54 protein-coding genes (1 of these 54 cut by a window edge) are annotated in these 56,089 nt (G+C 66.7%); 30 read left to right on the forward strand and 24 right to left on the reverse strand.

The window, feature by feature from the left end; all coding sequences use genetic code 11:
* A protein-coding gene (locus tag ACSFBE_RS11070; protein WP_435490444.1) for a glutathione S-transferase crosses the window boundary here: on the forward strand, positions 1-93 show its end. The gene continues 516 nt to the left of window position 1, outside the view; only the last 93 of its 609 coding nucleotides appear in the window; the start codon falls outside the window, past its left edge; it ends in the stop codon at positions 91-93.
* A 9-nt stretch (positions 94-102) separates the two neighbouring features.
* Here the strand turns inward: ACSFBE_RS11070 and ACSFBE_RS11075 are convergent, their stop codons facing one another.
* Positions 103-1,047, reverse strand: coding sequence for an alpha/beta fold hydrolase (locus tag ACSFBE_RS11075; RefSeq protein WP_435490445.1), 945 nt, complete (start codon positions 1,045-1,047; stop codon positions 103-105).
* Positions 1,048-1,163: 116 nt separating this feature from the next.
* Between ACSFBE_RS11075 and ACSFBE_RS11080 the strand changes: the two genes are divergently transcribed.
* A complete protein-coding gene (locus tag ACSFBE_RS11080) occupies positions 1,164-2,078 on the forward strand; it encodes a LysR family transcriptional regulator (protein ID WP_435490446.1) in 915 nt (304 codons plus the stop codon).
* A 3-nt stretch (positions 2,079-2,081) separates the two neighbouring features.
* On the opposite strand, the gene ACSFBE_RS11085 is transcribed toward ACSFBE_RS11080, so the two are convergent.
* Complete coding sequence (locus ACSFBE_RS11085; RefSeq protein WP_435490447.1) at positions 2,082-2,876, reverse strand: transglutaminase-like domain-containing protein; 795 nt, start codon at positions 2,874-2,876, stop codon at positions 2,082-2,084.
* 153 nt (positions 2,877-3,029) lie between these two features.
* Between ACSFBE_RS11085 and ACSFBE_RS11090 the strand changes: the two genes are divergently transcribed.
* The 5 genes from ACSFBE_RS11090 (at position 3,030) to ACSFBE_RS11110 (ending at position 8,944) form a co-directional block, all read left to right on the forward strand.
* A complete protein-coding gene (locus ACSFBE_RS11090; protein WP_435490448.1) occupies positions 3,030-4,355 on the forward strand; it encodes an Nramp family divalent metal transporter in 1,326 nt (441 codons plus the stop codon).
* A 46-nt stretch (positions 4,356-4,401) separates the two neighbouring features.
* Entirely contained in the window at positions 4,402-4,692 is a 291-nt protein-coding gene (locus tag ACSFBE_RS11095) for a YciI family protein (protein ID WP_435490449.1), read from the forward strand.
* A 186-nt stretch (positions 4,693-4,878) separates the two neighbouring features.
* Positions 4,879-5,385 carry a (2Fe-2S)-binding protein gene (locus ACSFBE_RS11100; RefSeq protein ID WP_435490450.1) on the forward strand — a complete coding sequence of 169 codons (507 nt, stop codon included), beginning with the start codon at positions 4,879-4,881 and terminating at the stop codon, positions 5,383-5,385.
* Positions 5,382-7,640 carry a xanthine dehydrogenase family protein molybdopterin-binding subunit gene (locus ACSFBE_RS11105; RefSeq protein ID WP_435490451.1) on the forward strand — a complete coding sequence of 753 codons (2,259 nt, stop codon included), beginning with the start codon at positions 5,382-5,384 and terminating at the stop codon, positions 7,638-7,640. Before ACSFBE_RS11100 ends, ACSFBE_RS11105 begins: the two co-directional genes overlap by 4 nt.
* Positions 7,637-8,944, forward strand: a complete 1,308-nt coding sequence (locus ACSFBE_RS11110; protein WP_435490452.1) for a c-type cytochrome — start codon at positions 7,637-7,639, stop codon at positions 8,942-8,944. The genes ACSFBE_RS11105 and ACSFBE_RS11110 overlap by 4 nt, the downstream gene beginning before the upstream one ends.
* 42 nt (positions 8,945-8,986) lie before the next feature.
* Here ACSFBE_RS11110 and ACSFBE_RS11115 read toward each other — a convergent pair whose 3' ends face one another.
* The 10 genes from ACSFBE_RS11115 to ACSFBE_RS11160 all read right to left on the reverse strand — a co-directional run bounded on the left by ACSFBE_RS11115 (position 8,987) and on the right by ACSFBE_RS11160 (position 17,408).
* Entirely contained in the window at positions 8,987-10,171 is a 1,185-nt protein-coding gene (locus tag ACSFBE_RS11115) for an ABC transporter substrate-binding protein (RefSeq protein WP_435490453.1), read from the reverse strand.
* A 37-nt stretch (positions 10,172-10,208) separates the two neighbouring features.
* Positions 10,209-10,916 carry an ABC transporter ATP-binding protein gene (locus ACSFBE_RS11120; RefSeq protein ID WP_435490454.1) on the reverse strand — a complete coding sequence of 236 codons (708 nt, stop codon included), beginning with the start codon at positions 10,914-10,916 and terminating at the stop codon, positions 10,209-10,211.
* A complete protein-coding gene (locus tag ACSFBE_RS11125; protein WP_435490455.1) occupies positions 10,903-11,691 on the reverse strand; it encodes an ABC transporter ATP-binding protein in 789 nt (262 codons plus the stop codon). The genes ACSFBE_RS11120 and ACSFBE_RS11125 overlap by 14 nt, the downstream gene beginning before the upstream one ends.
* A complete protein-coding gene (locus ACSFBE_RS11130; RefSeq protein WP_435490456.1) occupies positions 11,684-12,697 on the reverse strand; it encodes a branched-chain amino acid ABC transporter permease in 1,014 nt (337 codons plus the stop codon). Before ACSFBE_RS11130 ends, ACSFBE_RS11125 begins: the two co-directional genes overlap by 8 nt.
* The gene (locus tag ACSFBE_RS11135) at positions 12,694-13,563 is read right to left on the reverse strand and encodes a branched-chain amino acid ABC transporter permease (protein WP_435490457.1); all 870 of its coding nucleotides are present in this window, start codon (positions 13,561-13,563) and stop codon (positions 12,694-12,696) included. The genes ACSFBE_RS11130 and ACSFBE_RS11135 overlap by 4 nt, the downstream gene beginning before the upstream one ends.
* A gap of 247 nt (positions 13,564-13,810) precedes the next feature.
* Complete coding sequence (locus ACSFBE_RS11140; protein ID WP_435455090.1) at positions 13,811-13,981, reverse strand: hypothetical protein; 171 nt, start codon at positions 13,979-13,981, stop codon at positions 13,811-13,813.
* 36 nt (positions 13,982-14,017) lie between these two features.
* A complete protein-coding gene (gene dbpA, locus ACSFBE_RS11145; protein WP_435490458.1) occupies positions 14,018-15,415 on the reverse strand; it encodes an ATP-dependent RNA helicase DbpA in 1,398 nt (465 codons plus the stop codon).
* 19 nt (positions 15,416-15,434) lie between these two features.
* Positions 15,435-15,698 (reverse strand): translation initiation factor IF-1, encoded by a 264-nt coding sequence (infA, locus tag ACSFBE_RS11150; RefSeq protein WP_068631262.1) that lies wholly within the window; start codon positions 15,696-15,698, stop codon positions 15,435-15,437.
* Positions 15,699-15,748: 50 nt separating this feature from the next.
* Positions 15,749-16,000: a hypothetical protein gene (locus ACSFBE_RS11155; protein ID WP_435490459.1), complete on the reverse strand. Its 252-nt coding sequence runs from the start codon at positions 15,998-16,000 to the stop codon at positions 15,749-15,751.
* 352 nt (positions 16,001-16,352) lie between these two features.
* Complete coding sequence (locus ACSFBE_RS11160) at positions 16,353-17,408, reverse strand: sugar phosphate isomerase/epimerase family protein (protein WP_435490460.1); 1,056 nt, start codon at positions 17,406-17,408, stop codon at positions 16,353-16,355.
* A gap of 133 nt (positions 17,409-17,541) precedes the next feature.
* Here ACSFBE_RS11160 and ACSFBE_RS11165 point away from each other — a divergent pair, with 133 nt between their 5' ends.
* The gene (locus ACSFBE_RS11165) at positions 17,542-18,429 is read left to right on the forward strand and encodes a gamma-glutamyl-gamma-aminobutyrate hydrolase family protein (protein ID WP_435490461.1); all 888 of its coding nucleotides are present in this window, start codon (positions 17,542-17,544) and stop codon (positions 18,427-18,429) included.
* 26 nt (positions 18,430-18,455) lie between these two features.
* Here the strand turns inward: ACSFBE_RS11165 and ACSFBE_RS11170 are convergent, their stop codons facing one another.
* The gene (locus ACSFBE_RS11170; protein ID WP_435490462.1) at positions 18,456-18,629 is read right to left on the reverse strand and encodes a hypothetical protein; all 174 of its coding nucleotides are present in this window, start codon (positions 18,627-18,629) and stop codon (positions 18,456-18,458) included.
* Positions 18,630-18,645: 16 nt separating this feature from the next.
* Entirely contained in the window at positions 18,646-21,576 is a 2,931-nt protein-coding gene (locus ACSFBE_RS11175; RefSeq protein WP_435490463.1) for a DNA topoisomerase III, read from the reverse strand.
* Between the two features lie 86 nt (positions 21,577-21,662).
* On the opposite strand from ACSFBE_RS11175, the gene ACSFBE_RS11180 reads away from it, so the two are divergent.
* Genes ACSFBE_RS11180 through ACSFBE_RS11190 form a run of 3 tightly spaced genes read left to right on the forward strand, consistent with a single transcriptional unit; the run spans position 21,663 to position 23,292 of the window.
* Positions 21,663-22,307: an SET domain-containing protein gene (locus ACSFBE_RS11180; protein WP_435490464.1), complete on the forward strand. Its 645-nt coding sequence runs from the start codon at positions 21,663-21,665 to the stop codon at positions 22,305-22,307.
* Positions 22,304-23,113, forward strand: coding sequence for a biotin--[acetyl-CoA-carboxylase] ligase (locus tag ACSFBE_RS11185; protein WP_435490465.1), 810 nt, complete (start codon positions 22,304-22,306; stop codon positions 23,111-23,113). The genes ACSFBE_RS11180 and ACSFBE_RS11185 overlap by 4 nt, the downstream gene beginning before the upstream one ends.
* Positions 23,110-23,292: a sporulation protein gene (locus tag ACSFBE_RS11190; RefSeq protein ID WP_435490466.1), complete on the forward strand. Its 183-nt coding sequence runs from the start codon at positions 23,110-23,112 to the stop codon at positions 23,290-23,292. Before ACSFBE_RS11185 ends, ACSFBE_RS11190 begins: the two co-directional genes overlap by 4 nt.
* Positions 23,293-23,305: 13 nt before the next feature.
* Here ACSFBE_RS11190 and ACSFBE_RS11195 read toward each other — a convergent pair whose 3' ends face one another.
* The 3 genes from ACSFBE_RS11195 to ACSFBE_RS11205 form a co-directional block, all read right to left on the reverse strand.
* The gene (locus ACSFBE_RS11195; RefSeq protein ID WP_435490467.1) at positions 23,306-24,736 is read right to left on the reverse strand and encodes a sensor histidine kinase; all 1,431 of its coding nucleotides are present in this window, start codon (positions 24,734-24,736) and stop codon (positions 23,306-23,308) included.
* A 19-nt stretch (positions 24,737-24,755) separates the two neighbouring features.
* Positions 24,756-25,430: a response regulator gene (locus ACSFBE_RS11200; protein ID WP_435490468.1), complete on the reverse strand. Its 675-nt coding sequence runs from the start codon at positions 25,428-25,430 to the stop codon at positions 24,756-24,758.
* A 107-nt stretch (positions 25,431-25,537) separates the two neighbouring features.
* The gene (locus tag ACSFBE_RS11205; protein ID WP_435490469.1) at positions 25,538-26,020 is read right to left on the reverse strand and encodes a MarR family winged helix-turn-helix transcriptional regulator; all 483 of its coding nucleotides are present in this window, start codon (positions 26,018-26,020) and stop codon (positions 25,538-25,540) included.
* A 145-nt stretch (positions 26,021-26,165) separates the two neighbouring features.
* Here ACSFBE_RS11205 and recA point away from each other — a divergent pair, with 145 nt between their 5' ends.
* The 11 genes from recA (at position 26,166) to ACSFBE_RS11260 (ending at position 37,770) form a co-directional block, all read left to right on the forward strand.
* Complete coding sequence (gene recA, locus ACSFBE_RS11210; RefSeq protein WP_435490470.1) at positions 26,166-27,290, forward strand: recombinase RecA; 1,125 nt, start codon at positions 26,166-26,168, stop codon at positions 27,288-27,290.
* Complete coding sequence (recX, locus tag ACSFBE_RS11215; protein ID WP_435490471.1) at positions 27,291-27,746, forward strand: recombination regulator RecX; 456 nt, start codon at positions 27,291-27,293, stop codon at positions 27,744-27,746.
* A gap of 140 nt (positions 27,747-27,886) precedes the next feature.
* Positions 27,887-28,807, forward strand: coding sequence for a MurR/RpiR family transcriptional regulator (locus ACSFBE_RS11220; RefSeq protein ID WP_435490472.1), 921 nt, complete (start codon positions 27,887-27,889; stop codon positions 28,805-28,807).
* Positions 28,804-29,745 carry an isoaspartyl peptidase/L-asparaginase family protein gene (locus tag ACSFBE_RS11225; protein WP_435490473.1) on the forward strand — a complete coding sequence of 314 codons (942 nt, stop codon included), beginning with the start codon at positions 28,804-28,806 and terminating at the stop codon, positions 29,743-29,745. The genes ACSFBE_RS11220 and ACSFBE_RS11225 overlap by 4 nt, the downstream gene beginning before the upstream one ends.
* 11 nt (positions 29,746-29,756) lie before the next feature.
* Positions 29,757-31,658: a dipeptide ABC transporter ATP-binding protein gene (locus tag ACSFBE_RS11230; RefSeq protein WP_435490474.1), complete on the forward strand. Its 1,902-nt coding sequence runs from the start codon at positions 29,757-29,759 to the stop codon at positions 31,656-31,658.
* Between the two features lie 57 nt (positions 31,659-31,715).
* Positions 31,716-33,254 carry a glutathione ABC transporter substrate-binding protein GsiB gene (gene gsiB, locus ACSFBE_RS11235; RefSeq protein WP_435490475.1) on the forward strand — a complete coding sequence of 513 codons (1,539 nt, stop codon included), beginning with the start codon at positions 31,716-31,718 and terminating at the stop codon, positions 33,252-33,254.
* A gap of 24 nt (positions 33,255-33,278) precedes the next feature.
* Positions 33,279-34,199, forward strand: a complete 921-nt coding sequence (gene gsiC, locus ACSFBE_RS11240) for a glutathione ABC transporter permease GsiC (RefSeq protein WP_435490476.1) — start codon at positions 33,279-33,281, stop codon at positions 34,197-34,199.
* Positions 34,200-34,212: 13 nt separating this feature from the next.
* The gene (gsiD, locus tag ACSFBE_RS11245) at positions 34,213-35,094 is read left to right on the forward strand and encodes a glutathione ABC transporter permease GsiD (protein WP_435490731.1); all 882 of its coding nucleotides are present in this window, start codon (positions 34,213-34,215) and stop codon (positions 35,092-35,094) included.
* Between the two features lie 2 nt (positions 35,095-35,096).
* Complete coding sequence (locus tag ACSFBE_RS11250) at positions 35,097-36,134, forward strand: DmpA family aminopeptidase (RefSeq protein ID WP_435490477.1); 1,038 nt, start codon at positions 35,097-35,099, stop codon at positions 36,132-36,134.
* A gap of 4 nt (positions 36,135-36,138) precedes the next feature.
* On the forward strand, positions 36,139-36,957 hold the full coding sequence (locus ACSFBE_RS11255) for a M55 family metallopeptidase (RefSeq protein ID WP_435490478.1): 819 nt from the start codon (positions 36,139-36,141) through the stop codon (positions 36,955-36,957).
* 78 nt (positions 36,958-37,035) lie between these two features.
* Complete coding sequence (locus tag ACSFBE_RS11260; RefSeq protein ID WP_435490479.1) at positions 37,036-37,770, forward strand: hypothetical protein; 735 nt, start codon at positions 37,036-37,038, stop codon at positions 37,768-37,770.
* Positions 37,771-37,797: 27 nt separating this feature from the next.
* Here the strand turns inward: ACSFBE_RS11260 and argC are convergent, their stop codons facing one another.
* Positions 37,798-38,721: an N-acetyl-gamma-glutamyl-phosphate reductase gene (gene argC, locus ACSFBE_RS11265; RefSeq protein ID WP_435490480.1), complete on the reverse strand. Its 924-nt coding sequence runs from the start codon at positions 38,719-38,721 to the stop codon at positions 37,798-37,800.
* Positions 38,722-38,897: 176 nt separating this feature from the next.
* Between argC and sucC the strand changes: the two genes are divergently transcribed.
* The 8 genes from sucC to ACSFBE_RS11305 all read left to right on the forward strand — a co-directional run bounded on the left by sucC (position 38,898) and on the right by ACSFBE_RS11305 (position 47,148).
* Positions 38,898-40,061 carry an ADP-forming succinate--CoA ligase subunit beta gene (sucC, locus tag ACSFBE_RS11270; protein WP_435490481.1) on the forward strand — a complete coding sequence of 388 codons (1,164 nt, stop codon included), beginning with the start codon at positions 38,898-38,900 and terminating at the stop codon, positions 40,059-40,061.
* Between the two features lie 10 nt (positions 40,062-40,071).
* Positions 40,072-40,965: a succinate--CoA ligase subunit alpha gene (gene sucD, locus ACSFBE_RS11275; protein ID WP_286647620.1), complete on the forward strand. Its 894-nt coding sequence runs from the start codon at positions 40,072-40,074 to the stop codon at positions 40,963-40,965.
* 89 nt (positions 40,966-41,054) lie between these two features.
* Positions 41,055-41,741 (forward strand): TerC family protein, encoded by a 687-nt coding sequence (locus ACSFBE_RS11280; RefSeq protein WP_435490482.1) that lies wholly within the window; start codon positions 41,055-41,057, stop codon positions 41,739-41,741.
* A gap of 32 nt (positions 41,742-41,773) precedes the next feature.
* Entirely contained in the window at positions 41,774-42,586 is an 813-nt protein-coding gene (locus tag ACSFBE_RS11285) for a Stp1/IreP family PP2C-type Ser/Thr phosphatase (protein WP_435490483.1), read from the forward strand.
* Positions 42,587-42,651: 65 nt separating this feature from the next.
* Positions 42,652-43,305, forward strand: coding sequence for an FHA domain-containing protein (locus ACSFBE_RS11290; protein WP_435490484.1), 654 nt, complete (start codon positions 42,652-42,654; stop codon positions 43,303-43,305).
* A 36-nt stretch (positions 43,306-43,341) separates the two neighbouring features.
* A complete protein-coding gene (locus tag ACSFBE_RS11295) occupies positions 43,342-45,612 on the forward strand; it encodes a CHASE2 domain-containing protein (RefSeq protein ID WP_435490485.1) in 2,271 nt (756 codons plus the stop codon).
* A gap of 17 nt (positions 45,613-45,629) precedes the next feature.
* Positions 45,630-46,439, forward strand: a complete 810-nt coding sequence (locus tag ACSFBE_RS11300; protein WP_435490486.1) for a 3',5'-cyclic-nucleotide phosphodiesterase — start codon at positions 45,630-45,632, stop codon at positions 46,437-46,439.
* Between the two features lie 229 nt (positions 46,440-46,668).
* Positions 46,669-47,148 carry a pilin gene (locus ACSFBE_RS11305; RefSeq protein ID WP_435490487.1) on the forward strand — a complete coding sequence of 160 codons (480 nt, stop codon included), beginning with the start codon at positions 46,669-46,671 and terminating at the stop codon, positions 47,146-47,148.
* A gap of 1,225 nt (positions 47,149-48,373) precedes the next feature.
* Here the strand turns inward: ACSFBE_RS11305 and ACSFBE_RS11310 are convergent.
* The 6 genes from ACSFBE_RS11310 to ACSFBE_RS11335 are packed head-to-tail and all read right to left on the reverse strand — an operon-like array spanning position 48,374 to position 55,966.
* A complete protein-coding gene (locus tag ACSFBE_RS11310; RefSeq protein ID WP_435490488.1) occupies positions 48,374-52,588 on the reverse strand; it encodes a PilC/PilY family type IV pilus protein in 4,215 nt (1,404 codons plus the stop codon).
* Between the two features lie 13 nt (positions 52,589-52,601).
* On the reverse strand, positions 52,602-53,246 hold the full coding sequence (locus ACSFBE_RS11315; RefSeq protein WP_435490489.1) for a pilus assembly PilX family protein: 645 nt from the start codon (positions 53,244-53,246) through the stop codon (positions 52,602-52,604).
* Complete coding sequence (locus ACSFBE_RS11320) at positions 53,243-54,436, reverse strand: PilW family protein (RefSeq protein WP_475539677.1); 1,194 nt, start codon at positions 54,434-54,436, stop codon at positions 53,243-53,245. Before ACSFBE_RS11320 ends, ACSFBE_RS11315 begins: the two co-directional genes overlap by 4 nt.
* A 41-nt stretch (positions 54,437-54,477) precedes the next feature.
* A complete protein-coding gene (gene pilV, locus ACSFBE_RS11325) occupies positions 54,478-54,906 on the reverse strand; it encodes a type IV pilus modification protein PilV (protein WP_435490491.1) in 429 nt (142 codons plus the stop codon).
* Positions 54,906-55,517, reverse strand: a complete 612-nt coding sequence (locus ACSFBE_RS11330; RefSeq protein WP_435490492.1) for a pilus assembly FimT family protein — start codon at positions 55,515-55,517, stop codon at positions 54,906-54,908. Before ACSFBE_RS11330 ends, pilV begins: the two co-directional genes overlap by 1 nt.
* A complete protein-coding gene (locus ACSFBE_RS11335; RefSeq protein ID WP_435490493.1) occupies positions 55,511-55,966 on the reverse strand; it encodes a type IV pilin protein in 456 nt (151 codons plus the stop codon). Before ACSFBE_RS11335 ends, ACSFBE_RS11330 begins: the two co-directional genes overlap by 7 nt.
* Positions 55,967-56,089 lie beyond the last annotated feature (123 nt).

The following is a 56,089-nucleotide window of genomic DNA, read 5'->3' on the forward strand; positions in this document are numbered from 1 at the left end:
GATGCGATCGACCCGACCGCCTGCCCGACGCTGGCCGATTTCTCGGCCCGGTCGGAACGCACGCCGGCGTTTCTGGCGGCGCCGCAGATCTGAAGCGCACGCTCAGCTGAGGAACTTGACCAGCGCCGGGATCACCTGCTCGGGCGCTTCTTCCATCAGCCAGTGGCCCGAGCCCTTGACGATCACGCCTTCGACGTGGGTCGCCACCAGCTTGCCTTGGTCGATCAAAAAGGTGCCACCGGCCTTCTCGCCGGAGAGCACCAGCATCGGCATGGGCAGCGGTGTCTTGCCCAGTTCGGCGAACTCCGCCGCGTCGCGCTCGAAGGCCTTGAAGTACTCGAAGCCGGCCCGCATGCCGCCCGGTTGCGCATAGGCCTTGGCGTAGAAGCGGCGGTCGGCTTCGGGCACCGAGTGTTTCGGGTCGGCGGCGAAGTCGTTCCAGAAGTGTTCGAAGTAGGTGCGTTCGCGACCCTTCACCAGCGCCAGCGGCGTGGTGCCGTGGAAGTGGAAGTGCCACAGGTCGCGCAGCAGCCAGACGTTCTGCCATTGGCCGATGCCGGGCAGGAAGGCGTCCATCAGCACCACGCGCTCGGTCTCGGCCGGGAACTGCGCGGCGTACGCGTAGGCGACCATCAGGCCGATGTCGTGGCCGACGATGCTGGCCTTGGCGATGCCGAGCGAGGTCACCAGTTCATGGATGTCGACGGCCATGTTCTTCTTCTCGTAGCCGGTCTCGGGCTTGGCCGAGTCGCCGGCGCCACGCAGGTCGGGAACGATCACGGTGTGGGTCTTCGCCAGGAGCGGCATCAGCGGGTTCCACATGTGGCCGGTTTCGGCATAGCCGTGCAGCAGCACGACGGCCGGGCCGCTGCCGCCGATGCGGTAGTGGATGCGGGTGCCGTTGACGTCGGCGCTGCGCGAGCGGAAGCCCGCGACAGCGTCTGTCGCTGCGGCGGCGGGCAAGGCGGCGGCGCCCAGCGCCAGGGTGGCGCCGGCGATGAGGCTGCGGCGGGTGCCGTTGACGGCGGGGGTGGAATCGGAGGTCATGGGGCGGTCCTTTCGGGGGTGTTGAAGCGATGGTTGACTTTAGGATTCAGCTCCGCTTTCAAGAAGCCCGCAAAACTGCTCTACTCATTCAGCTTTACTGAACGATGGAGGGAAAGATGGACCGTTTGCGCGCCTTCGAGGTGTTCGTCACGGTGGTGGCGCGGGGCAGCTTCACGAAGGCGGCCGACGCGCTGGACACCTCGCCGGCCAACGTCACCCGCTATGTGAATGAACTCGAAACGCACCTGGGCACGCGCTTGCTCAACCGCAGTTCGCGTCGGCTGTCGCTGACCGAAGGCGGCGAAGCGCTTTACGAACGCGCGCGATCGATCCTCGAAGACGTGGCCGAGACCGAGGCGCTCGCCGGCACGGCGTCGCTGCAGCCGCGCGGCCGCCTGCGCGTCAACGCGCCCCTGAGCTTCGGCGTGTTGGTGCTGGCGCCACTGTGGCCACGCTTCATGGCCCGTTACCCCGAGGTCGAGCTCGACATCGTGCTGATCGATCGGGTGGTCGACATCGTGGACGAAGGCTACGACCTCGCCATCCGCATTTCGCGCAGCGGCTCCACCAGCCACATCGCGCGCCGGCTCAGCCGCTCGCGCAACATCGTCTGCGCATCGCCGGCCTACCTGGCGACCCACGGCATGCCGATGGTGCCGGCCGACCTGGCGCAGCATGTGTGCCTGGGCTACACCTACGGCGCCACCGCCGACGAATGGCAGTTGGTCGACGCAGCGGGCGCTCCGCATTCGGTGAAGGTGCGATGGGCCATGCGCGCTAACAACGGCGACACCGCACGGGCGGCGGCCCTGGCCGGCGCCGGCGTGATCTGGCAGCCCAGCTTCCTGATCGGCGAGGACCTGCGCGCCGGTCGTCTGGTCGAGGTGATGCCGGGCTTCCGCATGCCCGACATCGACATCCAGGCGATCTACGCCAGCCGGCGCCATCTCAGCGCCAAGGTGCGGGTGATGGTGGACTTCCTTGCCGAAGCCTTCGCTGGCGCACCCGCGTGGGATACCACGCCGACCTGAGGATCAAGGGGCGTCGGCGTCGATCCGCTTCACCGCCACATGCATGTCGCCCATCTCGAGCGGCCCGTAGTTCGACACGAACGCCACATCGGCGGCATCGCGCCCATAGGCCACCACGATGCGCCCGCCGCGCGGCGTGCTTTGCGTGGCGTCGAAGGTGTACCAGCGCCCGTCGATGAAGGCCTCGAACCAGGCGTGCATGTCCATCGGGTCGAGTTTGTGCAGGTAGCCGACCACGACCCGCGCCGGGATCTTCAGCGCGCGGGTCAGCGACACGCCGATGTGCGAGAAGTCGCGGCAGACGCCGGCCCCGTGGGACAGGGTGTCGAGCGCGTCGGTGGTGGCGTCGCTCACGCCGTAGCGGTATTCGATGTTCTGGTGAATCCAGGCGCGGATGGCTTCGACCTGGTCGTAGCCGGGGGCCGCGTCGCCGACGATCTCGCGCGCCTTGCCTTCCATCTTGTCGCTCGGGCAGTAGCGGCTTTGCAGCAGGTACAGCAACGCATCGTCGGGCAGCGCGGCAATGGGCGTGGCCGGCGCGCCGGGCGTCACGCGGATGTGCGCCTCGGTTTCCATCACCATCTCGACCTCGATGCGCATCTCGCCCTGCGGGATCGTCAGGCGCTGGCACAGGTTGCCGTAGCTGTCGACGTATTCGGTGGTGCGCACCCACGGCGCTAGCTCGTAGCGTTCGCTGATCATCCACTGCGCCATGCCGCTGCGCGGGCGCAGCATCGCGATGACGGGGCAATCCTCGGCCGCCTTGACGGTCATGGTGCAGTTGGCCTGGAGCTTCATTCGGTGAATCCTGGGAAAGGATGAGGGAGGTGAAACACGCAGCCTGCCACGCCGCCGTGGCCGTTGCATGACCGGCAAAGCCGATGGCCGCGGTCGGACGCAGGGTACATCGCGGCAAGCCCGTCGCGCCTGACGCACCTATCATCGGGCGCCATGTTTTCGCTGCCTCGCACTGCCACCGCGCCCTTCTGTCCCTCCGAGGTGAAAGGCAGTGTCGCCGTCGACGCCGGGCTGCCCTTTCGCAAGAAGCTCTGGCGCTACGCCGGCCCCGGGCTGCTGGTGTCGGTCGGCTACATGGACCCGGGCAACTGGGCCACCGACATCGAGGCGGGCTCCAGGTTCGGCTACGGCCTGCTCTTCGTCGTGCTGCTCGCCAGCCTGGCGGCCATGCTGCTGCAGACGCTGTGCGTGCGGCTCGGCCTGGTGGCGCAGAAGGACCTGGCGCGCGCCTGCCGCGAACGCTATTCGCCCGGCGTCAACCGCTTCCTCTGGCTGGGCGCCGAACTCGCCATCGTCGCCTGCGACCTGGCCGAGGTGCTGGGCAGCGCGCTGGCACTGCACCTGCTGTTCGGCGTGTCGATCCCGGTCGGCATCGGCATCACCGCCTTCGACACGCTGCTGGTGCTGGGCCTGCAGGGCGCGGGCTTCCGCCGCGTGGAGGCGATCGTGCTCGGCCTGGTGACGACCATCGCCGGCTGCTTCGTCGTCGAACTCGCCATGTCGCAGCCCAACTGGTTCGGCGTCGCGATGGGCTTCGCGCCCAGCCTCGAGCGCCTGCAGCAGCCCGGGGCGCTGTACCTGGCGATCGGCGTGGTCGGCGCCACCGTGATGCCGCACAACCTGTACCTGCATTCCTCCATCGTGCAGACGCGGCTGGTCGCGAACACCGACGACGCACGGCGCGAGGCGGTGCGCTTCTGCACCTTCGATGCGGTGGCGTCGCTGTCGCTGGCGCTGTTGGTCAACGCCGCGATCATGGTGCTGGCGGCCAGCGCCTTCCATGCGAGCGGGCACCGCGAGGTCGCGGACATCGAGGACGCCTACCACCTGATCGAGCCGCTGGTCGGCAGTGCGCTCGCCGCCACGCTCTTCGGTATCGCGCTGCTCGCCTCGGGCCAGAGCTCGACCTTCACCGGCACCATCGCCGGCCAGATCATCATGGAAGGCTTTCTCGACCTGAAGATCCCGTGCTGGCAGCGCCGCCTGATCACACGCGCCTTGGCGCTGGTGCCCGCCTTCGTCGGCGTCTGGTGGCTCGGCGACGGCGCCATCGGCAAGATGCTGGTGGCGAGCCAGGTGGTGCTGAGCTTCCAGCTGCCCTTCGCCATCTGGCCGCTGGTGCGCTTCACCAGCGACCGCGCGCTGATGGGCGACTATGCCAACGGGCCGTGGCTCAAGACCGTGGCCTGGAGCCTGTTCGCGCTGATCGCCGTGGCCAACGTGTGGCTGGTGGTATCGGTGGTGGGCGGGCTGGGCTGAGGCCAGCGCAGGGCCCGCAAGAAATCATCCACCAAGGAGTTCTCGCATGTTCATCGTCACCCTCACCTACGTCCGCCCGCTCGAGGAACTCGATGCGCTGATGGACGATCACGTCGCCTGGTTGAAGACGCACTACGCAAGCGGCCTGTTCATCGCCTCGGGGCGGCAGGTGCCGCGCAAGGGCGGTGTGATCCTCGCGCGCTCGGGCGACCGCGCTGCGCTGGAGGCCGTGCTGGCCGAAGACCCGTTCAGCCGACACGGCGCCGCGCGCGCGGACATCGTCGAATTCACGCCCAGCATGACCGCATCGGGCGCTGAGGTGCTGAAGTCGATCTGAGCCCGGCGAGGGGCTTCTAACCGATTTTCGCTGCCTCCGACGAGGCAGGCGCGCATCGTCCGATGGGCGTTCTGCGGCTCTCTCGGGCGTCATGCACCCGCTCGTGAAAAAAAGGCGAGACTGCAAGGTCAGCATAAATACAAGTGAGCGCATCACCCGACTGCGTCCACGACACGAGGAAATCCCATGATCGATCTCAACATCAACGGCAAGCCACACGCCGTGAACGTCCCCAAGGACATGCCCTTGCTCTGGGTCCTGCGCGACGTCGTGGGCCTGACCGGCACCAAGTTCGGCTGCGGCATCGCGCAGTGCGGCGCCTGCACGGTGCACCTCGATGGGCAGCCGGTGCGCTCGTGCGTGCTGCCGGTCGGTGCGGTCGGCGCCAAGCCCATCACCACCATCGAGGGCGTGGCCGAGACGGCCAGCGGCCAACAGGTGCAGAAGGCCTGGCTCGACGTCGACGTGGTGCAGTGCGGCTACTGTCAGTCGGGCCAGATCATGTCGGCAGCGGCGCTCTTGAAGCGCGTGCCGAACCCGAGCGATGCCGACATCGACCTCGCCATGGCGGGCAACGTCTGCCGCTGCGCGACCTACGTGCGCATCCGCGCGGCCATCAAGCAGGCGGCCACGGGCAAGCCCGAAGTGCTGCAGTCGATCGTCTCCATGCCGACGGCCAGGAGCGCATCATGAAAGCGCCGACCACCTTCGATCGACGGACCCTGCTGCAGGCCGGCGGCCTGGCCATCGCCTTCACCTGGCTCGGCGGCGCCGGCAAGGCCGCGGCGGCGATCAACGCCCGGCAGCAGCCTGGCGACGCAGCAGCCGCACTGGCCGACGGCAACCCGCCCTTCGCGCCCAATGCCTTCATCCGCGTGGACGCCGACGGCGGTGTGCGCCTGGTCATGCCGATGGTCGAGATGGGGCAGGGCATCTACACCGGCTCGGCGATGCTGATCGCCGAAGAGCTGGGCGTGGAGCTTGACCAGATTCGCGTGGAGCATTCGCCGCCCGACGAAGCGCTCTACGGCATGCCGCTGCTGGGCGGCCAGATCACCGGCGGGTCCACCAGCACACGCAGCACCTATGGCGTGCTGCGCGAAGCGGGCGCGGTGGCGCGCACGCTGCTGGTGGCGGCCGCCGCTGCGCAATGGAAGGTGGACCCGGCGAGCTGCACCGTCGCCCGCGGCGTGGTGAGCCATGCACCAACGGCCCGGCAACTGGGCTTCGGCGCTCTGGCGGCGAACGCGGCCAAGCTGCCGATGCCGGGCAAGGTCGCGCTCAAGGACCCGAAGGACTTCACCGTCATCGGCAAGCCCTTGCGACGCGTCGATTCGCCCGACAAGGTGAATGGCACGTCGCAGTTCGGCATCGACATCCGCGTGCCCGGCATGAAGGTCGCGACGGTGCAGGCCTGCCCGACGCTCGGCGGCTCGCTGGCGTCGGTCGACGACAAGGCGGCCCGCGCGGTGCCGGGCGTGATCGACGTCTTGCGCATCGGGAACGCGGTGGCCGTCGTCGGCGAGCACTTCTGGGCGGCCAAGCAGGGGCTCGATGCACTGAAGATCCAGTGGACGCCGGGCGCGAACGCCGGCCTCACCACCAAGAAGCTGCGCGACGCGCTGGCCGACAGCCTGACCAAGGGCAAGGCGATCGTCGGCCGCGAGGTCGGCAAGCGGCCCGAGGGCACCCTGGTCGAAGCCACCTACCAGTTGCCCATGCTGGCGCACGCCGCGATGGAGCCGTTGAACACGACGGTGCATGTGAAGCCCGATCAGTGCGAGATCTGGGTCGGCACGCAGGTGCCCGCGCGCTGCGTGGCCGTCGCCGCCAAGATCACTGGCCTGCCCGCGGCCAAGGTCGTGCTGCACAACCAGTACCTGGGCGGCGGCTTCGGCCGGCGGCTGGAGACCGACTCGGTCGAGCAGGCGGTGGCCTTCGCCAAGCAGGTGCCGTATCCGCTCAAGGTGGTCTGGACCCGCGAGGAAGACATCCGCCACGACGTGGTGCGCCCGATGTACCACGACAACATCTCCGCCGTGGTGGACGCGAACGGCAAGCTGCTCTGGTTCGGTGACCGCATCAGCGGCGGCACCGTGCTCGGCCGCTGGGCGCCCGGATTCATGGGAAAGGACGGCATGGACGGCGACCTGATCGAATGCGTCGCCGAGCCGGCCTACGACTTTCCGAACCTCAAGGTCGAATGGGTGCGCCACGACATGCCGCCGGGCCTCGATGTGGGCTGGTGGCGCGGCGTGGGGCCGACGCACAACCTGTTCGTGCTCGAGAGCTTCATCGACGAACTGGCGAGCCGTGCCAAGCAGGACCCGGTGGCCTACCGGCGTGCCATGCTGCAGAAGAACCCGCGCACGCTGGCGGTGCTCGATCTGGCGGCCAGCAAGATGGGCTGGGGCCAGGGCACGCTGCCCGCGCGCGTCGGCCGCGGCGTGGCGCTGGGCGATCCCTTCGGCAGCCGGGTCTGCGCGATGATCGAAGTGGAGGTCACGCCGCAGGGCGAGGTGCGGCTGCGGCGCGCCGTGGTGGCGCTCGATTGCGGCATCGCCATCAACCTGGGCTCGGTCGAAGCGCAGGTGCAGGGCGGCCTGCTCTTCGGGCTGAGCGCGGCGCTCTTCAACGAGATCACGATCGAGAACGGCGCGATCCAGCAGAGCAACTTCCATGACTACCGGAGCTTGCGGATCAACGAGACGCCGCCCGTCGAAGTCCATACCATCAAGAGCGGGGAGGCGCCCGGCGGGCTCGGCGAGGTCGGCACGGCCATCGCCGCACCGGCGTTGGCCAACGCCATCTTCGCGGCCACGGGCGTTCGTCTGCGCGAGCTGCCGGTGAAGCGCGCGCTGCTGGTGCAGGACAAGGCGGCACTCAAGAAGAAGAAGGTCGCCGATGCCCGGACGAGCGACATGACGATCGAAGGGAGCGCAGCATGAAGCGGCTCTCGATGGTGATTGCCGCACTGCTGATCGTCGGCGCTGCGCTCTACGTCTTTCTGACCCGCTCCGACACGTCGGCGGGCCAGGCCCCGGTGCTGGCCGGCGCACCAGCCGATGCGGCGGTGCTGGTGCGCGGCGAGTACCTCACGAAGGCGGCGGACTGCATCGCCTGCCACACGGTCGCTGGCGGCAAGGGGCAACCGTTCGCGGGCGGCGTGCCTTTCAAGCTGCCCTTCGGCACGATCTATTCGTCCAACATCACGGCCGACCCGGACACCGGCATCGGCCGATGGACCGACGACCAGTTCGTGCGCGCGGTGCACGACGGTGTACGCAGCGATGGGCAGCGGCTGTACCCGGCGTTCCCGTACACCTCGTACACGCAGCTCAGCCGCAGCGACGTGCTGGCGATCAAGGCCTACATCTTCAGCCTGCCGACGGTGAGCCAGCCGAACCAGCCCGCCGACCTGAGCTTCCCGTTCAACCAGCGCTGGGCCATGGGCTTCTGGAACGCGGCCTTCTTCAAGAGCGAGCGCTTCGTGGCCGACGCGGCCAAGCCGGCCGAATGGAACAAGGGCGCCTATCTGGCGACCGCGCTGGGCCATTGCGCCGAATGCCACACGCCGCGCAACCTGGCCTTCGCGATGGACAAGGGCAACGACCTGGCCGGCGCAGAGCTGCAGGGCTGGCGGGCCTACAACATCACGTCGGACCCGAAGGCCGGCGTGGGTGCGTGGAGCGACGCGCAACTCGCCAGCTACCTGTCGACCGGCCACGCCGACGGACGCGGCTCGGCCGGCGGACCGATGGGCGAAGCCGTCGAGCACAGCCTGCAGCACCTGAAGCCCGAAGACGTGGCGGCGCTGGTGACCTACCTGCGCAGCGTGCCGGCCCGCCAAGGCCAGTCGCCGATCAACATCGACCCGAAGGCCCCGTGGGCCGTGACGGCCAGCGCCGCGGCGCCGGCCGCCAACACGGCCGAAGGCCACGAGATGGGCTTCAAGCTGTTCGCGGCGGCCTGCGCCAGCTGCCACCAGTGGAACGGCAAGGGGCAGCAGACGCCGTACGCCGGGCTGCTCGGTACGCGCGGCGTAAACGATCCCGATGGATCGAACGTCACGCAGATGATCCTGCAGGGTGTGAACATGCACGTGGGTGAGAACCACGTGTACATGCCGGCCTTCGGCAAGGCCTACACCGACGCCGAAGTCGCCGCGCTGGCCAACTACGTGATGGCGCAGTTCGGCAACAAGGCGGGGCGGGTCACGCCGGAGAAGGTAGCGGAGCAGCGCACGAAATGAGCCGGGCCCGGTACGGGCTGCGCGCCGGGCGCAGCCGTCGGGTCACTTCATCAGGTCACTCAGAATCACCGGCTTGATCTTCCCGCCTTCGACGACGGCGACCGGTGGATCGAGCAGCGTGCCGCCCGTGGGATCGACACCGCGGAAGTCGGCGGCGTTGATTTCTTTCGGCAGCTTGCCGATGGCATCGCCGATCCTGGCGCGGATGGCGGCGGCGTCGGAGGTGCTGCCGGCCAGCTTCATCGCGCTGGCCAGCACGTGCGTCATCGTGTAGTTGTAGGAAGACTCGGTGGTCGGCGCCTTGTCCTCGCCGTAGGCCTTGCGGTACGCCGCGGCGAAGGCCTTGGCGCCGACGCGCACATCGTCCGACACCGGCAGCACGCCGATCGACCCTTCGAGCATCGCCAGTCCGCCAGTGACCTTGGCCATCTCGTCGAACTTGGCCTGGTCCATGATGAGGAAGCCGCCCTTGAAGCCAAGCTCGCGCGCCTGCTTGGCGACCAGCGCGGTCGGCTCCGACGGGCCGCCGACGAATAGCACGTCGGGCTTCTCGGCCAGCACGCGGCTCACACCGCTGTAGAAATCGGCCGAGCGGTTGTACGACATGGGGTTGTTCGACACCACGGTGCCGCCGGCCTTCTTCCACGCCGGTTCGAACAGCGCGCTCCAGTTCTTCGCGTACTCATGGTCGCCCGGCAGCATGCCGACCTTCTTGCCGTACTTGCCCATCTCGTAGCGGGTGAAGGGCTCGATGTAGCCGGCGAAGGTCGGGGGGATGCGGATGGTCAGTTTGTTGCCGGTCTCGGTGATCTTGGGCGTGCTCGAGTACGCCATCACGATGAACTTCTCCTGCTCGTTGAAGGCCTGCATCGCATAGATGCCGCCGGAGTGCGGCACGAAGACCGCCGGCGTCTGGTACTGCTGCACCAGGCGGCGCGCGTTGATGGCGGCTTCGGCCGGCGCGTACTTGTCGTCGAGCGACACCAGTTCGAGCTTGACCTTCTTGCCGCCGACATCCAGCCCGGCCGCGTTGATCTCCTTGATGGCCATCTCGATGCCGTTGACCACGTTCTTGCCATAGAGCGCGGCGCCACCCGAGAGCGGGCCGGTGAAACCGATCTTCACGGTGTCCTGGGCCGACGCTGCGCCGACGCCGAAGGCGGCCAGCAGTGCAAGGGCGAGCGGCGCACGCGTCAGGCGGCGGTGGGTTTCAAAAGCGATCTTCATGGGTTTGTCTCCGGAGGTCGGGGTGGAAGAAAAGGCGTCAGGCGCCGATGTAAGCGGCTCTGACGGCCTCGTTGTGGAGCAGGGATTCGCGGTCGCCCTCGAGCGCGATGCGGCCGCGTTCGATGACGTAGGCGCGATCGGCGATGGCGAGGGCCGAGTAGGCGTTCTGCTCGGCCAGCAGCACCGTGGTGCCGGCGCGGTGGATGCGCTGGATCACCTCGAACACCTGCTTGACCACCAGCGGTGCGAGGCCGAGCGACGGCTCGTCGAGCAGCAGCACCTTGGGACGGCCCACCATCGCACGGCCGATCGCCACCATCTGCTGCTGGCCACCCGAGAGCGAGCCGGCCGCGTCGTGCTGCTTGGCTGCGAGGATGGGGAAGAGGCTGAAGACCTCGTCGATCGAGCGCTGGATGCCGGCCTTGTCGCTGCGGTGCACGTAGGCGCCGAGCTCCAGGTTCTTGCGCACCGACATCAGCGGGAACAGCTTGCGGCCCTCGGGGCAATGCACCAGGCCCGACTGCACGATCTGCGCGGGTCGCATGCCCACCAGCTCCTGCGTGTCGAAGCGGATGCTGCCTCGGCTCGGTTTCTCGATGCCGCTCGCGGCCATGAAGATCGAGGTCTTGCCCGCGCCGTTGGCACCCAGCAGCACGACCAGCTCGCCGGCGTCGGCATGGAGTGTGACGCCTTCGAGCGCGCGGAAGCTGCCGTAATGCAGGTCGACGTTCTCAAACCGCAGCATGTTCGGCTCCATGGTCGGCGCGATGGTCCGTGCCCAGATAGGCCTCGATGACATGCGGATCGCGCCGGACCTCCGCGGGCGTGCCCTCGGCGATCTTCGCGCCGTTGTTCAGCACCACGATCTTGTCGGCCAGCCGCATGATCATGTCCATCTTGTGCTCGATCAGGCACACGGTCTTGCCGTGGTCGACCAGCTTGCGGATGAGCGCGGCCAGGCCGACCGTCTCTTCCGGGTTCACGCCGCCGGCGGGCTCGTCGAGCAGCAGCAGTTCGGGGTCGGTGGCCAACGCCAACGCGAAGGCCACGCGCTTGCGTTCTTCCTGCGTGATGTCGGCCGCGATGCGGTTGGCCACATGCGACAGGCCGACGAAGTCGAGCGCCTCGCGCGCCTTCTCGCGGCACAGGCGCTCGTCGCTCTGCAGCCGGCGCGAGTTGATCAGCACGTCCCACAGGCCCGAGTGCGTGCGCAGCCGGTGGCCAACGATCAGGTTGTCGAGCACCGTCGCGTTGTCGAACAGGTGGGTGGTCTGGAAGGTGCGTGCGATGCCCAGCCGCGCCACGTGGTCGGGCCGCATGCCGGTCACGTCCTGGCCATTGAACACGATGCGGCCCGAGGTCGGCGGATGCGTGCCGGCCACCAGGTTGAAGAAGGTGGTCTTGCCCGCGCCGTTGGGCCCGATGATCGCGCTCACCTGGCCGCGCTCGAAGCGGGTGGTGATGTGGTCGACCGCGGTGAGGCCGAAGAACTGCTTGGTGAGGTCGGTGATCTCAAGCATGGGAGCGGGCCTCCGAAGCGGCCGCGGCCGGCGGTGTCGCCGCCGACTGCGCGGAGGCCCGCGCATCGGCGCGCCGCGCACGCCGCTTGAGCCAGGTGCCGACCAGCCCGTCGGGCAGGAAGATGATCAGCGCGATCAGCACCGGCCCGAACACCACCATCCGGTAGTCCTGCAGGAACTGCAGGCTCTGCGTGAGGTAGGTGACCAGCACGGTGCCGACCAGCGGCCCGAGCAGCGTGCCGACGCCGCCCACCAGCACGAACATGATCAGGTCGAAGGTGACGACCTCGCTGGCCAGGTCAGGCCCCAGGAAGCGCACCTGGCCTGCGTACAGCGCACCGGCGAAGCCCGCGTAGACCACCGACAGCACGAAGGACAGCGTCTTGGTGCGCATCAGGTCGACGCCCAGCGCCTCGGCCAGCATGTCGCTGTTGCGCACCGCCATGAAGCTGCGCCCGAGCAGCGAGCGCACGATGCGCGCCATGATCCAGATGCCTAGCACCAGGAAGGCCAGCACCAGGTAGTACTGCGACAGCGGCGTGCCGAACTGCAGCGGCCCGATGCCCGGAGGCGACGGGATGCCCATGATGCCCACCGGCCCGTGCGTGAGGCTTTCCCACTTCTCGATGAGCAGGAACATGATGTAGCTCACGCACAGCGTGAAGATCGAGAAATAGTGGCCCTTGAGCCGCAGCGACAGCAGGCCGACGAAGTAGCCCAGCAGCGCGGTCACGCAGCCCGCGAGCAGGAAAGCGATCCAGAACGGCACCTGGTGGTCGACCGTGAGAATGCCCACCGTGTACGCACCCACCGCCATGAAGGCGCCGTGCGCCAGGTTGAACTGCCCGGTGTAGCCGGTGATCAGGTTCAGGCCCAGCGCGGCGATCGCCATGATGAAGGTCTGGGTCGCGACCGAGATCAGGTAGTTGTTCTGCGCTAACAGCGGGAACACCAGCGCGATCGCGGCCAGCAGCGCCCAGCCGGTCTTGCCTTCGAGCAGCTTCATGCGCGGGCTCCCTTCGGCGTGAACAGTCCTTGCGGGCGAAAGGACAGGATCACCACCAGCAGCACGAAGGCGATGATGTCCTTGTAGTCGGTCGAGAAGTAGAAGCCGCCGAAGCTCTCGGCCAGGCCGATGATCAGCCCGCCGACGATGGCGCCGGGGAAGCTGCCCATGCCGCCCAGGATGATGATGACGAAGGCCTTCGTGATCACCAGATGCCCCATCGCCGGATAGACCAGGTTGATCGGCGCATACAGCACCGCCGCGATGGCGGCCAGCGCGCCGGAGATCGCGAAGACCAGCAGCTTGACCCGCGTGGCGTCGATGCCCACCAGCGCGGCGCCCTTCGGGTCCTGCGCCATCGCGACGATGGTCGAGCCCGTGACCGTGCGCGTGAGGAAGAGGTGCAACACCACCATCAGCGAGAACGCGGCGACGATGATCAGCAGGCGCTGCAGCGGCGCCGTGAGGCCGAAGACCTCGACGATCTGGCCGTAGGGCGTGGGCATGCGGTGGAAGTCGGCACCGAACATCGCCTGCGCGCCGGCTTCGAGGAACAGCAGGATACCGATGGCGGCGATCATGTCGTGCAGCTCGGGCGCGTTGCGCAGCGGGTGGAACACCAGCCGGTCGGCCAGCATCGCGATGACCGCCACCACCGCCGCGGCGCCCGCCATGGCCACCCAGTAGTTCAGGCCCAGCTTCGTCATGAAGTAGTAGCCCGCGAAGGCCCCTGCCATGTAGAAGGCGCCGTGCGCAAAGTTCGGCACGTGCAGGATGCCGTACACCAGCGTGAGGCCGAGCGCCACCAGGCTGTAGACGCCGCCGACCGTGAGGCCGTTCAGCAATTGCTGGAAGAAGAGTTCCACATCGATCCTCGGGGGAGAGCCAACACCGCACGGCGCGGTGCGGCGGTCCAGCGAGGCATTGTGGAGATCGGTCGGTGGCGGGTCGACTGAGGTTTGCCCGCAGTCGCGTCGCGTCGGCGACTTCTACCGCGGGGTAGGTCGCGGGTGCGGCGGACAAAGAAAAACGCGCCCGGCGGGCGCGTTTTTCTTGGAAGCGAAGAGAAGGGGGAAAAGAGAAGAGGGGCGGAAGCGATGCCTCCGCGCGCCTTCAACCGCCCTTCTTGGGGCGCTTGCCGGGGTTCTTCTTGCTACGGGTTGCGGTACCGCGTTCCAGGCTGACCTTCTGGCCGCCACCGGACTTGGGGATGCTGTAGCCCGCCAGCGGCGTGGGGGCGGGAGTGGCAATGCGATCTGCCTCGGTGCGGATTTTCTTGGGCATGGTAGCTCGGGATAAAAAAGGGGTCGAAGGGCGTAATTAAGCCACATCGTCGAGCAGGCGCACTTTGACGCTCTTGCCCTTGACGCGGCCGGTGGAGAGTTTGTGGGCAGCCTCGCGCGCGATGCGCCGGTCGACCGCCACATAGGTGGAGAACTCGTTGACGTTGATCTTGCCGACCTGCTCCTTGGCGAAGCCGGCGTCGCCGGTGAGCGCGCCCAGCACGTCGCCGGCGCGGATCTTCTCCTTGCGGCCACCGACGATCTGCAGCGTGGACATCGGCGGGCGCAGCGGCTCGCCGGTGCCGGGCGTGAGCTCGGCCAGCGGGCGCCAGTCGGATTCGCGGCCCTGCAGCTGCTCGATCTTGCCGACGAAACCCATCTCGTCCATGCTGGCCAGGTTGAGCACGAGGCCTTCCGCATCCGCCCGGCCGGTGCGGCCGATGCGGTGGATGTGGATCTCGGCATCGGGCGTCACGTCGACGTTGATCACGGCTTCGAGCTGGGCGATGTCCAGGCCGCGGGCGGCCACGTCGGTCGCCACCAGCACCGAACAGCTGCGATTGGAGAACTGCACCAGCACCTGGTCGCGCTCGCGCTGCTCCAGCTCGCCGAACAGCGCCATCGCGCTGAAACCCTGCGCCTGCAGCACGGCGACCAGGTCGCGGCACTGCTGCTTGGTGTTGCAGAAGGCGAGCGTGCTGGCCGGGCGGAAATGGTCGAGCAGCATCGGCACGGTGTGCAGCCGATCGCTGTTCTTCACCTCGTACCAGCGCTGGACGATCTTGCCTTCCTCGTGCTGGGCCTGGACGGTGATCTGCTGCGGCGCCTTCATGAACTGCGCCGCCAGCTTGGCGATGCCGTCGGGGTAGGTGGCCGAGAACAGCAGCGTCTGGCGCTCGGGCGGGCACTGGCGCGCCACCGTCACGATGTCCTCGAAGAAGCCCATGTCCAGCATGCGGTCGGCTTCGTCGAGCACCAGCGTGTTGAGCGCGTCGAGGCTCAGGTTGCCGCGTTCGAGGTGGTCCATGATGCGGCCGGGCGTGCCGACCACGATGTGGGCGCCGTGCTCGAGGCTGGCGGTCTGGCCGCGCAGGGCGACGCCGCCGCAGAGCGTGACGACCTTGACGTTCTCTTCCGCGCGCGCCAGGCGGCGGATTTCGGTCGTCACCTGGTCGGCCAGTTCGCGGGTGGGGCACAGCACCATCGCCTGCACGGCGAAGCGGCGCGGGTTCAGATTGGCCAGCAGGGCGAGGGCGAAGGCGGCGGTCTTGCCGCTGCCCGTCTTGGCCTGGGCGATCAGGTCCTTGCCGAGCAGCGCCACCGGCAGGCTGGCTGCCTGGATGGGCGTCATCTGCACGTAGCCGAGCTGCGTGAGGTTGGCGAGCGTCTGCGGCGCGAGCGGCAGCGTGCCGAAACCGGTGGCGGGACCTGTCACTGGGAGGCTTCTGCTGCGATCAACGACGCTGGGCGCCGCTGTTGACCGGCGGCGGGCCGCGGCGTTCCAGGTGACGGAAGGTGATCCGGCCCTTGGTCAGGTCGTAGGGCGAGAGTTCGAGCGACACCTTGTCGCCCGCCAGGATGCGGATGTGGTGCTTGCGCATCTTGCCGCCGCTGTAGGCGATCAGCTGATGACCGTTGTCCAGCGTGACGCGGTAGCGCGAGTCGGGCAGTACTTCGGTCACTGCGCCGTTCATTTCGATCAGTTCTTCCTTGGCCATGGATTACCTCTGAAAAGTTGTCGTGATGATGATGAAAAACCGGGTGCCACTCAAGCGGCGCAAAGGCTTGGAGCCGAACGGGGGGCGGTGCGTTCACGCACCCAGCCGAGCCCTTCGTCGACTGCGTAGCGCAGGGCGGCCGCATGGCTGGCGAACTGCGGCGTGAAGCGCATCACGCGGTCGTGCATGCCGCTGCCTCGGCCGGAGCGGATCGAGACGGCTGCTGCGAAGCGGCCGTCGTCCAGGTTCTTGACGAGTGGTGACACGAGGTACTTGCCCACCGTGTGTTGAATGTTGTCCATGAAAGCCTTGGCGCACTGCGACATCGCAGCGCGCGGAAATGAGGTTGAAAACGGGCGCAGAAGGGCCGCGGGGGCGCCCAGGAGGGGCGCGCACGGCGCAATCCGCGCGGAATTCGCTTCAACAGGAACGAAGGCAGTGGTGGCAAACATGGGCGCCCGATCTGGCGCTCCAACACACTGTATGAGCCGGCTTGTGAGAAAAGGGACTGGCAATCCGTAGATGATCCGAGTCAGCCGGCGATAAGACGAAGTGCTTCGTCGTGGTATCGAAACGAACCGCGTATTGTACCCGATGTGGCACAAGTGTTGCTATTCGGTGTGGCGAATTGCCAGCAGTCGCCGGCGGGCATGCTCAGTCGAGCCCCAGCATGCGTCGGTTGGCGGTCCGGTCGCCCGCCCCCGCCGCGAAGTCGTCGAAGGCCCGGTCGGCGACCCGGATGATGTGCTCGGCGATGAAGGGGGCGCCCTCGCGCGCACCGTCCTCCGGGTGCTTGAGGCAGCACTCCCATTCGAGTACCGCCCAGCCGGGGAAATCGCAGGCGGCCATCTTCGAGAAGATGGCGCCGAAGTCGACCTGGCCGTCGCCCAGGGAGCGGAAACGCCCGGCCCGGTTCAGCCAGGGCTGGAAGCCGCCATAGACGCCCTGCTTGCCGGTCGGGTTGAACTCGGCGTCCTTCACATGGAAGGCCTTGATGCGCGCGTGGTAGTGGTCGATGTACGCCAGGTAGTCGAGCTGCTGCAGCACGAAGTGGCTCGGGTCGTACAGCAGGCAGGCGCGCGGGTGCTGGCCCACCCGGTCGAGGAACATCTCGTAGCTCACCCCGTCGTGCAGGTCCTCGCCGGGGTGGATCTCGTAGGCCACGTCGACGCCGGCGTCGTCGAAGGCATTCAGGATCGGCAGCCAGCGCCGCGCCAGCTCGTCGAAGGCCTCCTCGATCAGGCCGGGTGGCCGCGGTGGCCACGAATAGAGATAGGGCCAGGCCAGTGCACCCGAAAAGGTGGCGTGGGCGCTGAGCCCCAGGCGCGACGAGGCCTTGGCCGCCAGCATCAGTTGCTCGACCGCCCATTGCTGCCGTGCCACCGGGTTGCCGCGCACCTCGGGCGCTGCGAAGCCGTCGAAGCCCGCGTCGTAGGCCGGGTGCACCGCCACCAGTTGCCCCTGCAGGTGGGTCGACAGTTCGGTGATCTGGAGCCCGTGCCGCGCCAGCGTGCCGCGCACTTCGTCGCAGTAGATCTCGCTCTCGGCCGCCTTCTGCAGGTCGAACAGGCGCGCGTCCCAGGTCGGGATCTGCACGCCCTTGTAGCCGAGCCCCGCGGCCCATCCGGCGATGGCGTCCAGCGAGTTGAAGGGGGCGGTGTCGCCGGCGAATTGCGCCAGGAAGATGCCCGGGCCCTGGATGGTCTTCATCGCGTTTGTCTCCGTCTGCGTGTGCGGTGTTGCGCGAAAGCATACTTGGCATGCCGTCCGACTCGCCGCGCGCGGACCGCGGCGCCACAATGGGTTCCCACTGTCTCCCCACCGCCTCGCCAGCGTTCCCGACATGCCACAGACCGTCGCCGGCCGCCTCAAGATCGGCCTTTCCGCCTGCTTTCAGCACGCCGACCCGACGCGCTCCCTGTTCACCAACAAGACGCTGCAGTATGTCGAGCAGTCGATCGCCCACTGGCTGATGTCGGCCGGCGCGATGGTGGTGATGGTGCCCTGCCCGACCGGCGAGACCGCCCGCGGCGACACCAAGCTGTCGCACTACGCCGAGTGGCTCGACGGGGTGGTGATGCACGGCGGCGCCGACGTCTGGCCAGGCAGCTACGGCGAGGTGCCGCTGCGCCAAGCCTGGGTCGGCGACCGCATCCGCGACCTCTACGACCTGGCGCTGGTCGAGGCCTTCGAGCAGGCCGGCAAGCCGATCTTCGGCGTCTGCCGCGGGTTGCAGCTCATCAACGTGGCCTTCGGCGGCACCTTGTTCCAGGACATCGAGACGCAGCACCCCCATGCGCTGCGCCACCGCGACCCGGTGAGCTACGACCAGAACTTCCACGACATCGTGATGGTCGAGGGCACGCTCCTGTCGCGGCTGTACCCGGGGGTGCAGCATGCGCGGGTCAACAGCATCCACCACCAGGGCATCAAGGACCTGGCGCCCGGTTTCGAGGTTGAGGCCTGGAGCTATCCGGACCATGTGCCGGAAGCGATCCGGCGGGTGAATGGCCGCGCCGGGCGCGGCTATATCGCCGCCACCCAGTGGCATCCGGAATTCCACCAGGCGGGCGGCACCATCAGCACGGTGGACGACACCGCCATCCTGAACGACTTCCTGGGCGCCTGCGCCGCCGCCCGGGTGCAGCCGCACCGTCCGCACCACGGCACACCCGGCAAGATCCGCGACCGCGCCGCACGCATGCTGCGCCAGGCGCTGCTGCGGCGCTGAGAACACGTTCGGGGCGCCGGCTGCGCCTAGCGCTTCGTGTCGGTCCGGCTCACGCCGGCGTCGATGGTGCCGAACACCTCGACGCCGCTGCGCGAGGTGCCCGTGGCCCGGTTGTCGCCGCCGGACAGGCCGCTGCAGCCCGAGGCCAGCAACGCGATCAGCAGCACGGGAACAAGCAACAGGCAGGTCGAAGTTTTCATGATCGGCTCCAGGGGTTCAACTGCTCAGGTGCTTGCCCACGATACCCGCCAGCTCGAACATCGTCACCTGGTCCTTGCCGAAAACGGGCTTGAGCTTGGCGTCGGCGTTGATGGCGCGCTTGTTGGCCGCATCCTGCAGGCCATTGGCCTTGATGTAGTCCCACAGCTTCTTGATGACCTCCGTGCGGGCCACCGGGTCGGCGCCGATCACCGCGGCCAGCGCCTCGCTCGGTTTCAGCCCGGCGCCCGGCTTGCGCGGCGCTTTCGGTGCTGCGGCCTTCTTGGCGGCGGGCGCCTTCGCCGCCGCGGTCTTCTTGGCCGCGACCTTCTTCGCCGGGGCGGCCTTGCCGAAGGTCTTGCGCGGCGGGAACTTGCTGCCGCCTTCGCGCGGCGCGAACTCGAAGGTCACCTTGCCCTCGTCCTTGTTCCACACCAGGAAGGCCTTGAAGGCACGGCGGGTGCGCATCGAGACGAACTTGTCGAGCAGGTCGGTCTTGCCGGTGGCCAGCAGCTTTTCCATCTGCGCGGGTTCCACCGGCTGCGTCAGGATGACCTTGCCGGTCTTGAAGGTGCAGCTCGGCGTCGGCTGCGCGTTCGTCGGCACCGACTTTTCGCAGACGTAGTTGGCGCCGTGCTCGAACACCGGCGCGCCGCAGATCGGGCAGGGGCCCAGCGTGTCCTGCGCGCCGAAGTCGACGATCTCGCCGCTGTCGGCGTCGTCGTCGCCGAAGTCGAACTCCAGCTTCCAGTTCTTGCTTTCCTCCTCGTCGTACTTGAGGATGATCTCGGCGGTGAAGGGCCAGCCTGCCTTGGAGCGGAAGCCTTCGAGCGGGCCGATGTGCTTGTTTGCGAGCAGATGCTCGGCCTCGACCACCTCGAAGGTGCGGCCAGCAGGTGACTTGCCGAAGGAGAAGCCGCACGGTTCCTGGCCCGGCTTGCCCGTGCAGGTGTAGCGGCGGTAGTTCTCCTTCACCACGCCGCCGCAGTTGGGGCAGGGTGTCGCGAGCGTCGCGTAGTCGCCGGGCACGGTGTCGCGGTCGTACTCCTTGGCCTTCTTGACGATGTGCTGCGTCATCTCGGCGATCTCGCGCATGAAGTCGGCGCGGCTGAGCGCGCCCTTTTCCATCTGCGCGAGCTTGTACTCCCACTCGCCGGTGAGCTCGGCCTTGGAGAGTTCCTCCACGCCCAGGCCGCGCAGCAGCGTCATCAGCTGGAAGGCCTTGGCCGTCGGGATCAGCTCGCGGCCTTCGCGCAGCATGTACTTCTCGGCGATCAGGCCTTCGATGGTGGCCGCGCGGGTGGCGGGCGTGCCCAGGCCCTTCTCCTGCATGGCCTCGCGCAGCTCGTCGTCGTCTATGGTCTTGCCGGCGCCTTCCATGGCCCCCAGCAGCGTCGCTTCGGAGTAGCGGGCCGGCGGGCGGGTCTTCAGGGCCTTCAGGTCGGCCGATTCGGTCTTCACCGTTTCGCCCGGCTTCACCACCACCAGGTTCTTGCCGTCCTTCTCGTCGTCGTCGTTGACGGCTTCCTTGCCCCAGATGGCGAGCCAGCCCGGCTTGACCAGCACCTTGCCGTCGCTGCGGAAGGGGTACTTCTTGCCGTTCGTCTCGACCGTGCTGATGCGGGTGGTCACCTGAAATTCAGCGCTCGGGAAGAACACCGACATGAAGCGGCGCACCACGAAGTCGTAGAGCTTCTGCTCGGCGTCGCTCAGGCCGCTCGGCGCCTGCAGCGTCGGGATGATGGCGAAGTGATCCGACACCTTGGCGTTGTCGAAGATGCGCTTGTTCGGCTTCACGTAGTTGCCGTCGACCGCCTGCTTGGCGAAGGGCGCCAGATGCTTCATGCCGCTGTCGGCGAGCATCTTCATCGTGTCCTTCACGACCGGCAGGTAGTCCTCGGGCAGTGCGCGCGAGTCGGTCCGCGGGTAGGTCAGCGCCTTGTGGCGCTCGTACAGGCTCTGGGCCAGCGCCAGCGTGGTCTTGGCCGAGAAGCCGAAGCGGCCGTTGGCCTCGCGCTGCAGCGAGGTCAGGTCGAACAGCATCGGCGAGGCCGAGGTGGTGGGCTTGCTTTCCTCGGTGACGGTGGCGGGTTTGCCGCGCGCGGCGTCGGCGATCTCGACGGCCTCGCGCTCGGTCCACACGCGGTCGGCCCGAATCTCGGGGTCCGCCACGCCGTCGGGGCCGGGCGGCGGCTTCTTGAAGCTGGCGTCGAACCACTTGCCCGGGTACTGCCCGGCCTCGGCCTGGAAGGCGCCGTGGACTTCCCAGTAGTCGCGGCTGACGAACTTGCGGATCTTCTCTTCGCGTTCGACCACCACCGACAGCGTGGGCGTCTGCACGCGGCCCACGGTCGTGAGGAAGAAACCGCCGTCGCGCGAATTGAAGGCCGTCATGGCGCGCGTGCCGTTGATGCCCACCAGCCAGTCCGCTTCGGAGCGCGAGCGCGCGGCGTCGGCCAGGCCCTGCATCTGCGCCTCGGTGCGCAGCGACTCGAAGCCGTCGCGGATCGCCTGTGGCGTCATCGACTGCAGCCAGAGGCGCCGGACCGGCTTGTTCAGCGGGCTCTTGCCGCCAGCGTACTGCTCGATCAGGCGAAAGATCAGCTCGCCCTCGCGGCCCGCGTCGCAGGCGTTGATGAGCTGGGTCACGTCCTTGCGCTTGGCCTGCTTCACCACCGCGTTCAGGCGCGTCTTGGTCTTGTCGACCGGCTTCAGGTCGAAGTGCGGCGGAATGACGGGCAGGTTGGCGAAGCTCCATTTGCCGCGCTTCACGTCGAATTCTTCCGGCGCCTGGATTTCGACCAGGTGGCCGACCGCGCTCGTCACGACGTACTGCTCGCTCTCGAAATACTCGTCGTGCTTCTCGAACTTGCCGGCCGTGGGCGTGAGGGCGCGGACGATGTCCTGCGCCACCGACGGCTTTTCTGCGATTACCAACGTCTTTGTCATCTGGGCTCTCTCTATACTTCCTAGCTCTCGCGTGCGTACACGCGCGCACGCACATGTGTGCACATTCAAACTATCAGACTTCGGCGATGCCTTCAAAAACCCCTCCGATCCGTGGCCGCCGCATCCAGACCCGCCGCTCGGGCGTCCATGGCAAGGGCGTGTTCGCCGCGCAGGACATCGCCGAGGGCGAAACGCTCATCGAGTACCTGGGCGAGGTGATCACCTGGAAGGAGGCGCTGCGCCGCCATCCGCACGACCCGGCCCAGCCGAACCACACCTTCTACTTCCACATCGATGACAAGCAGGTGATCGACGGCAAGGTCGAAGGCAACGCCGCCAAGTGGATCAACCATTCCTGCGACCCGAACTGCGAGGCCGACGAAGTCGACGGACGCATCTTCATCAAGGCGCTGCGCGACATCCCGGCCGGGCAAGAACTCAACTACGACTACGGGCTGGTCATCGACCTGCCCTACACGCCGGAGCTGCTGGCCGAGTTCCCCTGCTGGTGCGGCTCGGCCAGTTGCCGCGGCACGCTGCTCGCGCCGAAGGACGAGGACGAGAAGAAGGCCAAGAAGTCGAAGAAGCAGAAGAAGAAGGCCAAGGCCAAGAAGGCGGAAAAGAAAGCCGAAAAGAAGAAGGACGAGAAGAAGGCGGAGAAAAAAGCGGACAAGACGCTGCGCCGCAGCGCGTCGCCCGGTCTGGCCGTCGAGGCCGCGGCCCGGGTGTGACACGCGCCGTGGCCGAGCCGGGCTTCGACGACCAGATCGCTGCGGCAGTGGCGCCGCACTGCCCTGGCTTCGCGGTTGAGCGCGTCGACGAGATAGCCTCCACCAACACCGAGCTGATGCGCCGCGCCCGTGCCGGCACCCAGGCACCGGTGCTGCTGGTGGCCGAGCGCCAGACCGCTGGGCGCGGCCGCCTCGGCCGGCCGTGGCAGAGCGCCCAGCAGACCGCGCAACCGACCTCGCTGACCTTTTCGCTGGGTCTGCCGCTGGCGCCGAAGGATTGGTCCGGCCTGTCGCTGGCCGTCGGTGTCAGTGTGGCCGAGAGCCTCGACCCGACGGCTTCGGCGAACCTGCGCCTGAAGTGGCCGAACGACCTCTGGCTGAACGACCGCAAGCTTGGCGGCATCCTGATCGAGACGGCGGTGCCGCAGGGCGACGCGGGCCCGCGCTACGTGGTGATCGGCATCGGCCTGAATCTCGGCCCGCGCGAGGCGACGGGTCTCAGCACGGCACCAGCCTGGGTTCGCGAATGGCGCCCGGACGCGACGCCCGGCGAACTGCTGCGCGAAGTGGTGCCGCCGCTGGTCGCGACGGTGCAGGCCTTCGCCGAGCGCGGCTTCGCACCCTTCGCCGAACGCTTTGCGGCGCGCGACGCCCTGCGCGGGCGTGAGGTGCAGCTCAGCGATGGCACCGCCGGCCTGTGCGAAGGCGTGGGTTGGGACGGCGAACTGCGCGTGCAGACGGCCGCCGGGCTGCAGCGCATCACCAGTTCCGAAATCAGCGTGCGGCCGGGCCGTCTCTCGGCATGAAGACGCGCTGGCGCCTCCTCGCGGTGCTCCTGCTGGGGGCCAACCTGGGCTATTTCGCCTGGAGCCAGGGCGTCTTCGCCGCGCTGGGTTTTCAGCCGGCCCGTCTCAGCGAGCGCGAACCGCATCGCCTCGACCAGCAGGTGCGGCCCGAACTGCTGCAGATCAACAAGGCGCCCTGAGCGCGCTCAAGCCTCAAGCCTCGAGTTCGAAGCGCACGGTGACCCGCGTGCCCGGCGGCTGCTCGGCCGGATGCGCGTCTTCCAAATGCACGGTGGCGCCGTGCTGGCGTGCGATTTCACGCACGATCGGCAGCCCCAGGCCCGAACCGTCGACCTCGCTGCCGAGCACGCGGTAGAAGGGCTCGAAGACCAGGTCGCGGTCGGCCGCGGCGATGCCGGGACCGTTGTCTTCCACCTGCAACAGCACGATGCGACCGAAGGGGTCGGCCAACACGCGCGCCGTGACGATGCCGGTGCGTTCGAGGGCCGACGGCGTGTAGTTGAGGGCGTTGTCCACCAGGTTGCGCACCAGCTCCTTGAGCAGCGTGGTGTTGCCGCGCAGCATCACGCCGGCCGCGCCGGTCTCGGCGCCGTCGTAGCCCAGGTCGACCCGCTTCTCGATCGCTCGCGGCACCGCCTCGCGCACCACCTCGATGGTCAGCCGCGCCAGGTCGCAAGGCTGCCAGCCGAGCACCGCGCCGCTGCCCTCGGCCCGCGCCAGCGACAGCAGCTGGTTCACCGTGTGCGTGGCGCGCACGCTGGCACGGCCGATCTGCTTGAGCGACTGCTTCAGCTCCTCGGCGTTGGCGCCCTCGCGCTGGGCCAGGTCGGCCTGCATCCGCAGCCCTGCCAGGGGCGTCTTGAGCTGGTGCGCCGCGTCGGCCAGGAAGCGCTTCTGGGTCGCGATGGAGTCGCGCAGCTTGTTGAGCAGTTCGTTGACCGACGACACCAGCGGCACCACCTCCAGCGGCACCGCCGATTCGTCGAGCGGGCTCAGGTCGTCGGGCCGGCGCTCGCGGATGCGCGCTTCCACCACCGACAGCGGCTTGATGCCGCGCACCAGCGCCAGCCAGATCAGCAGCACCGCCAGCGGCAGGATGGCGAACTGCGGCAGCAGCACGCCCTTGATGATCTCGGTGGCCAGCACCGACTGCTTGGCGCGGGTCTCGGCCACCTGCACCAGCGCGGGCGGGCCGTCGGTCGTGGGAACCCAGAGCGAGCCGATGCGCACCGACTTGCCGCGCATCGTCGCATCGTGCAGGTAGACCACACCGGGCGCCGTCGGCTCGTCGGCATGCGGCGGCGGCACGTCGCGCTCGCCGCTGAGCAGTTCGCCGCGACCGTTGAGCACCTGGTAGTAGACGACGTCCATGTCGTCGCCGCGGAGGATCTCGCGCGCGGGCTGCGGCAGCGGCAACTGGAGCCGGCCGTCCTGCACGGTGAGCAGGCGCGCCAGCGTCTGCACGTTGTTCTCGAGCGCGCGGTCGAAGGGCGCGTTGGCGATGCCCTGCGCGACCAGCCAGGTGACGCCGATGCTGACCGGCACCAGCAGCAGCAGCGGCGTGAGCATCCAGTCGAGGATCTCGCCGAACAGGGAGCGCTGCGCGCGCTGGAACAGTTTCATGGGCGTGCGCAGGCGAGCTTCAATTGGCGATCTTCTCGAGGCAGTAGCCCAGGCCGCGGACGGTGGCGATGCGCACCGGCCCTTTCTCGATCTTCTTGCGCAGGCGGTGGATGTAGACCTCGATGGCGTTGATGCTGACCTCTTCGCCCCATTCGCACAGCCGCTCGACCAGTTGGTCCTTGCTGACCAGCCGGCCGGCGCGCTGCAGCAGCACCTCGAGCAGGCCGAGCTCGCGCGCCGACAGCTCGATCATCTTGCCGTCGATGGTGGCCACGCGGCCGGCTTGGTCGTACACCAGCGGGCCGTGCTTGATCGCGTTGCTGGTACCGCCCATGCCGCGGCGCGTGAGCGCACGCACCCGGGCTTCGAGTTCCTGCAGCGAGAAGGGCTTGGCCATGTAGTCGTCGGCCCCGTGGTCCAGCCCCTTGACGCGTTCTTCCACACTGTCGGCCGCGGTGAGCACCAGCACCGGCAGTTGCGAGCCGCGAGCGCGCAGGCGCTTGAGAATCTCGAGGCCGTGCATGTTGGGCAGGCCGAGATCGAGGATCAGCAGGTCGAACTCGCTGTTGGTCATCAGCGCGGCGTCGGCCTGCGTGCCGGTGGCGACGCGGTCCACCGCCGCGCCCGAGGTTCGCAGGCTGCGCAGCAGGGCGTCGGCCAGCACCTGGTCATCTTCTGCAATCAGGATCCGCATGAGCCACCTCCGGCTTGTGGGGCGCGTGTCGCGCTTTGCTTGTCTCCGCGGCGGATTCTAGGGGGCGGACCATCGCTGGCGCTTGTTCTGGCGCAGCTTCGCGTTGGTCAGCCGGCGTAGGCTTCGAGGCCGAGGGTCACCACGGTGGCGATCTCGTCCCCCACGCTGGCGCGGAACTCGCCTTCGGCCTGCGCCACCGCCTTGCGAAAAGCCTCCAGCCACGCGAGTCCGTCGGCGGTGAAGCGCACCCGCCGCGCCCGGGCGTCCAACGGGTCGGCTTCGCGGATCACGAGGCCCCAGGCTTCGCACTGGTCGACCAGCGTGCCCATGGCCTGCTTGGTCATGCCGGCGCGCTCGGCCAGCTCGGTCAGCCGGGAGCCGCCACGCGCGAGGTGCCGTGTGATGTGGATGTGCGCCGCACTCACCTGCGCCCGCGCCGCCAGGTTCGACAGCGCCAGCGGCACGTCGGCATCGTGCGCCATCAGCGCGAGCACGCGCTCGTCGAAGCGCCGCATCGCATGGCCGAGCAGGCGGCCCAGGTGGGTCTGGCGCCAGGCGTCCGGGTCGGTGGGGAACAGGGGCTCGGCCATGGCGCCAAATGGTAAAGCAAACTGACCATAAAACGGGTTTACTTCGAAGTATCGATCGCTACACTACTGTTCAAGCATCCAGGCCTGTGGTTAAAAGCAGCGGGATGTTCCATACACAACCTGTTGATATTCAAGGAGTTTTCTCATGGACGCACTCGTCAAGGGCAGCAGCATTTCGGTCCCGAACAGCGAAAAGGCCAAGGCCCTGCAGGCCGCGCTCGCGCAAATCGAAAAGCAGTTCGGCAAGGGCACGATCATGCGGCTGGGCGAGGGCGAGGCGCTGGAAGACGTGCAGGTCGTGTCGACCGGCTCGCTGGGCCTGGACATCGCGCTGGGCGTCGGCGGCCTGCCGCGCGGCCGGGTCATCGAGATCTACGGCCCGGAATCGTCCGGCAAGACCACGCTCACGCTGCAGGTCATCGCCGAGATGCAGAAGCAGGCCGGCACCTGCGCCTTCGTCGACGCCGAACACGCGCTCGACGTGCAGTACGCCCAGAAGCTCGGCGTCAACCTGTCCGACCTGCTGATCAGCCAGCCGGACACCGGCGAGCAGGCGCTTGAAATCGTCGATTCGCTGGTGCGCTCGGGCGCCGTCGACCTGATCGTCATCGACTCGGTCGCCGCGCTCACGCCCAAGGCCGAAATCGAAGGCGAAATGGGCGACTCGCTGCCCGGCCTGCAGGCCCGCCTGATGAGCCAGGCGCTGCGCAAGCTGACCGCCACGATCAAGAAGACCAACTGCATGGTCATCTTCATCAACCAGATCCGCATGAAGATCGGCGTGATGTTCGGCTCGCCCGAAACCACCACCGGCGGCAATGCGCTGAAGTTCTACGCCTCGGTGCGGCTGGACATCCGCCGCATCGGCACCATCAAGAAGGGTGACGAGGCGATCGGCAACGAGACCAAGGTGAAGGTCGTGAAGAACAAGGTGTCGCCCCCGTTCAAGACGGCCGAGTTCGACATCCTGTTCGGCGAGGGCATCAGCCGCGAGGGCGAGATCATCGACATGGGCGTGACCGCCAAGATCCTCGACAAGTCGGGTGCCTGGTACGCCTACAACGGCGAGAAGGTCGGCCAGGGCCGTGACAACGCACGCGAATTCCTGCGCGAGAACCCGGCGCTGTCGCGCGAGATCGAGAACAAGGTGCGCGAATCGCTGGGCATCCCGCTGCTGGCGGCCGAAGCCGGCTCGGAAGAAGCCAAGGCCGAAGTCGAGGCCAAGGCCAAGGCAGATGCCAAGGCCGCCAAGGCGGCAGCCAAGGAATAAGTGGGCTTTGCCGCGCCGTCGCTCAAGGGCCGCGCCCTGCGCCTGCTGAGCCAGCGCGAGCATTCGCGCGCTGAACTCGAGCGCAAGCTGGCAAAGTACGAGGAAGAGCCCGGCACGCTGGCCCAGGCGCTCGACGAACTGGCCGCGAAGGACTTCATCAGCGAGGCGCGCGTGGTGCAGTCGGTCGTGCACCAGCGCGCGCCGCGCATGGGCACCGCGCGCGTGCGGCAGGAACTGCAGCACAAGGGCATCGCGCCCGCGGCCATCGCGGAGGCCGTCGCTGGCCTGCGCGACACCGAGTTGGCGCGCGCCAGGGAGGTCTGGGCCCGCCGCTTCGAGGCTGCCCCGGCCATCGACGCGAAGGAGCGCGCACGACAGGCCCGCTTCCTGATGGCGCGCGGTTTCAGTGGCGAGATCGTCAGCAAGGTGCTGAATCCGAGCCGCCGCGACGCGTAGCGGCGGCGCGGCACTTCGGCGCCGACACTGCGGGTCCGGAACTTGCATCTTTGCGATGCAATGACCAAAAATTTTCTTCGTGGCTGTATATTTGTAATCAAATTTACTTTTTCGCCCACGAAGCGTGCACGCACCGCGGCATGACCCCGATTTTCTCGACACCAGGCACCACGGTGGCGCAACGCATTGCGCAGGAATTGCCGCGCCTGACGCGTTCGCATCGGCAGGTGGCCGACTACGTGCTCACGCATCCGCTGCAGGTCGCCACGCTGCCCATCGATGAGCTGGCGGTAGCGGCGGGCGTGTCGGTGGCGACGGCCAACCGCTTCGCGCGGGCGCTGGGCTACGAGGGCTACGCCAGCTTCCGGGCCGAGCTGGTACGGGGCTTCGAGCCGCTGATCGCGCCGGTCGAGCAACTGCGCGGCAATCTGGCACAGCCGTCGACCGTGGCGGAAGTCTTCGCGACGGCGCTGGAAGAGAGCCACCGCAACATCGAGGCGACGCGCCGCACGCTGGACTACGGCGCCTGCGAACGGGCGGTGCAGCACGTCCTCGATGCCCGGACGGTCTACATCGCCGGCTTCGGCGCCAGTGCCTGGCTCGCGGGCCTGCTGCACCACGGCCTGGACGCCTACTGCGCCGATCTGCGCCTGCTGCCCACGCCCAGCGGCGTGACCCACGGCGCCCGCTCCATCGCCCGCGGCACGTCGCGCGATCTGCTGATCGCCATCGGCTTCCCGCGCTACCTGACCGACACCGTCACGCTCGCGGGCATCGCGCGGGCGCACGGCGTGCGCGTGCTCGTGCTCACCGACCGACCGAGTTCCCCTCTGGCGCCGCTGGCCGACGTCGCGCTGTATGCGCAGACCGAAACCCGCTACCGTCCCAACTGCGAGACCAGTGCGCTGGCCGTGATCGAGGCGCTGACCAGCGCGGTCGCCTTGCGCACGCCGGGCGCCTTCCAACTCGCCGGCAGCGTGATGGAGTCGGTCGTGCCCTGGCTGCACGGCGCCCAAGGCCTGCGCGCGGCTGCGGCGGCACACAAGAAAGAGACACCATGAACAGCCCCCCCGTGATCGCCATCCATGGCGGCGCCGGCACCATCGCTGCCGCCGCACCGAATTCCGCCAGCGCTCAGCCCTACCGCGATGCCCTGCACGCCATCGTCTCCGCCGCCCAGGCTGCCTTGCTGCGCGGCGCGCCGGCGCTCGACGCCGTCTGCCTCGCCGTCGAGATGCTGGAAGACTGCCCGCTGTTCAACGCCGGCCACGGTGCGGTCTTCACGCACGACGAAACGCACGAGCTCGACGCCGCGGTGATGAACGGCGCCGACCTGCGTGCCGGCGCCATCGCAGGCGTGAGCCGCATCCGCCGCCCGGTGCGCGCCGCCCGCGCGGTGATGGAAGACGGCGCCCACGTGCTGCTGGCCGGCGCCGGCGCCGAGGCCTTCGCGCGCGAACGTGGGCTCGAGATGGTCGACCCGAGCTACTTCTCGACCGAAGCGCGCCGCCAGCAACTGCACCACGCCCGCGCCGGCGATCGCGTCTCGCTCGACCACGACGGCGCGCCGCTGGCCGAAGGCAGCAAGTTCGGCACCGTCGGTGCGGTCGCGCTCGATGTGCACGGCCACCTGGCCGCCGCCACGTCCACCGGCGGCATGACCAACAAGCGCGTCGGCCGCATCGGCGATTCGCCACTGATCGGTGCCGGCACCTACGCCGACGACGCCACCGCGGCGGTGTCGTGCACCGGCAGCGGCGAGATGTTCATGCGCGTGGTCGCGGCCTACGATGTCTGCGCGCGCATGCGCTATGGCGGCCAGACGCTGCAGCAGGCGACCGACGCCGTGGTCATGCAGGCACTGCCACCGATCGGCGGGCGCGGCGGCCTGATCGCGGTCGACCGGTTCGGCAACGTCTGCCTCCCCTTCAATACCGAGGGCATGTACCGCGCGCATGCCCGGGGCGCCGAAGCGCCCCACACTGCCATCCACCGTTGAAACGGGTCGCCATGTCTGCCGTCCTCACCGCACCACCGCCCGCTGTATCCGCTGTATCCGCTGCAGCCCTCACCCTGCCCGACAGCCATGTGCTGGCGGTCGACGACCTCAACGTCCGCTTCTCGACCTCGGAGCGCGTGGTCGACGCGGTGCGCCACCTGTCCTTTCACGTCGAACGCGGCGAGACGCTGGCCATCGTCGGCGAGTCGGGCTCGGGCAAGTCGGTGACCTCGCTGGCGCTGATGCGGCTGGTGGAATACGGTGGCGGCAGGATCATCGACGGCCGCATGGCCTTCCGCCGCCGCAACGGCCAGGTGCTCGACCTCGCACGCACATCGGACGCCTCGATGCGCGGCATTCGCGGCGCCGACATCGCGATGATCTTCCAGGAGCCGATGACCTCGCTGAACCCGGTGTTCACCGCCGGCGATCAGATTGCCGAGGCCATCGCGATCCACCAGCACAAGGACCGCGCCGCCGCGCGCGCCGAGGCGCTGCGCATGCTCGAACTGGTGCGCATTCCCGAAGCGAAGAACGTGCTCGACCGCTTTCCGCACCAGCTCTCGGGCGGCATGCGCCAGCGCGTGATGATCGCGATGGCGCTGTCGTGCAAGCCGTCGCTGCTGATCGCCGACGAGCCCACCACCGCGCTCGACGTCACCATCCAGGCACAGATCCTCCAGCTCATCCGCGAGCTGCAGACCGAGATGCAGATGGGCGTGCTCTTCATCACGCACGACATGGGCGTCGTGGCCGAGGTGGCCGACCGCGTGCTGGTGATGTACCGCGGCGACAAGGTCGAGGCCGACACCGCCACGCGCGTGTTCGCCGACCCGCGCCATCCCTACACGCGCGCCCTGCTGTCGGCCGTGCCGCAGCTGGGGGCCATGCGCGGCACCGACCTGCCCGCCAAGTTCGAGTTGCTGCGGGTCGACGGCGACGCGGCGCCGTCGGCAGCCGTGCCGCAGGACACCGTGCGCGCCGACCAGCCGCCCATCCTGCGCGTGAAGGACCTGGTCACGCGCTTCGACCTGCGCAGCGGCATCCTCGGCCGTGTCACGCGCCGCGTGCATGCGGTGGAGAAACTCAGCTTCGACCTGCACGCGGGCGAGACGCTGGCACTGGTCGGCGAATCGGGCTGCGGCAAGTCGACCACCGGCCGGTCGCTGCTGCGCCTGGTCGAGAGCCAGCGCGGCGCGATTGAATTCAACGGCCGCAACATCCTCGAACTGCCGAAGAAGGATGTGCAGGCGCTGCGCCGCGACATCCAGTTCATCTTCCAGGACCCGTTCGCCTCGCTCGACCCGCGGGTGACGGTGGGCTACTCGATCATGGAGCCGCTGCTGGTGCACGGCATCGCGAGCGGCGATGCCGCGCAGCAGCGCGTGCGCTGGCTGCTCGAGAAGGTGGGCCTGCCGGCCGACCATGCGCAGCGCTACCCGCACGAGTTCTCGGGCGGCCAGCGGCAGCGCATCGCCATTGCGCGTGCGCTCGCGCTCAACCCCAAGGTCGTAGTGGCCGATGAGTCAGTGTCGGCGCTCGACGTGTCGATCCAGGCGCAGATCGTCAACCTGCTGCTCGACCTGCAGCGCGAGCTGGGCGTGGCCTTTCTCTTCATCTCGCACGACATGGCGGTGGTGGAGCGCGTGAGCCACCGCGTGGCCGTGATGTACCTGGGCCAGATCGTCGAGATCGGCCCGCGCCGCGCCATCTTCGAGAACCCGCAGCACGACTACACCAAGCGCCTGATGGCCGCGGTGCCGGTGGCCGACCCGACGCGTCGCCACATCGGCCGCACGCTGCAGAAGGGCGAGATCCCGAGCCCGGTGCATCCGGTGGGCTACGAGCCCGACGTGCAGCCGCTGGTCGAGGTCGGCCCCGGCCACTTCGTCGCGCGGCATTTGGTCGTCTGATCCGTTCCATTTTCTTTTTTCGATCCCCACCCCAACCGACTTCAAAGGAGTCTTCGCATGTTCACCCAACGCCTTTCCCGAATTGCAGGCGCGCTGGCCCTGGCCGGCGTCGCGCTGTCCGCCCACGCCGCCAAGGACGTCGTGGTCGCGGTGCAGTCGAACTTCACGACGACCGACCCGTACGACGCGAACGACACGCTGTCGCAGGCCGTGGCCAAGTCCTTCTATCAAGGCCTCTACGGCTTCGACAAGGACATGAAGATGGTGCCGGTGCTCGCCACCGGCCACACGGTCAGCAAGGACGGCCTGGTCTACACGCTGAAACTGCGCAGCGGCGTCAAGTTCCATGACGGCACCGACTTCAACGCCGAAGCCGTGAAGGCCACCTTCGACCGCGTGACCAACCCCGACAACAAGCTCAAGCGCTACAACCTCTACAAGAACATCGCGAAGACCGAGGCGGTCGACGCGACCACGGTCAAGTTCACGCTCACCGAGCCGTTCTCGCCCTTCATGAACACGCTGGCGCATCCCTCCGCCGTGATCATCTCGCCGGCAGCGCTGGCCAAATTCGGCAGCAAGGGCATCGCCCAGAACCCGGTCGGCACCGGCCCCTTCAAGTTCGTCGAATGGAAGTCGACCGACTACCTGAAGGTCGCCAAGTTCGACGGCTACTGGCGCAAGGGCTACCCGAAGGTCGACTCGATCACCTGGCGCCCGGTGGTGGACAACAACACCCGCTCCGCGATGATGCAGACCAACGAGGCGCACTTCGCCTTCCCGATGCCGCCCGAATCGGTGGCGACGCTGCAGGGCAAGCCCAGCCTGGAAGTGACGGCTGCGCCGTCGATCATCCAGCGCTACCTCTCTTTCAACACGCAGCAGAAGCCTTTCGACAACCCGAAGGTGCGTGAAGCGATCAACTACGCGATCAACAAGGAGGCGCTGGTCAAGGTGGCCTTCTCCGGCTATGCGATCCCGGCCGAGGGCGTGCTGCCCAAGGGCGTCGATGGCGCGGTCAAGCTGGGCCCGTGGCCCTACAACCCGACCAAGGCGAAGGAACTGCTGAAGGAAGCCGGCTACCCCAACGGCTTCGAGAGCACGCTCTGGTCGGCCTACAACTACACGACCGCGCAGAAGGTGATCCAGTTCGTGCAGCAGCAGCTGGGCCAGGTCGGCATCAAGGTGCAGGTGCAGGCGCTCGAAGCCGGCCAGCGCGTCGAACGCGTCGAAAGCGCACAAGACCCTGCCACCGCGCCGGTGCGCATGTACTACGTGGGCTGGTCGTCGTCGACCGGTGAAGCCGACTGGGCGCTGCGTCCGCTGCTGTCGTCGGAATCGTTCCCGCCGAAGCTCTTCAACACGGCCTACTACAAGAACGACGAGGTCGACGCCGGCATCAAGAAGGCGCTGGTCACGACCGACCTGCCGGCCAAGGCGAAGATCTACGCCGACGTGCAGCAACGCATCTGGAAGGATGCACCCTGGGCCTTCCTGGTGACGGAGCAGCTGCTGTCGGTGCGTGCCCGCAATCTGGCCGGCTTCTACGTCATTCCCGATGGCAGCTTCAACTTCGACGACGTCGAACTGAAGTAAACGCGTCAACGCTGTTCCGCGACGATGACTTCCTACATCCTCAAGCGCCTGCTGGGTCTGCTGCCGACGCTCTTCATCGTCGCGGTGCTGGTGTTCCTGTTCGTCCACATGCTGCCGGGTGACCCGGCGCGGCTCGCGGCGGGCGTCGATGCCAGCCCCGAGACGGTCGAACTGGTGCGCCAGGACCTGGGTCTCGACAAGCCGATGCCCCAGCAGTTCCTGAACTTCTTCGTGAACCTGGTGCAGGGCGACTTCGGCACCTCGCTGCGCTCGAAGCGGCCGGTGTCGATAGAGATCGCCGAGCGCTTCATGCCGACGCTGCTGCTCACCCTCACCAGCATGGTGTGGGCGGTGGTCTTCGGCATGGTGATCGGCATCGTGTCGGCCGTGTACCGCAACCAATGGCCCGACCGCATCGGCATGACGCTGGCGGTCTCGGGCATCTCCTTTCCCGCCTTCGCGCTGGGCATGCTGCTGATGCAGGTGTTCTCGGTGCAGCTGGGCTGGCTGCCGACCGTCGGCGCCGATTCGTGGCGCCACTACATCCTGCCCTCGCTCACGCTGGGGGCGGCCGTCGCGGCCGTGATGGCGCGCTTCACACGGTCGTCCTTCATCGAGGTGATCCAGGAAGACTTCGTGCGCACCGCGCGCGCCAAGGGCGTGAGCGAGAAATGGGTGGTGCTCAAGCACTGCCTGCGCAACGCGCTGATTCCCGTGGTGACCATGATGGGCCTGCAGTTCGGCTTTCTTCTCGGCGGCTCGATCGTGGTCGAAGCCGTCTTCAACTGGCCGGGGTTGGGCCGCCTGCTGGTCGACGCGATCGACATGCGCGACTACCCCGTCATCCAGACCCTCGTGCTGCTCTTCTCGCTCGAGTTCATCCTGATCAACCTCGTCGTCGACGTGCTCTATGGCTTCATCAATCCCACCATCCGATACAAGTGAAGCGTCCGTGACGATGGCCGCCGCCGTGGCGGTGGTCGAGGCCGGCGTGCGCACCCCGTGGAGCGAGTTCTGGCGCAAGTTCCGCATGCAGCACGTCGCCTTCGGCGCGCTCGTCTTCGTGGTGCTGCTGGTGCTGGTCGCGGTGCTCGCGCCCTGGATCGTGCCCTTCGACGCCGAGAACTTCTTCGACTACGACCGCATCAACCAGGGCCCGTCGGCCATGCACTGGTTCGGCGTCGACCCGCTGGGCCGCGACATCTTCAGCCGCATCCTGATGGGCACGCGCATCTCGCTGGCAGCGGGCTTCTTCTCGGTGGTGCTCGGCGCCATCATCGGCACCGTGTTCGGCCTCCTGGCCGGCTACTACGGCGGCTGGTGGGACCGCATCGTCATGCGCATCTCCGACGTGCTCTTCGCCTTTCCGGGCGTGCTGCTCGCGCTGGGCGTGGTGGCGATCCTCGGCAGCGGCATGGTCAACGTGGTGATCGCGGTGTCGGTGTTCAGCGTGCCGGCCTTCGCGCGCCTGGTGCGCGGCAACACGCTGGTGCTGAAGAACCTGACCTACATCGAGGCCACGCAGAGCATCGGCGCGAGCGACCGCACGATCCTGCTGCGCCACATCCTGCCGGGCACCATTTCGGCCATCGTCGTGTATTTCACGATGCGGCTGGGCACCTCGATCATCACGGCGGCGAGCCTGTCCTTCCTCGGCCTCGGTGCGCAGCCTCCGACGCCCGAATGGGGCGCGATGCTCAACGAGGCGCGCGCCGACATGGTCAACGCGCCGCACGTGGCGCTGTTCCCGTCGCTGGCGATCTTCTTCACCGTGCTGGCCTTCAACCTGCTGGGCGACGGCCTGCGCGACGCGCTCGATCCGAAGATCGACCGGCTGTAGCCATGGTGATGCCGGTCCCGCGCATCGGCCGCTTGCCTTCAGGCCGGCGCGATGCGATCACCGACGTGGCGGGCGTCAGCGTCGGCCACGCGACGCTCGACGAAGGAGGCGTGCAGACCGGCGTGACCGTCGTGCGCCCGCATGACGGCGACCCGTATCGGCAGCGCGTGCCTGCGGGCTTCGTGGTGCTCAACGGCTTCGGCAAGAGCGTGGGGCTGATGCAGGTCGAGGAACTCGGCGTGCTCGAGACGCCGATCGCGCTGACCAACACCTTCTCGGTGCCGGCGGTGGCGGCGGCACAGATTCGCCAGTGCGTGGCGGCCAACCCTGCGTGCGGTCGCGACCTGCCGACGGTGAATCCGCTGGTCTTCGAGTGCAACGATGGCTTTCTCAACGACATCCAGCGCATGGCGGTAAGCGGAGCCGACTACCTGCGGGCCCTGGCTGGCGCGAGCGAGGACTTCGAGCAGGGTTCGGTCGGGGCAGGACGCGGCATGACGAGCTTCGGGTTGAAGGGCGGCGTCGGCAGCGCCTCGCGGTGCGTGCAGATCGGCGCGACCATCTTCACGGTGGGCGCGCTGGTGCTGGCGAACTACGGCCGCCCGGAACAGCTGACGGTGGCCGGCGACGCGTGGGGCCCGCGGCTCGCGGCGCAATCCGGCGCCACGGACGACAGCCCCGAGAAGGGCTCGATCATCATGCTGCTGGCCACCGACGCGCCGCTCGATGCACGCCAACTGCGCCGCCTCGCGCTGCGCGCCGGCGCGGGGCTCGCACGCACCGGCTCGGTCTTTGGCCACGGCAGCGGCGACATCGCGCTGGCCTTCTCCACCGCCTACACGCTGCCGCAGCGCGCCGATGCGCCGATGCCCGCGGTCGCGCTGTTGCACGATGCGCTGCTCGACCCGCTCTTTCAAGCCGCGGCCGACAGCACCGAACAGGCGATTCTGCATGCGCTGTGGCGCGCGGAGACCGTCATCGGCCGCGACGGCCATGTGCGGCGCGCGCTGTGCGCTGTGCTGCCGCTCCCAACGAACTGACCCCATGAAAATCCTGATCTCCACCGACATCGAAGGCGTGGCCGGCGTTTACCACCCCCAGCAGACCCGATCGGGCAACGGCGAGTACGAGCGCGCCCGCCGCTGGATGACCGACGAGGCCAACGCCGCCATCGCCGGCGCCTTCGACGGTGGCGCGACCGAGGTCTACGTCAACGATTCGCACGGCGACTTCCGCAACCTGCTGCCTGACGTGCTCGACCCGCGCGCGCAGGCGATCCAGGGCAAGCCGCGCTACCTGAGCATGGTGGCGGGTGTGGAGTTGGGCATGGACGGCGTCTGCATGGTCGGCTACCACTCGCGCGCCCAAGGCGCAGGCATCCTGGCCCACACCATCAACAGCTTCGCCTTCGCGGCCATCGAGTTCGACGATCAGCCGATGAGCGAGGCGGGCATCTATGGCGCACTGGCGGGCGAGTACGGCGCGCCGGTGCTGATGGCGAGCGGTGACGACCTGTTCATCGCCGAGAGCCGGCCGCTGTTCCCGCACGCGACCTTCGTGCAGACCAAGCGCGCGACGGGGCAGACCAGCGGCATCTCGTTGTCGCCGGCGCAGTCGTGCGCGGCGATCCGTGCGGGCGTGGCCGAATCGATCGCAGCGCGCGGCGCGGTCAAGCCGCTCGTGTGGCCCGCGCCGCTGCGCGTGACGCTGCGCACCCAGACCCCGGCGCTGGCCGACCTGTTCTGTCAGTGGCCCACCTTCGAGCGTGTCGCGCCGGTCGAATTGCGTTTCGCAGCACCCTCGGTCGAGGCGGCGGTACGAATGCTCAATTGCTGTTCTGCGATGTCGGCCATGCTGCGGTAGCCCGCGCGGGAATGGCATGATCCGGCCCCATATCGGGGTCACCGCGCAGACGGGACCGGTCAATCAGGGAGGACCGTCATGTCATCGAATTCCAATGCCGCGCCGTCCATCGCGCGCACCGGGCTGAAGGCCAGTGCCGCCTTCGCCGGCTCGGTCATTCAGGGCATCGTGCTCGCCTTCGTGCTGGGTGGCGGCGTGTTCGCGTTCTACGTCACGCAACTGCACGGACCGGGCGCGCCTGCTGCGCGTGCAGGTGGCGCCGGTGCAGCGCTGGCGCTGCTCGTGTCGCCCCCGTTGCTGGTGGCCACGCTGCTGATCCTCTTCATTCCGCTGTACCTGATGGTCGGCGTCGCGCATGGTCGCCGCAAGGCCATGCAGAGGCTGGTGGCCGACCACGGCGATGCGATTTCGCAGCGACTCGCCATCGCGATCGGCAGCCGCATCGAAGCGATGCCGCGCACGCACGGTGTTCTCAAGCGCACGGCCGATTGGCTGTCGGTCGACCAGCTCTGCAGCCAGGTGGCGCCGATGCTGGGAAAAGGGCGGGCGATCCGCGCTGTGATCGCTTTCGTGCTGAAGCGTTTGCCGCTGTCCGAAACCTTGGCCGAGTGGCAACAGGCGCGCGCCGACATGCCCGATCAGCCCACGGCGCCCGGCGTCGACAGGCCGACGGATCCGGCGCTGCGCGAGCTGCTCACACGCCGCATCGGCGAGACGCTGAATGACCTGGGAACGCCATCCCGCACGCCCCTCTATATCGCCTTCGCAGCGCACGCCGCGCTGCTCGGCATCGGTCTCTGGCTGGTGTGGTGAGCTGACTGAACTGAGCGAACGGAGGGCTCAGAGCCCCAGCATCAGCTTCAGGTTCTGCACCGCGGCACCGCTGGCGCCCTTGCCCAGGTTGTCGAGGCGCGCGATGACGACCGCATGGCGATGGTCCTCGTTCGGGAACACCCGCAGCTCGAGCTGGTTCGTGTCGTTGAGCGCCGTGGGTTCGAGCTTGCCGTCCGGCGTCGGCGGCAGCACCGCGACGAACTTCTCGGGCGTGTTGCTCTGCGCGTAGTGCGCGGTCAGCACGTCGTGCAGATCGCCCGCCTTGGGTTTGCCCGGCAGGTCGTCCAGATGCAGCGGCAACTGCACCAGCATGCCCTGCTTGAAGTTGCCCACCGAAGGGATGAACACCGGCCGGCGCGTGAGCCCGGTGAACTTCATGATCTCGGGAATGTGCTTGTGCTTCAGGCCCAGCGCGTAGGTTTCGAACGGCGGCGCCTCGCCTTTTTCGTAGGCCTCGATCATGGTGCGGCCGCCCCCCGAATAGCCGCTGACCGAGGGCAGGGCAATGGGGAAGTCCTTGGGCAGCAGGCCGGCATCGACCAGCGGACGAACGATGGCGATGGCGCCGGTGGCGTAGCAGCCGGGATTGCCCACGCGCTCGGCCTTGGCGACGGCCTGCCAGTGGCCTTCGACCAGCTCGGGGAAGCCGAAGACCCAGTCGGGGTGCGTGCGGTGCGCGGTCGAGGCGTCGATGATCTTGGGCTTCCTGCCCGGCAGCTGGTCGATGAGGGCGACCGATTCGATCGCCGCGTCGTCGTGCAGGCAGAGGATGACGAGGTCGACGCCGGCCATCAGGTCACGCTTGGCATTCGCGTCCTTTCGCAACTCGGGCGCGATGCTGACGAGTTCGATCTGGGGCATCTTCGCGAGCCGCTCGCGAATCTGGAGGCCGGTGGTGCCGGCTTCGCCGTCGATGAAGACCTTGGCCATGGTGTTTTTACCGATGAGGGGCTACGTGATGACCGCAGGCGCACGCGCGCCGTTGGTGCGGCGCACCATGATACAGTCGCCTGTTGTTCGCCGCCCCCGCCCTGCGGAGCGCCGTGGCCCCCGAACAACAGCCCCATCCCTCTCCTGTTTTCAACCTCCGTTCCGAGAGACACCTCATGAAGATTCACGAGTACCAAGGCAAGGAAATTCTTGCCAAGTTCGGCGTGCCCGTGCCGCGCGGCATTCCGGCATACACGGTCCAGGAGGCGGTCGAGGCCGCCCAGAAACTTGGCGGCCCCGTGTGGGTGGTCAAGGCCCAGATTCACGCGGGCGGCCGCGGCAAGGGCGGCGGCGTCAAGGTCGCCAAGACCATCGAGGACGTGAAGCGCATCGCCGGCGAAATCCTGGGCATGCAGTTGATCACGCACCAGACCGGCCCCGAAGGCCAGAAGGTTCGTCGCCTCTACATCGAAGACGGCGCCGACATCAACAAGGAATACTACATTTCCGCCGTGACCGACCGCGCGACCCAGAAGGTCGCGTTCATCGCGTCGAGCGAAGGCGGCATGGACATCGAGGAAGTGGCGCATTCGTCGCCCGAGAAGATCATCACGGTCTTCGCCGACCCGCAACTCGGCCTGACCGACGCGCAAGCCAAGGAAATCGCCGACGGCATCGGCATGCCGGCCGATTCGACCGCGCAGACCGTCGACATCCTCAAGAAGCTCTACACCTGCTACATGGAGACGGACGCCTCGCTGGTCGAGATCAACCCGCTCAACCGTGACAGCAAGGGCAACGTGATGGCGCTCGACGCGAAGTTCAACTTCGACCCGAACGCGCTGTTCCGCCACCCCGAACTCGTCGCCCTGCGCGACCTGGACGAAGAAGACGCGGCCGAAGTCGAAGCCTCGAAGTTCGATCTCGCCTACATCTCTCTCGACGGCAACATCGGCTGCCTGGTGAACGGCGCCGGCCTGGCCATGGCCACCATGGACACCATCAAGCTGTTCGGCGGCGAGCCGGCCAACTTCCTGGACGTGGGCGGCGGTGCCACCCCCGAGAAGGTGACCGAAGCCTTCAAGATCATGTTGAAGAACAAGAACGTCAAGGGCATTCTGGTCAACATCTTCGGCGGCATCATGAAGTGCGACACCATCGCCACCGGCGTGATCGCAGCCTGCAAGGCCGTGAACCTCTCCGTGCCGCTGGTCGTGCGCATGAAGGGCACGAACGAAGTCGAAGGCAAGAAGATGCTGGCCGATTCCGGTCTGCCCATCATCAGCGCCGACACGATGGCCGACGCGGCCCAAAAAGTGGTTGCGGCAGTCGCCAAGTAAGGAACAAGTCATGTCGATCTACATCAACAAAGACACCAAGGTCATCACCCAAGGCATCACCGGCAAGACCGGTCAATTCCACACGGAAAAGTGCCAGGAATACGCGAACGGCAAGAACGCCTTCGTGGCAGGCGTGAACCCGAAGAAGGCCGGCGAGTCGATCTTCGGCATCCCGATCTTCGGTTCGGTCAAGGAAGCCGCATCGCAGACCGGCGCGACCGTGTCGGTGATCTACGTGCCGCCTCCGGGCGCCGCTGCCGCCATCTGGGAAGCCGTCGAGGCCGACCTGGACATGGCGATCTGCATCACCGAAGGCATTCCGGTCAAGGACATGCTCGAAGTGCGCAACAAGATGAAGGCCAAGGAAGCCGCCGGCGGCAAGAAGACGCTGCTGCTCGGTCCGAACTGCCCCGGCCTGATCACGCCCGACGAAATCAAGATCGGCATCATGCCCGGCCACATCCACCGCAAGGGCCGCATCGGCGTGGTCTCGCGCTCGGGCACGCTGACCTATGAAGCCGTGGCCCAGCTGACCGAAATCGGCCTCGGCCAATCGTCGGCAGTCGGCATCGGCGGCGACCCGATCAACGGTCTGAAGCACATCGACGTGATGAAGGCCTTCAACGACGATCCGGACACCGACGCCGTCATCATGATCGGCGAAATCGGCGGCCCGGACGAAGCCGACGCCGCCCGCTGGTGCAAGCTCAACATGAAGAAGCCGGTGGTCGGCTTCATCGCCGGCGTCACGGCGCCTCCGGGCAAGCGCATGGGCCACGCCGGCGCGCTGATTTCCGGCGGTGCCGACACGGCCGATGCCAAGCTCGCCATCATGGAAGAGTCGGGCTTCACCGTGACGCGCAACTTCTCGGAACTGGCCAAGCTGCTCAAGGCCAAGCTGTAAGACTCGCGTCCCTCGCCACACACAAACGAAGAGCGCTCGCAATTGAGGTTGCGGGCGCTTTTTCAATACATAACACGTGGAAAAGAGACATGGAACTCCTTCAAAGCGCCGACTTCTGGATCGGCCTGATCAAGATTGTCTGGATCAACATCATTCTTTCGGGTGACAACGCGGTGGTGATCGCGTTGGCGGCCCGTTCGCTGCCGCCGGCGCAGCAGAAAAAAGCCGTGCTGTTCGGCTCGGGCGCGGCCGTGGTGCTGCGCATCGCGCTGACGGTGGTCGCGGCCAAGCTCCTGGGCCTGCCTTTCCTGCAGATCGTCGGCGGCATGCTGCTGCTGTGGATCGGGCTCCAATTGCTGGGCGACGAGGAAGAAGGCGATGGCGAGAGCAAGGAGTACGGCAGCCTCATGGCCGCCGTGCGCACCATCCTGATCGCCGACCTGGTGATGAGCCTGGACAACGTGATCGCCGTAGCCGCCGCTGCCCAGGGCAATACGACGCTCCTGGTCCTCGGTCTGGCGATCAGCATTCCCTTGGTGATCTTCGGCAGTACGCTCATGATCAAGCTCATGGAACGCTTCCCCATCATCGTGATGCTCGGCGCCGCGCTGATCGGCTGGGTCGGTGGCGAGACCATCGTGAATGACGTCTTCCTGCACGACGTGCTGGTCGCCAACCCCTGGCTGCACTATGCTGCGGCGGCTGCAGGCGCCGCCTTCGTGGTGTTGGTGGGGCGCTGGCTGCAAAGGCGCAACCGCCCCCAGCCTGCGCACTAACGCGCACTAATGCGCCTTTCGGCCCGATGACCATGACTGCTCCCGATACGTCTCCCCCCCCTCTCGAGGATGCGGTCCAGTCATGGGATTTCGCGGCGCTGACCGACGCCGGTCGGGTGCGCGCCAACAACGAAGACGCGATCGCCGTCGACGCCTCGCTCGGCCTGACGATCCTGGCCGACGGCATGGGCGGCTACAACGGCGGCGAAGTCGCCAGCGGCATGGCGGTGGCGTTGCTGCAGGCCAGCTTTGGCCGCTGGCTCGCGCATGCCGGCGCCGATGCGCATGCGCGTGCCGTCAAGCGCGCCCTTCAGGCGGGCACCGACGAGGCCAATGCCGCCATCCTGGAAGCCGGCGTGGCCAACATGCAACTGCAAGGCATGGGGACGACGCTGGTGCTGGCGGCTTTCGGGCCGCAGCGGGTGGTGGTCGGCCACATCGGCGACTCGCGCTGCTACCGGCTGCGGGCCGGCAAGCTGCAGCTGCTGACGCGCGACCATTCGCTGCTGCAGGAACAGCTCGACGCCGGCCTCATCACGCTCGAGCAGGCGGCGCAGTCGCCGCACCGCAACCTGGTGACACGCGCGCTGGGCATCGAGCGCGCGGTCGAACTCGAGATGCACGAGCACGGCGCCCGGCTCGGCGACCTTTATCTGCTGTGCTCGGACGGGCTCAGCGAGATGGTGAGCGACGACCAGATTCGCACACTTCTGTTACATAACTGCGACTTGACTCAAAAAGCACTACTTTTGGTTGCAGCGGCGAACGACAATGGCGGCCGGGACAATATTTCTGTCGTCCTTGCGAGGGCTGCCGGCGACGAAGCGTCGGAAGCCCAGGGGTAGAAGTCCAGCAGATCCACCCTTTGCACAGGGGCCGCTGATACAAACACGCAGTTCAGGAGTCGGCCATGCCGAAAATGATCGTTTCGATCGATGGGGTTGTGATCAAAGAGGTAACGCTCGCCAAGGACCGGACCACGCTCGGCCGGCGGCCTTACAACGACATCGTGATCGACAATCTGGCGATCAGCGGCGAGCACGCTGTGCTGCACATGATCGGCGGCGACGTCTACCTTGAAGACCTCAACAGCACCAACGGAACGTACGTCAACGCTCGCGCCATCAAGAAGCAGGCGCTGGAGAACAACGACGTCATCGAGGTCGGCAAGTACAAGATCCGCTACCTGGCGGGCGGCGAACCCGGCGCGGTCGCCAGCGGCCCGGTGCGCGTCGGGCCGCCCGTCGTGTCCGGGCCCATCCCCCTGTCCAGCGCGCCGACCGTGTCGTCGCCCCTGGGCGGCCCGGTGGCCGCGGCGGCCATCCGTGTGCTGTCGGGTGCCGGAGCCGGGCGCGAGCTTTCCCTCGAGAAGGTCGTCACGACCATCGGCAAGCCCGGCGTCGCCGTGGCGGCTGTCACGCGGCGGCTGCACGGCTATGTCGTCGCCCCGATCGACGGCGGCACCACGCTCAACGGCGAGCTGCTCGGCAACGAAGCCGTGGCGCTGCAAGATGGTGACGTGCTCGAATTGGGCGGCACGCGCATGCAGTTCATTCACGCCTGATCTTTCCTGGTGGGGCAACGCCGGCTACGGCGCGACATGAAAGCGCTGCGCCAGCACTGGCTGCGAATCCTCATCACGCTGCTGCCGGTCGTCGTGGCGCTTGGCCATGCGGCCGGCGCCTGGCGTTCCCCTTTCGTCGAGCCTTTCGACAATTTCATCTACGACACGCGGCTGCGGCTCACCATGCCGCGCACGCTCGACCCCCGCATCGTCATCGTCGACATCGACGACCCGAGCCTCCAGCAACTGGGCCAGTGGCCGTGGAGCCGCGACAAGCTGGCGCGGCTGACCGACGAGCTCATGGACCGGCAGCAGGCGGCGGTGCTCGGCTATGACGTGCTCTTCGTCGAGACGGACGGCAGCTCGGGCCTGAGCACGCTGCGCACCCTGGCCGACGGCCCCCTGCGCGACAACGCGCCCTTCGCCGAGCAACTGGAACTGCTGGCCCCCAGCCTCGACTACGACGTCACGTTCGCCCAGTCGCTGGCCGGCGAGCGGGTGGCGCTCGGCTACTACTTCACCCAGACGGCAACGCCCCATGCCAAGGGCCGGCTGCCCACACCGGTGCTGTCGGTCGATGCCTTTCCGCGCGGCCGCGCCTATGCCACCCGCTGGAACGGCTTTGCCGGCAGCATCACGCCGCTGGCCGCAGCCGCGCCGACCAGCGGCTTCATCAACGTGCTGATCGAGTCGAGCGAAGACGGGGTGGTGCGCGCGGCCCCGTTGCTCGCGCGCTATGACGGCGACGCGGCGACGCCGGGCTTTTACGAATCGCTGGCGCTGGCTGTCTACCGGCTGGCGCGCGGCACCCCGTCGGTCCGGCCGTCTTTCACGCCCAACGCCTTGCCGAATGCACCGGTCCTGCTCGAGGCGGTGGTGCTGAATTCGTCGGCGATGCCGCGCCTGCGGGTACCCGTCGACCAGAGCGCCAGCCTGCTGGTGCCGTACCGCGGCCCCGGCGGCGCCCGCGGCGGCTCGTTCCGCTATGTGGCCGCGGCCGACGTGCTGGCCGGCAAGCTGGCACCGGCCGAACTCAAGGACAAGATCGTGCTGATCGGCGCCACTGCGCCCGGCCTGCAGGACTTGCGGGCGACACCCGTCGGCGCAGCCTTCCCTGGCGTGGAAGTGCATGCCAACATCATCTCGGGCCTGCTCGATGCCCGGCTGCCTTTCGTGCCGGACTATGCCCCCGGCTACGACGTGCTGGTGCTGCTGGTGGCCGGCCTCGTCCTGGCCGTCGGCATGTCGCTGCTGCCCGCCTCGCGCGCCGTGCTGCTCGGTGCGGCGGTCGGCACCGTGGTCGTCGGACTGAACGCGGTACTGTTCGCCAGCTTTGGCCTGGTGCTGCCTCTGGCGGTCGCGCTGATGATGATGGCGATGGCCTTCGTGCTCAACATGAGCTGGGGCTACTTCGTCGAGGCGCGGGCCCGCCGCAGCCTGGCGCGGCTGTTCGGCACCTATGTGCCGCCGCAGCTGGTGGACGAGATGCTGGCGCGCCCCGAGCGCTACAGCATGCGGGCCGAAAGCAAGGAGCTCACCGTGATGTTCTGCGACATGCGCGGCTTCACCCAGCTGTCCGAGAAGATGGCGCCGACCGAGCTGCAGGCCTTTCTCAACGCCGTCTTCAGCCGGCTCACCGAAATCATCAACGCCCACCGCGGCACGGTCGACAAGTACATGGGCGATTGCGTCATGGCCTTCTGGGGCGCGCCGGTCGACACCCCCAACCACGCCACGCTGGCCGTTCGGGCGGCGGTCGAAATGGTCGCCGCCGTGCAGGAAATCAACCTGGCGCACCGCGACGCCGGCCGCCCGGAAATCAGCGTGGGCATCGGCCTGAACACCGGCGTCATGAGCGTCGGCGACATGGGCTCGGCAGTGCGCCGCAGCTATACGGTGGTGGGCGACGCCGTCAACCTGGCCGCCCGGCTCGAAGGCCTCAGCGGCCACTATGGCGCGCAGATCCTCGCGTCCGAAAGCACCCGGCAGGCCGTGCCGACGTACATCTGGCAGGAACTCGACCTGGTCTACGTCCGGGGCAAGGCCCGCGCCGTGGCCATCTTCACGCCGGTGGGGCACGGCGGCGACGTCGGCGTTGCCCACCTGGCGCAGCTCGAACGCTGGGCGCTCGTGCTCTCGGCCTACCGTGCCCAGCAGTGGGCCGAGGGGCGCACCCTGCTTGCGCCGCTGCTGGCGGCCGATGCCAAAAAAGTCCTTTACCAGCTTTACGCCAAGCGTTTAGCCTCCATGGCATTGCAGCCCAAAGACCCGAACTGGGACGGCGCAATCCGCTTCGAAACCAAATAACCCAAGGGTCTTACACAATGCAGGTGCGTGTGCTCGGCTGTTCTGGCGCCATCGCCAAGGACTGTCGCACGACATCCTTCCTGGTCGACGACGACCTCCTCATCGATGCCGGCACCGGCGTCGGCGACCTCACGCTGGCGCAGATGGCGGACATCGACGACGTGCTGCTCACCCACTCGCACCTCGACCACATCGCCGCCCTGCCGCTGATGATCGACGCCGTCGCGTCTCGCCGGACGCAGCCGCTGCGGGTGCACGCGCTGCGCGCCACCATCGAGGCCCTGCGCGCCCACGTCTTCAACAACGTCATCTGGCCCGATTTCGCGAGCATTCCCAGCCGCGAGTCGCCTTTCGTCAGCTTCCATGACATCGCGGTCGGCCAGACCCTGCAACTCGGCAGCCGCCGACCCAAGGCCGTCGAGGTGCTGCCGGCCGTCCACACCGTGCCCGCCTGCGGCTTTGCCGTGCGCTGCGCGGCCACCGGGGGGCCGCACTGGGTCTACAGCGGCGACACCGAGCGCAACCCGCCCTTCTGGGACCGCGTGAACGCCCTCGACGTTGCCATGCTCGTCATCGAAACCGCCTTCAGCGACCGCGAGCAGGCCCTGGCCCAGCGCAGCCTGCACCTGTCGCCGGCCACCCTGGTCGACGAACTGGCGTACATCGCAACGGGCCGGGACTACCCGATCTACATCACCCACACCAAGCCGGCCGAAACCGGCGAGATCATGAACCAGATCGACGCCATCACGGCCGACTGGCAAGCGCGCGGCGTGGCGCGGCACGACATCCGCTGGCTGCAGACGGGCGGCGTGCTGACCGTCTGAGCCGGAGCCGAGCGAGGGGACCGCCATCGTCACTTTCGGCAGGCGTGACGCGTTTTGTCAGGGTGTGAGGCTCGCAAACAACGAAGTTTGTCACGCCATGTAACCAAAACGTGAACAAATGGGCGTCCACTGGCCCATCGGCGTCAGGGTTCGGGGTTGGCACAGTAGCTGCGGATAGAACCCCGCGCCGGGCACATTCCGGCCCTGTCAACCCAACCTGGAGTAAGTAATGAACCGTCGTTCCATCGCACGCAACGTGCAAAAGGGTTTCACCCTGATCGAGTTGATGATCGTTGTGGCGATCATTGGTATCTTGGCTGCTATTGCCATTCCTCAGTATTCAAATTACACTTCCCGCACTCGCGCGGCTGGAGCGATGGCTGAATTGGCTTCGGTAAAAACGGCCATCGCAGTGTGCTACACCGAGACCCTCACTTTGACTGGCTGCAATTCCAACACTAACGGAATCCCGGTTGCGGTCACGAACGCTGCTACTGGGGCTACGAGAAATATTACTGCCGCAAGTGTGACGAACGGGGTTATTACCGCTACATCTGGCGCCACGACGGCCGCTTCACCCCCTGTAGCACTGACCATCATCGACACCCCTACCATTGCAGCAGCCAACGGCAATATGCTTTGGACGAACACTGGTACGATATGTAACGACACCAGAGGCCTGAAGGGCGGCCAAGGCGACTGCCTGTAATCGGTCTAGTGGGCTACGTGGAGGCCCACTGAGGCCAACACCGTTAGTCATCGGTCGACAAAATTATCTTTTCGTTAAAAAAAGGAGCGCCTTGGCGCTCCTTTTTTCATGAGATGCCGATCGGATAGAAAATAAGCGTGACCGGCCGGTGAGTCTGCCTCTATGATTGACGACTTGCGAGTGCTGACGTGAGTCGTCTTCGCACTCAACACCCATGCATTTAAATGCTACGAATTCCACTGCGCTTTTCGACCCATTGACCGCGGCAACTATACTTCGGCTTTTCAGTAGCTGAATTGAGCTTCCTATTGTCACAATGAAAGCGTTGCTTTCCCTTAGTCAAAAGATTCGCCCTAAATATCAAAGCGGGCGTGGCTTGTTGGAAGTATTCATGGCGATTGCCATCCTATGTCTGCTTGGGGTTATTTTGCTTATCCAGCTTCGATCTTAAAAACCCGCCCTCAATCTCCAGATTGGGCGATAGCGAAAGAGGTGCATTGGAAAGCTGAGCAGCCTAATAATTGGCAAGCTGTTGATAGTGAACCTTTCCTGCGAAGATCGGAACAAAGTTAAGCAGAAGTACGTCGCTGTATGCACTTTGCAGCATCAGCCAAGGTAGCTCAGCCGCCGTTCGCCGTGACAAACACTCAGCAGAACTGGCAAATGATTCTGGCAGGAGCGCTCATCAAGGCCGGCATTCCGCGCGCAAACCATGATTGATGAAGTCACGATCTGCCAATGAGCCGCCAAGCGGAACTGACGACCTTCAGTCGAAGCTCGAATCTAACGCTCATGCGCCACACGGTCTTCGCCGTGCCATAGGAAGGGAAGCCGAACATCAGCAAGAGGACACCGGGGCGCACGATCCTGGTAACCGCAAAACTGCTTCACAACCGGACCGAACCAAGTTCGGGCGATGGATATCGGGTATCGGGCGGCACCACACCGACGGCCACATTTGCGCCTGCAGGCCCGAACACCTACGTGGTGTACTTTGATTCGCTGCTGCCCCTTTTCCTCCGCGACAACCTCTCCCTTGCTGATTCCACATCAATAACTTGGGGCCTGTTCAATGAGCCAGACGGACCAATAGGTCGCGCATGTTGATCAACTCTTCGAGTTTAAGAAGTTACAGAAATCAGCCATTTTTGTTTTGCCCAAGCGGCTGCTAAGTATCCGACTGACAGGCATCGGGGACTGCAGTGCCCAGCAGCAAAGACACCACTCAATCCGCCGTCGGCACTTCCCGCCAGTTCAACAGCCGCAGATTGAGGCCCGCGGGTGGCCTGAAACGGATGTTCCGCAGGTCGCCGGGCACGTCACCGGACACCAGGCGCACGACACCGTCGACGCTCACGAATTTAAGATCGGTGACCGCGGTGCCGTACTGCACGAAGGCTACGCTGTTGCCGTTGGCGTCGATCAGGGCTGAACGGCCCGTTCCGTAGTCGATGGCATAAGTGACGCTCACGCCGGAGGGGCTGCAGGCATCGCTGCTGGTGAGCAGCGGTGAAAACGCCACGATACCGTTGAAAGCGGTGGGGCTGCTCACCATGCGCAGGCCGATGCCATTTTCGGAGCCCAGGTCCATGTACCAGCCCAATGCGTCGTTCGGGATGGCGGCACCGGTGGTCAGGTTCGTCACGGCGGTCAATTCGGTGCGCGTAACCGGCATGGTGGCATCGGCCGGCTTGAAGGCGGTGGCGGTGCCGTCGATGACGGCATAGAAGGTCTGTGCTGCACTGGAGTTGATATCGCTCGCATCGAGCAACTGGCCCGTACCGATCATCACGTAGCGCTTGCGGCTGCTCGGTTGGATCTGGATGAGCGGGCGCGTCGTGATGGGCTGCGCGCGCGGCGTGGGTGATGCGCCATCGGTGAACTGCGCGATCTTGGTCGGAGCCGGGTAGGGCGCACTCGTGCCTACGGCCGCAGTGACGTCGAAGCGCCACAGCTGCCCGGAAAGATCACCCACATAGACCGCGTCGGCGGTGCCGTCGGTCAGGTCGGAAATGAAGGCGGTCGCGTGGGTCAGGCCGTTGGCCGCTGCGCCGGTACTGATCTTCTGCAGGACTTCGCCGGTCTGGGGCCGCAGGATGTAGAGATAGCCTCTGCCGTCGTTGTTGTTGTAACCCGAGGTCAGCACCACCACCCAGCCATAACGGCGGGTCTTCATCAACAGGGGCGAGCCGAAGCTAAAGCCCATGTTCGCGTCCGTGAACTCCCACAGCACCTTGCTGGCGACGGTGGTTTCGTCGGTCATATCGCCTGGATTGGTCACGTCGAGCGCGTAGAAGCTCTTCCCGCCTTTGCCCAGGCCACCCACCAGCAGAGAGCGCCAGTCCGAGGAGTCTGCGTCGGTGGTCGTGAAGGTGCCACCGGCATGGTTGAAGTCGATGTCCACGACTTCCGGCGTGGCATCGACGTAGTACCTGTGCAGGTAGTTCGGATTGCCCAGTTGAGCCAGGCCGTCCACGGTGGGCGTGGCCGGATTGCTGGGGCCCTTGAACACGGCGCTCGGCACATAGGCGAATTGCTCGAGGCCGGCATTGGCGCCGGTCAATTCGCCCCGGAATGCGTGCAGCATGCCGTCGTTGGCCCCGGCGTAAACCATCGTGGGACGCGCCGCTTTGCCCGCCTTGAACGCAGCATAGCCAGGGTTCACGGCGTCGGAGTAGGTCGAGCCGGGCGGGCCGACGGGCTTGACCTTCGCATTGACGATGTCGCCCAACAGCTTGCTGCGTAGCCGGTAGGGCCTGGTGGCGTCGGAGTCGGTCTTTTCATGGCTTCGGTCGCCACGCAGATAGTTCAGGTAGTCGGCGCTGTCGTCGCCCGTCACGAAGGCCGTGTCGAGCGCCGCTCTTTGGCTGCCAGTGCCGCTGGAGATGGCGTCGATCCGGAACGGCACGCCTGCGGAGCCACTCCAGGTGGCGATGCGGCGGTTGGTGTCCCAGCCCTCCCCCGCCAACTGGGTGGCGAGCTTGTCGGTGCTGGTCCATCGCAACTGGCGTGACGGCGTGCCGTCGGCCGTGAAGCTGAGCTCGCTCGCGCTGACGACGCTCGTCCAGTCTTGCGCGTTGTACTGGGAGGCGTACGACGCAGCCCCCAATCCCTGTATCTGCAAGGCAGAGAGAGAGAACGAAGTCGTGTAGGCCTGAATCGCGTTCACGATGTTCTCGAACGCCTTCGTGAGACCTGACACCAAGGTTTCGGGCTTGCCGGCCGCGAAGTAGTTGTCCGGGCGCGCTTGCGTGAGCGGGGTGTTCCGGGCGTCGGTGAGCGTATCCCCTGTGGTGGACCACCAGTCCAGCGGAATGGTGCCGGCGAACGTGTAAGGGTTGAAGTCAGCGGGAAGCTTTTTCTGATTCAGCCCCCCGAACTTCGCGGCCAGGTAGAACTTGTTGTTGCGCGAGAACGGCTGTTCCAACACGTCCACCCAGTACGTCTGCACGGTTTGTTTGCCGGTCAGGTCGTTGCGAATGTCCATGGTGTTGGCGTCGTAGGCAAGGCCGGCCATGTAGTCGGTCGAGTTCGAGGAGCCCGTTCCGACGGTCGCCTGGTTCTCCCCCATGCCCTGCAAACTCTTGACCTTGTTGGTCGCGGTCACGGCATTGACGGAGGTGTCCGAGCGCACCTCGTCCGGCATGGTGGGCTCGTCGGCGGTCAGTGTGTTGCCGGGAACGTTCTTGTCCCGGTGGGTGTAGATGTCTCCGATGCCCAGAACGAAGTTGCGCTGGCACGAGTATTGGATCGGGTCGCCCCAATTGGTGATGACGGGGAAGCCATCCACCCACTTGGTGCGTGTGGCAGCATCGCTTGCCCCGCTCATGTCGCTCCAGGCAGGCACGTTGCCCAGGTTGCGGTAGTAGCGCAACGCTGCATAGAACAACTCGTTCACCGGGTCGATGGCCTTGTAAGTTCCTGGCATCAGTTGCCCGAACTTGTTGAGGTAGTTCATCACTCCACTGTCGCTAACCGTGGCGCCGGCTGTATTGGTGGCGTCCGTGGGGTCGGGGTTGCGCGCGAGCACCCCAGTGTTGGCATCCCACTCGCTGGCGAGGTTGGTGGCAGGAGTTTCGCCCGGCACCGGGTAAGTCGGACCGACGAACTTCTGCCTTGCGCGCAGCACGGCGCCGTCTCTAAGAAGGTTGTCATCGTTCAAGTACCCGAAGGCGCTGTAGCGCATCTTGTTTGCGTACTGCTGGATCAGCCCCTCGGGCTTGTAGTTGCTGCCGTAGGCCTTGCAGTTCGGCTCCAGGCCGCCGGCTGCCGCCGAGGGGTCGCACACCTTCACGCGCACTGTGTAATCTTGCAAGCCACCGTCGTCGCTGAAGGCAGTGAAGATGCCGGCAGAAGGCTTGCGCCACAGCAACTGCATGACGGCGCCGCCACCGCCTTCGTAATATTCCACCCGCACGCGGTAAGTCTGGCCGGCCGTCATGGCGATAGGTACCGAGTCGTCGATCACCGGGCCGTGGTCGGTCCAGTTGTTGATCACGCAATTGCCATTGGTACCCGTGTTGTTGGTGCAGGCGTCGAAGCCGCCGCCGTTGGTCGACACCCACACGCGCACGCCGTCGTCCGAGTTGGTGCGAAACACATAGCTGCCGGTTTCGGGGGCGGTGTAGGTTCCATCGAAGCGCGCCGAGAAATTGTCTGTACCGATATTCGATTGAGGGCGGCCTGTGCCCCAGTCGTGATAGGCCGAATCATTGAGTACGGTAGATGACGCCCCGCTCAGCGTGGTGTTGTTGAAGTAGTTCGCTGTCATCGTCCGCGTGGCAGTACCCGTGGCGTTGATCCGCATCGCAAAGCCGCGGCCATCGATGACGACCGACAAGGCCGTGGCTGTCGAGAACGGCGTGGCACCGGCGACCTGGTCCAGTGGGATGCGCCCTTCGGCACGGGCGGTTTGATCGCGCGTGGGGAAGTAGCCCTGCCCGGCATTCCGCCCTTTTTCGATGATCGTCTCGGTCGGGGTGTCCAGGACGCGCCGTCCACCGGTCATGGCCCATCGGAAGGGGTCGATCGCGGTGAGCGTGGCCCAATTGAGAAAGTTGCCACTCCACTGGCCGGTACAGGTCCTGGTGGCACTGCGTCCGACAGGCGCAAAGTAACTGGAGTCGCCCAACGCGGAGTCGGCAGTCACGCCATTGGGCGTCGAGTCCGGCATGTACCTGTAGCACTTCTCGGGGTCGAAGTACCCCAAGAAACGAGTATTGCTGTTGTAGTCGGCGACGTGGGCCACCCGCGATACGGTGGGGTATTCCACCGACAGCGTGAGCGCCAGGTTGCCCGGCACGTCCGAGGTCGCGAACACCGGCTGATCGGACAGTGTGGTCGCCGAGGCGATCATGGCTGCGCCGATCATCAGGCCCAAACCAGTGGCGATGCCGGCACGGCAAACCGCACGAACACGCGATCGGATGCTTGTTTTCATATTCGCCTTGGGCCTACTCGGGCTTGGTGAAAGAGGCCTGCAGGAACACCTGTGTGTCGCGCGGGCCGTCGACGCGCACGCTCACCCGATAAATCGGCGGGCTGGGGACGGACGGGCCGGGTGTGCTCAGCTGGCTTTGGTCGCCGCCCAGCGTTTCCGTGCTCGAAGGTGTGTAGACGCAGCGGTTGTTGCCAACGGTCGAAAACAAGCCGGTGGCGTTGCACATGCGGTCGATCACGTAGTGCACGGTGACATTGCCGCTGCCCGTAATGCTGGCACCGGTCGGTGCAAAGGTATTGTTCAGGACGTCGGGTCCGGTCAGCGTGGTCTTTTTCAGCAGCACGCGGGGAATGCCGTGTTCGTTGGTCTGGAGCTCGACGGCGCTGTAGTTCGCGCTCGGCAGGTTGGCTCTGGTGGTGGTCGATGTGGCGAGCGCGCCGCCGGCCTGGAAGGCACGCATGGCCTGTGCGATCGCGAGTTCGCCCTGGTTGACGAGGTCACGCTTGAACGCGAGATTGCCGGCACCGAACAGCGAGGTATTCATCGACCGCATCACGGCGACGCCGCCGGCAAGCAGCACCACAAGGATGATCAGGCAGAACAGCAGCACCACGCCGCGCTCGCGCGCCGGGCCTTGCGTTTTGGACAGGGTCTTCATGACAAGGGCAGCAACAGCATGTTGCGCAGCGGGATGGTGGTGTCGATGACGCGGTAGCGGAAGTTCTGGTCCGTCGTGGGAACGGTCAGCGTGCGCCGCGCGGCCGCGTCGAGGTCGCCGAAGATGGTCAGCGTCGCAGGGGTTACGGCAGTCTTCTCGTACAGGCTCGAGCGGGTCACAAGTGCAACGCGCACAGCCACGATCCGGCGGAGCGTGTCAGGCGCCGTCATGAGGGTGCCGATGGCGTAGTTGGTCGCGCCGGGGTCAACCCACGTCTCGACCGTGCCGTTGCCGTCAGTGTCGACGCCGTAGACCGCATACAGGGCCACAACACCGTCGGCCAGCGATTGCAGGGCCGAGGCGTCCGTGCCTTCGTTGGCATTGGTGCCGGCTGCGCGGAGCAGGTCGTAGGCCACGAGAGTTCGGTCTGCGCCCACGCCGACAAGCTGGAATTGAACGTTGTTGGCTTGTACGTTGCCCAAGGGGGTGAAGAAGGCGGAACCGCTCCCGGCCAGCGTGGCCAGCGAGGTCGTGCTGCCGGTCGATGTGACATAGCGGTCGCCCACAGGTAGCACCTCGTTGCCCGTCGCATTCAATGCCGTAACGGCCGAGGCATCGGCTGCATGGACCTGCTCGATAAGGCAATCGTCCACGCCTTCCTGACTTACCAGGCCGATGTCCCCATTGCCAAGTCCGATGGTGTTGTCGAGTCGCAGGTTGTTGGTGCTGGCAATGCCCGACCGGATGCGCCGCGGCACGTCGCCTGCGGCTGCATTGCCGCCCATGATGACCAGCATGTCCGAACTGCCCGCCGTGGCGCCCTTGGCGATCAGCAGAGGGGCGACGCGCAGGTTGCCGGCCGCCGCGGCACCAGCGCCTCCGAGCAATGTGTCGAAAGGCGCCGGGAAGGCGGTGGTGCGCGGAAGGATGGTGGTCTGTGCGCCGCCGATGCTGCGCGACGCGCTCAGTCGACAGCCGAACACGCCGCGCGTGCCGGTCTGCGCAAATCCGGACCCCACACTCCGCAGCATGCGATCGATGACGTAGGCGGCATAGGCTCCGCTCTGGTTCATGTCGTTGGTGGACGTGGTGCTGCGCTTTCGCGATTCGCCGAGCGTCACGACGCTTGTCACGGCAAGCACGACGACCAGGCCGATCACCATGGCCACCATCAATTCGATGAGCGTCACGCCGCGCAATCGGGCACGGACGAGGGGCGGGTGAGTGGAAATCATGGCATCGATGGCAGCGTGACCCGCGTGGTGAGACGACTGCCCTGCTCGCTGGCCGTGCGTTGGGGCGGTCGCCAGGTGATGAGGATGTCGGCGGTGTTGGTGGCGGCATCCGACGTGATCGTGACTGCGCCGCCGGGCAGGCCGCCGGCCTGCAGGTTGCTGGCACGGTCATTCCACGACGGCGTGCCGGCGGCCGGATCGATCACCACCGTTCGCCCGATCCACATGGCGGTCGCGATGTCGTTGGCGATGAGCGATGCGCGGTTGCGGTCCTCGGCGTCGACCGAAAGGCTGATTGCCCGCGTCTGAAGGCCGATCAGTCCGAGAATTCCGAGCGAGAACAGAAGGATCGACACCAGCACTTCGATCAGCGCGACGCCGGTCTGCGTGGCGGGTGCGGCGCGGTGGGGGCGGCGATTGCTCATCACGCGGGGCATCCATCAGGATGGGTGTTCGACAGGGTCTTGGCCGGATCGCACAGCCGCACCTGCCCACCCAGTGCGACCAGAACGCGTAGCGGGCGATCGGCACCGGGCACCGTGACGTCGTATGTCGCTGCAGTCGCCGCGCAGGCAACGCCGGTGCCTGGCGTGGGGTTCGCCACCAGTCGTCCGAGCGAACTGAAGCACACGGTGGCCGGGCCGGCGATCTGAGCGTCGGGGGCCACGCCGGTCAGCACACCGCCTTCGATGAAGGTGGGGTCGTCTTCTTCTCCCGTCAGGAGCGGCACGAAGTTGACCGACCAGTTGGCTCCGTTCGTCGTAGCCGTGAGGCCATCTTCCGGATGGGTGTCGGCCGTTAGCGAGAAGACCGTCTGACGGCTGCGCCGAAGCGCCTCGGCCTGTGCAAGGCGGAGGCCGTTCTGCAGCGTGTCCGTGACCGTGCGCACGCGGCTGTTGCGCACCCATCCGTTCATAGCCGGAAAGGCCAACGCCAACAAGATGGCGAGCAGCGTGATCGTCACCATCATCTCGATCAGCGTGAAACCACGCGGCCTCGGGGTTCGAGGAGGCAGTCTTGTCGCTTTCATCAGCATCCTGACTTTTTCGTCGTCCACCCTGTGGTGCAGGCTGTCCAACCGGCCCCCGCGAAGAGGGTTGCCCGCGTGTCCTGCTGGTTGACGGTGAAGGTGAACCCGTTCGTCGGGCCGCTTCCGACCGCCTGGGCTACGAAGGTGGTTGCCGTCAGTGTCGTGCAAGTGATCTGAAAACTGCCGACAGAGACGGGGGTACTTGCCGGTGGGCAAGGTGTCGTGAAGCTCCCTTGAGTCGTGTACTGCCGGTTGTCCTGAAAGTGTCGTTCCATGTTGGCCCTCAGCATCGAGAGCGCGTTGTGTGCGTCCACGAGTTGGCCACGCAGTACATAGTCCCGGTAACTTGGCAGCGCGATGGCGGCCAGAATGCCGATGATCGCGACGGTCACCATCATTTCAATCAGTGTGAAGCCACGGGAAATGCGCAATGGACGTGAAGCGGCGGTGGGCACTAGATGACCTTTGATGAGGGAGGTGGCAATGGTGACAAATTGTCACCGGTCTGTTGCAATAAACGTTAACCGCTCGTCTGGCCTTGGCTGCCTTCCGTCCCACGCGGCGGCCGGGCTGCCAGC

Origin of the sequence: Variovorax sucrosi (genome assembly GCF_051216635.1) — a bacterium.
GTDB lineage: Bacteria > Pseudomonadota > Gammaproteobacteria > Burkholderiales > Burkholderiaceae_C > Variovorax.

Coding starts and splice junctions, on each gene's coding strand:
- ACSFBE_RS11075 (WP_435490445.1), bottom strand. CDS start 1,047: ATGACCTCCGATTCCACCCCCGCCGTCAACGGCACCCGCCGCAGCCTC.
- ACSFBE_RS11080 (WP_435490446.1), top strand. CDS start 1,164: ATGGACCGTTTGCGCGCCTTCGAGGTGTTCGTCACGGTGGTGGCGCGG.
- ACSFBE_RS11085 (WP_435490447.1), bottom strand. CDS start 2,876: ATGAAGCTCCAGGCCAACTGCACCATGACCGTCAAGGCGGCCGAGGAT.
- ACSFBE_RS11090 (WP_435490448.1), top strand. CDS start 3,030: ATGTTTTCGCTGCCTCGCACTGCCACCGCGCCCTTCTGTCCCTCCGAG.
- ACSFBE_RS11095 (WP_435490449.1), top strand. CDS start 4,402: ATGTTCATCGTCACCCTCACCTACGTCCGCCCGCTCGAGGAACTCGAT.
- ACSFBE_RS11100 (WP_435490450.1), top strand. CDS start 4,879: ATGATCGATCTCAACATCAACGGCAAGCCACACGCCGTGAACGTCCCC.
- ACSFBE_RS11105 (WP_435490451.1), top strand. CDS start 5,382: ATGAAAGCGCCGACCACCTTCGATCGACGGACCCTGCTGCAGGCCGGC.
- ACSFBE_RS11110 (WP_435490452.1), top strand. CDS start 7,637: ATGAAGCGGCTCTCGATGGTGATTGCCGCACTGCTGATCGTCGGCGCT.
- ACSFBE_RS11115 (WP_435490453.1), bottom strand. CDS start 10,171: ATGAAGATCGCTTTTGAAACCCACCGCCGCCTGACGCGTGCGCCGCTC.
- ACSFBE_RS11120 (WP_435490454.1), bottom strand. CDS start 10,916: ATGCTGCGGTTTGAGAACGTCGACCTGCATTACGGCAGCTTCCGCGCG.
- ACSFBE_RS11125 (WP_435490455.1), bottom strand. CDS start 11,691: ATGCTTGAGATCACCGACCTCACCAAGCAGTTCTTCGGCCTCACCGCG.
- ACSFBE_RS11130 (WP_435490456.1), bottom strand. CDS start 12,697: ATGAAGCTGCTCGAAGGCAAGACCGGCTGGGCGCTGCTGGCCGCGATC.
- ACSFBE_RS11140 (WP_435455090.1), bottom strand. CDS start 13,981: ATGCCCAAGAAAATCCGCACCGAGGCAGATCGCATTGCCACTCCCGCC.
- infA (WP_068631262.1), bottom strand. CDS start 15,698: ATGGCCAAGGAAGAACTGATCGAAATGAACGGCGCAGTGACCGAAGTA.
- ACSFBE_RS11155 (WP_435490459.1), bottom strand. CDS start 16,000: ATGGACAACATTCAACACACGGTGGGCAAGTACCTCGTGTCACCACTC.
- ACSFBE_RS11160 (WP_435490460.1), bottom strand. CDS start 17,408: ATGAAGACCATCCAGGGCCCGGGCATCTTCCTGGCGCAATTCGCCGGC.
- ACSFBE_RS11165 (WP_435490461.1), top strand. CDS start 17,542: ATGCCACAGACCGTCGCCGGCCGCCTCAAGATCGGCCTTTCCGCCTGC.
- ACSFBE_RS11170 (WP_435490462.1), bottom strand. CDS start 18,629: ATGAAAACTTCGACCTGCCTGTTGCTTGTTCCCGTGCTGCTGATCGCG.
- ACSFBE_RS11175 (WP_435490463.1), bottom strand. CDS start 21,576: ATGACAAAGACGTTGGTAATCGCAGAAAAGCCGTCGGTGGCGCAGGAC.
- ACSFBE_RS11180 (WP_435490464.1), top strand. CDS start 21,663: ATGCCTTCAAAAACCCCTCCGATCCGTGGCCGCCGCATCCAGACCCGC.
- ACSFBE_RS11190 (WP_435490466.1), top strand. CDS start 23,110: ATGAAGACGCGCTGGCGCCTCCTCGCGGTGCTCCTGCTGGGGGCCAAC.
- ACSFBE_RS11195 (WP_435490467.1), bottom strand. CDS start 24,736: ATGAAACTGTTCCAGCGCGCGCAGCGCTCCCTGTTCGGCGAGATCCTC.
- ACSFBE_RS11200 (WP_435490468.1), bottom strand. CDS start 25,430: ATGCGGATCCTGATTGCAGAAGATGACCAGGTGCTGGCCGACGCCCTG.
- ACSFBE_RS11205 (WP_435490469.1), bottom strand. CDS start 26,020: ATGGCCGAGCCCCTGTTCCCCACCGACCCGGACGCCTGGCGCCAGACC.
- recA (WP_435490470.1), top strand. CDS start 26,166: ATGGACGCACTCGTCAAGGGCAGCAGCATTTCGGTCCCGAACAGCGAA.
- ACSFBE_RS11220 (WP_435490472.1), top strand. CDS start 27,887: ATGACCCCGATTTTCTCGACACCAGGCACCACGGTGGCGCAACGCATT.
- ACSFBE_RS11225 (WP_435490473.1), top strand. CDS start 28,804: ATGAACAGCCCCCCCGTGATCGCCATCCATGGCGGCGCCGGCACCATC.
- ACSFBE_RS11230 (WP_435490474.1), top strand. CDS start 29,757: ATGTCTGCCGTCCTCACCGCACCACCGCCCGCTGTATCCGCTGTATCC.
- gsiB (WP_435490475.1), top strand. CDS start 31,716: ATGTTCACCCAACGCCTTTCCCGAATTGCAGGCGCGCTGGCCCTGGCC.
- gsiC (WP_435490476.1), top strand. CDS start 33,279: ATGACTTCCTACATCCTCAAGCGCCTGCTGGGTCTGCTGCCGACGCTC.
- gsiD (WP_435490731.1), top strand. CDS start 34,213: ATGGCCGCCGCCGTGGCGGTGGTCGAGGCCGGCGTGCGCACCCCGTGG.
- ACSFBE_RS11250 (WP_435490477.1), top strand. CDS start 35,097: ATGGTGATGCCGGTCCCGCGCATCGGCCGCTTGCCTTCAGGCCGGCGC.
- ACSFBE_RS11255 (WP_435490478.1), top strand. CDS start 36,139: ATGAAAATCCTGATCTCCACCGACATCGAAGGCGTGGCCGGCGTTTAC.
- ACSFBE_RS11260 (WP_435490479.1), top strand. CDS start 37,036: ATGTCATCGAATTCCAATGCCGCGCCGTCCATCGCGCGCACCGGGCTG.
- argC (WP_435490480.1), bottom strand. CDS start 38,721: ATGGCCAAGGTCTTCATCGACGGCGAAGCCGGCACCACCGGCCTCCAG.
- sucC (WP_435490481.1), top strand. CDS start 38,898: ATGAAGATTCACGAGTACCAAGGCAAGGAAATTCTTGCCAAGTTCGGC.
- sucD (WP_286647620.1), top strand. CDS start 40,072: ATGTCGATCTACATCAACAAAGACACCAAGGTCATCACCCAAGGCATC.
- ACSFBE_RS11280 (WP_435490482.1), top strand. CDS start 41,055: ATGGAACTCCTTCAAAGCGCCGACTTCTGGATCGGCCTGATCAAGATT.
- ACSFBE_RS11285 (WP_435490483.1), top strand. CDS start 41,774: ATGACTGCTCCCGATACGTCTCCCCCCCCTCTCGAGGATGCGGTCCAG.
- ACSFBE_RS11290 (WP_435490484.1), top strand. CDS start 42,652: ATGCCGAAAATGATCGTTTCGATCGATGGGGTTGTGATCAAAGAGGTA.
- ACSFBE_RS11295 (WP_435490485.1), top strand. CDS start 43,342: ATGAAAGCGCTGCGCCAGCACTGGCTGCGAATCCTCATCACGCTGCTG.
- ACSFBE_RS11300 (WP_435490486.1), top strand. CDS start 45,630: ATGCAGGTGCGTGTGCTCGGCTGTTCTGGCGCCATCGCCAAGGACTGT.
- ACSFBE_RS11305 (WP_435490487.1), top strand. CDS start 46,669: ATGAACCGTCGTTCCATCGCACGCAACGTGCAAAAGGGTTTCACCCTG.
- ACSFBE_RS11310 (WP_435490488.1), bottom strand. CDS start 52,588: ATGAAAACAAGCATCCGATCGCGTGTTCGTGCGGTTTGCCGTGCCGGC.
- ACSFBE_RS11315 (WP_435490489.1), bottom strand. CDS start 53,246: ATGAAGACCCTGTCCAAAACGCAAGGCCCGGCGCGCGAGCGCGGCGTG.
- pilV (WP_435490491.1), bottom strand. CDS start 54,906: ATGAGCAATCGCCGCCCCCACCGCGCCGCACCCGCCACGCAGACCGGC.
- ACSFBE_RS11330 (WP_435490492.1), bottom strand. CDS start 55,517: ATGCTGATGAAAGCGACAAGACTGCCTCCTCGAACCCCGAGGCCGCGT.